The organism is Thermosynechococcus sp. (genome assembly GCF_046299635.1).
GTDB lineage: Bacteria > Cyanobacteriota > Cyanobacteriia > Thermosynechococcales > Thermosynechococcaceae > Thermosynechococcus.
The window spans coordinates 1-55,771 of record NZ_JBKBHV010000015.1 but is presented as its reverse complement, the minus strand read 5'-3'; the positions used below and the strand labels follow the sequence as shown (position 1 = coordinate 55,771).

At 54.1% G+C, this 55,771-nt stretch carries 59 protein-coding genes and 1 pseudogene (1 of these 60 cut by a window edge); 37 read left to right on the top strand and 23 right to left on the bottom strand.

Features of this window, described 5'->3' with window-relative positions:
* Positions 1-365 carry the 5' end (the start) of a trypsin-like peptidase domain-containing protein gene (locus ACK4IR_RS07795; protein ID WP_409873816.1) on the bottom strand. The gene continues 787 nt to the left of window position 1, outside the view, so the window shows 365 of its 1,152 coding nt (coding positions 1-365); the start codon lies at positions 363-365; its stop codon lies off the left edge, out of view.
* 74 nt (positions 366-439) lie between these two features.
* Here ACK4IR_RS07795 and ACK4IR_RS07790 point away from each other — a divergent pair, with 74 nt between their 5' ends.
* The 3 genes from ACK4IR_RS07790 to ACK4IR_RS07780 all read left to right on the top strand — a co-directional run bounded on the left by ACK4IR_RS07790 (position 440) and on the right by ACK4IR_RS07780 (position 1,447).
* The gene (locus tag ACK4IR_RS07790) at positions 440-625 is read left to right on the top strand and encodes a hypothetical protein (RefSeq protein WP_409873815.1); all 186 of its coding nucleotides are present in this window, start codon (positions 440-442) and stop codon (positions 623-625) included.
* A 52-nt stretch (positions 626-677) separates the two neighbouring features.
* A complete protein-coding gene (locus ACK4IR_RS07785) occupies positions 678-803 on the top strand; it encodes a hypothetical protein (RefSeq protein WP_409873819.1) in 126 nt (41 codons plus the stop codon).
* A 125-nt stretch (positions 804-928) separates the two neighbouring features.
* The gene (locus ACK4IR_RS07780; RefSeq protein ID WP_409873814.1) at positions 929-1,447 is read left to right on the top strand and encodes a hypothetical protein; all 519 of its coding nucleotides are present in this window, start codon (positions 929-931) and stop codon (positions 1,445-1,447) included.
* A 96-nt stretch (positions 1,448-1,543) separates the two neighbouring features.
* On the opposite strand, the gene ACK4IR_RS07775 is transcribed toward ACK4IR_RS07780, so the two are convergent.
* Positions 1,544-1,711: a hypothetical protein gene (locus ACK4IR_RS07775; protein WP_409873813.1), complete on the bottom strand. Its 168-nt coding sequence runs from the start codon at positions 1,709-1,711 to the stop codon at positions 1,544-1,546.
* Between the two features lie 63 nt (positions 1,712-1,774).
* On the opposite strand from ACK4IR_RS07775, the gene ACK4IR_RS07770 reads away from it, so the two are divergent.
* Positions 1,775-2,179 carry a hypothetical protein gene (locus tag ACK4IR_RS07770; protein WP_409873812.1) on the top strand — a complete coding sequence of 135 codons (405 nt, stop codon included), beginning with the start codon at positions 1,775-1,777 and terminating at the stop codon, positions 2,177-2,179.
* Here ACK4IR_RS07770 and ACK4IR_RS07765 read toward each other — a convergent pair.
* Entirely contained in the window at positions 2,153-3,610 is a 1,458-nt protein-coding gene (locus ACK4IR_RS07765) for a site-2 protease family protein (RefSeq protein ID WP_409873811.1), read from the bottom strand. The genes ACK4IR_RS07770 and ACK4IR_RS07765 overlap by 27 nt on opposite strands.
* Between ACK4IR_RS07765 and ACK4IR_RS07760 the strand changes: the two genes are divergently transcribed.
* Together ACK4IR_RS07760 and ACK4IR_RS07755 are read left to right on the top strand one after the other, a co-directional pair.
* The gene (locus ACK4IR_RS07760; protein ID WP_409873810.1) at positions 3,609-4,283 is read left to right on the top strand and encodes an MBL fold metallo-hydrolase; all 675 of its coding nucleotides are present in this window, start codon (positions 3,609-3,611) and stop codon (positions 4,281-4,283) included. The two genes, ACK4IR_RS07765 and ACK4IR_RS07760, sit on opposite strands and share 2 nt — an antisense overlap.
* A gap of 232 nt (positions 4,284-4,515) precedes the next feature.
* Positions 4,516-4,953: an Hsp20/alpha crystallin family protein gene (locus ACK4IR_RS07755; protein WP_409873809.1), complete on the top strand. Its 438-nt coding sequence runs from the start codon at positions 4,516-4,518 to the stop codon at positions 4,951-4,953.
* A gap of 104 nt (positions 4,954-5,057) precedes the next feature.
* On the opposite strand, the gene grxD is transcribed toward ACK4IR_RS07755, so the two are convergent.
* From grxD to ACK4IR_RS07740, 3 genes are all read right to left on the bottom strand, one after another.
* Positions 5,058-5,381, bottom strand: coding sequence for a Grx4 family monothiol glutaredoxin (grxD, locus tag ACK4IR_RS07750; protein ID WP_024125804.1), 324 nt, complete (start codon positions 5,379-5,381; stop codon positions 5,058-5,060).
* Positions 5,382-5,442: 61 nt separating this feature from the next.
* The gene (locus ACK4IR_RS07745; protein ID WP_409873808.1) at positions 5,443-5,694 is read right to left on the bottom strand and encodes a BolA family protein; all 252 of its coding nucleotides are present in this window, start codon (positions 5,692-5,694) and stop codon (positions 5,443-5,445) included.
* Positions 5,695-5,785: 91 nt separating this feature from the next.
* The gene (locus ACK4IR_RS07740; RefSeq protein ID WP_409873807.1) at positions 5,786-8,884 is read right to left on the bottom strand and encodes a response regulator; all 3,099 of its coding nucleotides are present in this window, start codon (positions 8,882-8,884) and stop codon (positions 5,786-5,788) included.
* A 118-nt stretch (positions 8,885-9,002) separates the two neighbouring features.
* Here ACK4IR_RS07740 and petG point away from each other — a divergent pair, with 118 nt between their 5' ends.
* Together petG and der are read left to right on the top strand one after the other, a co-directional pair.
* Positions 9,003-9,116 (top strand): cytochrome b6-f complex subunit V, encoded by a 114-nt coding sequence (petG, locus tag ACK4IR_RS07735; RefSeq protein ID WP_409873806.1) that lies wholly within the window; start codon positions 9,003-9,005, stop codon positions 9,114-9,116.
* 41 nt (positions 9,117-9,157) lie between these two features.
* Positions 9,158-10,507: a ribosome biogenesis GTPase Der gene (der, locus tag ACK4IR_RS07730; RefSeq protein ID WP_409873805.1), complete on the top strand. Its 1,350-nt coding sequence runs from the start codon at positions 9,158-9,160 to the stop codon at positions 10,505-10,507.
* Between the two features lie 15 nt (positions 10,508-10,522).
* On the opposite strand, the gene ACK4IR_RS07725 is transcribed toward der, so the two are convergent.
* The 3 genes from ACK4IR_RS07725 to ACK4IR_RS07715 are packed head-to-tail and all read right to left on the bottom strand — an operon-like array spanning position 10,523 to position 12,944.
* Positions 10,523-11,731: an ABC transporter substrate-binding protein gene (locus tag ACK4IR_RS07725; RefSeq protein ID WP_409873804.1), complete on the bottom strand. Its 1,209-nt coding sequence runs from the start codon at positions 11,729-11,731 to the stop codon at positions 10,523-10,525.
* On the bottom strand, positions 11,732-12,250 hold the full coding sequence (gene ilvN / locus ACK4IR_RS07720) for an acetolactate synthase small subunit (RefSeq protein ID WP_149817577.1): 519 nt from the start codon (positions 12,248-12,250) through the stop codon (positions 11,732-11,734).
* A gap of 49 nt (positions 12,251-12,299) precedes the next feature.
* Positions 12,300-12,944 carry a J domain-containing protein gene (locus tag ACK4IR_RS07715; RefSeq protein ID WP_409873803.1) on the bottom strand — a complete coding sequence of 215 codons (645 nt, stop codon included), beginning with the start codon at positions 12,942-12,944 and terminating at the stop codon, positions 12,300-12,302.
* Positions 12,945-13,013: 69 nt separating this feature from the next.
* On the opposite strand from ACK4IR_RS07715, the gene ACK4IR_RS07710 reads away from it, so the two are divergent.
* The 3 genes from ACK4IR_RS07710 to ACK4IR_RS07700 are packed head-to-tail and all read left to right on the top strand — an operon-like array spanning position 13,014 to position 14,710.
* Positions 13,014-13,568, top strand: a complete 555-nt coding sequence (locus tag ACK4IR_RS07710) for a shikimate kinase (RefSeq protein ID WP_409873802.1) — start codon at positions 13,014-13,016, stop codon at positions 13,566-13,568.
* A complete protein-coding gene (locus tag ACK4IR_RS07705; protein ID WP_409873801.1) occupies positions 13,562-14,119 on the top strand; it encodes a DUF4126 domain-containing protein in 558 nt (185 codons plus the stop codon). Before ACK4IR_RS07710 ends, ACK4IR_RS07705 begins: the two co-directional genes overlap by 7 nt.
* A gap of 42 nt (positions 14,120-14,161) precedes the next feature.
* Positions 14,162-14,710 (top strand): pentapeptide repeat-containing protein, encoded by a 549-nt coding sequence (locus tag ACK4IR_RS07700; RefSeq protein ID WP_409873800.1) that lies wholly within the window; start codon positions 14,162-14,164, stop codon positions 14,708-14,710.
* Here ACK4IR_RS07700 and msrA read toward each other — a convergent pair.
* The 5 genes from msrA to ACK4IR_RS07675 form a co-directional block, all read right to left on the bottom strand.
* Positions 14,707-15,366: a peptide-methionine (S)-S-oxide reductase MsrA gene (gene msrA, locus ACK4IR_RS07695; RefSeq protein WP_409873799.1), complete on the bottom strand. Its 660-nt coding sequence runs from the start codon at positions 15,364-15,366 to the stop codon at positions 14,707-14,709. The two genes, ACK4IR_RS07700 and msrA, sit on opposite strands and share 4 nt — an antisense overlap.
* Before the next feature lie 80 nt (positions 15,367-15,446).
* Positions 15,447-16,022 (bottom strand): DUF4340 domain-containing protein, encoded by a 576-nt coding sequence (locus ACK4IR_RS07690; protein ID WP_409873798.1) that lies wholly within the window; start codon positions 16,020-16,022, stop codon positions 15,447-15,449.
* Positions 16,023-16,059: 37 nt separating this feature from the next.
* Positions 16,060-18,030: an acetate--CoA ligase gene (acs, locus tag ACK4IR_RS07685; protein WP_409873797.1), complete on the bottom strand. Its 1,971-nt coding sequence runs from the start codon at positions 18,028-18,030 to the stop codon at positions 16,060-16,062.
* Positions 18,031-18,090: 60 nt separating this feature from the next.
* Positions 18,091-18,567 (bottom strand): DUF2214 family protein, encoded by a 477-nt coding sequence (locus ACK4IR_RS07680; protein WP_409873796.1) that lies wholly within the window; start codon positions 18,565-18,567, stop codon positions 18,091-18,093.
* Positions 18,568-18,672: 105 nt separating this feature from the next.
* Positions 18,673-19,026: a hypothetical protein gene (locus tag ACK4IR_RS07675; protein ID WP_409873795.1), complete on the bottom strand. Its 354-nt coding sequence runs from the start codon at positions 19,024-19,026 to the stop codon at positions 18,673-18,675.
* 289 nt (positions 19,027-19,315) lie between these two features.
* Here ACK4IR_RS07675 and ACK4IR_RS07670 point away from each other — a divergent pair, with 289 nt between their 5' ends.
* Positions 19,316-20,668, top strand: a complete 1,353-nt coding sequence (locus ACK4IR_RS07670) for an AAA-associated domain-containing protein (RefSeq protein ID WP_409873794.1) — start codon at positions 19,316-19,318, stop codon at positions 20,666-20,668.
* 10 nt (positions 20,669-20,678) lie between these two features.
* On the opposite strand, the gene ACK4IR_RS07665 is transcribed toward ACK4IR_RS07670, so the two are convergent.
* Complete coding sequence (locus ACK4IR_RS07665; RefSeq protein WP_409873793.1) at positions 20,679-21,023, bottom strand: carboxymuconolactone decarboxylase family protein; 345 nt, start codon at positions 21,021-21,023, stop codon at positions 20,679-20,681.
* 127 nt (positions 21,024-21,150) lie between these two features.
* Between ACK4IR_RS07665 and ACK4IR_RS07660 the strand changes: the two genes are divergently transcribed.
* Positions 21,151-22,350 carry a hypothetical protein gene (locus ACK4IR_RS07660; protein ID WP_409873792.1) on the top strand — a complete coding sequence of 400 codons (1,200 nt, stop codon included), beginning with the start codon at positions 21,151-21,153 and terminating at the stop codon, positions 22,348-22,350.
* A 2-nt stretch (positions 22,351-22,352) separates the two neighbouring features.
* On the opposite strand, the gene ACK4IR_RS07655 is transcribed toward ACK4IR_RS07660, so the two are convergent.
* A complete protein-coding gene (locus tag ACK4IR_RS07655) occupies positions 22,353-23,159 on the bottom strand; it encodes a 7-carboxy-7-deazaguanine synthase QueE (RefSeq protein WP_409873818.1) in 807 nt (268 codons plus the stop codon).
* An 87-nt stretch (positions 23,160-23,246) separates the two neighbouring features.
* Between ACK4IR_RS07655 and ACK4IR_RS07650 the strand changes: the two genes are divergently transcribed.
* The 3 genes from ACK4IR_RS07650 to coaE all read left to right on the top strand — a co-directional run bounded on the left by ACK4IR_RS07650 (position 23,247) and on the right by coaE (position 25,437).
* Positions 23,247-24,170, top strand: coding sequence for a DUF928 domain-containing protein (locus ACK4IR_RS07650; RefSeq protein ID WP_409873791.1), 924 nt, complete (start codon positions 23,247-23,249; stop codon positions 24,168-24,170).
* 99 nt (positions 24,171-24,269) lie between these two features.
* Positions 24,270-24,833, top strand: coding sequence for an FxLYD domain-containing protein (locus ACK4IR_RS07645; protein WP_409873790.1), 564 nt, complete (start codon positions 24,270-24,272; stop codon positions 24,831-24,833).
* A complete protein-coding gene (gene coaE, locus ACK4IR_RS07640; RefSeq protein ID WP_409873789.1) occupies positions 24,826-25,437 on the top strand; it encodes a dephospho-CoA kinase in 612 nt (203 codons plus the stop codon). The genes ACK4IR_RS07645 and coaE overlap by 8 nt, the downstream gene beginning before the upstream one ends.
* Here the strand turns inward: coaE and ACK4IR_RS07635 are convergent.
* Complete coding sequence (locus ACK4IR_RS07635; protein WP_409873788.1) at positions 25,408-27,600, bottom strand: ATP-binding protein; 2,193 nt, start codon at positions 27,598-27,600, stop codon at positions 25,408-25,410. The two genes, coaE and ACK4IR_RS07635, sit on opposite strands and share 30 nt — an antisense overlap.
* Before the next feature lie 127 nt (positions 27,601-27,727).
* Between ACK4IR_RS07635 and cobN the strand changes: the two genes are divergently transcribed.
* Positions 27,728-31,411 carry a cobaltochelatase subunit CobN gene (cobN, locus tag ACK4IR_RS07630; protein WP_409873787.1) on the top strand — a complete coding sequence of 1,228 codons (3,684 nt, stop codon included), beginning with the start codon at positions 27,728-27,730 and terminating at the stop codon, positions 31,409-31,411.
* Here cobN and ACK4IR_RS07625 read toward each other — a convergent pair.
* Positions 31,408-32,028, bottom strand: coding sequence for a biotin transporter BioY (locus ACK4IR_RS07625; RefSeq protein ID WP_409873786.1), 621 nt, complete (start codon positions 32,026-32,028; stop codon positions 31,408-31,410). The two genes, cobN and ACK4IR_RS07625, sit on opposite strands and share 4 nt — an antisense overlap.
* Positions 32,025-32,399, bottom strand: a complete 375-nt coding sequence (locus ACK4IR_RS07620) for an FHA domain-containing protein (RefSeq protein WP_409873785.1) — start codon at positions 32,397-32,399, stop codon at positions 32,025-32,027. Before ACK4IR_RS07620 ends, ACK4IR_RS07625 begins: the two co-directional genes overlap by 4 nt.
* Before the next feature lie 419 nt (positions 32,400-32,818).
* Here ACK4IR_RS07620 and ACK4IR_RS07615 point away from each other — a divergent pair, with 419 nt between their 5' ends.
* From ACK4IR_RS07615 to ACK4IR_RS07580, 8 genes are all read left to right on the top strand, one after another.
* The gene (locus ACK4IR_RS07615) at positions 32,819-34,150 is read left to right on the top strand and encodes an HlyD family secretion protein (protein WP_409873784.1); all 1,332 of its coding nucleotides are present in this window, start codon (positions 32,819-32,821) and stop codon (positions 34,148-34,150) included.
* 161 nt (positions 34,151-34,311) lie between these two features.
* Positions 34,312-36,147: an NAD(P)H-quinone oxidoreductase subunit F gene (locus ACK4IR_RS07610; protein ID WP_409873783.1), complete on the top strand. Its 1,836-nt coding sequence runs from the start codon at positions 34,312-34,314 to the stop codon at positions 36,145-36,147.
* A gap of 27 nt (positions 36,148-36,174) precedes the next feature.
* Positions 36,175-37,650 (top strand): NADH-quinone oxidoreductase subunit M, encoded by a 1,476-nt coding sequence (locus ACK4IR_RS07605; RefSeq protein WP_409873782.1) that lies wholly within the window; start codon positions 36,175-36,177, stop codon positions 37,648-37,650.
* A gap of 15 nt (positions 37,651-37,665) precedes the next feature.
* Complete coding sequence (locus ACK4IR_RS07600; protein WP_409873781.1) at positions 37,666-38,979, top strand: CO2 hydration protein; 1,314 nt, start codon at positions 37,666-37,668, stop codon at positions 38,977-38,979.
* Between the two features lie 105 nt (positions 38,980-39,084).
* Positions 39,085-39,348: a glutaredoxin 3 gene (gene grxC, locus ACK4IR_RS07595; RefSeq protein ID WP_409873780.1), complete on the top strand. Its 264-nt coding sequence runs from the start codon at positions 39,085-39,087 to the stop codon at positions 39,346-39,348.
* Positions 39,349-39,358: 10 nt separating this feature from the next.
* On the top strand, positions 39,359-40,315 hold the full coding sequence (gene gshB / locus ACK4IR_RS07590; RefSeq protein ID WP_409873817.1) for a glutathione synthase: 957 nt from the start codon (positions 39,359-39,361) through the stop codon (positions 40,313-40,315).
* A gap of 64 nt (positions 40,316-40,379) precedes the next feature.
* Positions 40,380-41,393, top strand: a complete 1,014-nt coding sequence (locus tag ACK4IR_RS07585) for a DNA-methyltransferase (RefSeq protein ID WP_409873779.1) — start codon at positions 40,380-40,382, stop codon at positions 41,391-41,393.
* A gap of 6 nt (positions 41,394-41,399) precedes the next feature.
* Entirely contained in the window at positions 41,400-42,065 is a 666-nt protein-coding gene (locus ACK4IR_RS07580; protein WP_409873778.1) for a hypothetical protein, read from the top strand.
* A 59-nt stretch (positions 42,066-42,124) separates the two neighbouring features.
* Here the strand turns inward: ACK4IR_RS07580 and tyrS are convergent, their stop codons facing one another.
* A complete protein-coding gene (tyrS, locus tag ACK4IR_RS07575; RefSeq protein WP_409873777.1) occupies positions 42,125-43,351 on the bottom strand; it encodes a tyrosine--tRNA ligase in 1,227 nt (408 codons plus the stop codon).
* Positions 43,352-43,525: 174 nt separating this feature from the next.
* Here tyrS and ACK4IR_RS07570 point away from each other — a divergent pair, with 174 nt between their 5' ends.
* The 7 genes from ACK4IR_RS07570 to gap all read left to right on the top strand — a co-directional run bounded on the left by ACK4IR_RS07570 (position 43,526) and on the right by gap (position 51,083).
* On the top strand, positions 43,526-45,457 hold the full coding sequence (locus ACK4IR_RS07570) for a transglycosylase domain-containing protein (protein ID WP_409873776.1): 1,932 nt from the start codon (positions 43,526-43,528) through the stop codon (positions 45,455-45,457).
* A gap of 234 nt (positions 45,458-45,691) precedes the next feature.
* A complete protein-coding gene (locus ACK4IR_RS07565) occupies positions 45,692-46,213 on the top strand; it encodes a transcriptional repressor (RefSeq protein WP_409873775.1) in 522 nt (173 codons plus the stop codon).
* 3 nt (positions 46,214-46,216) lie between these two features.
* Positions 46,217-46,753: a DUF2808 domain-containing protein gene (locus ACK4IR_RS07560; protein ID WP_409873774.1), complete on the top strand. Its 537-nt coding sequence runs from the start codon at positions 46,217-46,219 to the stop codon at positions 46,751-46,753.
* 1 nt (position 46,754) lies between these two features.
* Positions 46,755-47,648 carry an LD-carboxypeptidase gene (locus ACK4IR_RS07555; protein ID WP_409873773.1) on the top strand — a complete coding sequence of 298 codons (894 nt, stop codon included), beginning with the start codon at positions 46,755-46,757 and terminating at the stop codon, positions 47,646-47,648.
* Positions 47,649-47,785: 137 nt separating this feature from the next.
* On the top strand, positions 47,786-49,333 hold the full coding sequence (locus tag ACK4IR_RS07550) for an NAD(P)H-quinone oxidoreductase subunit N (RefSeq protein WP_409873772.1): 1,548 nt from the start codon (positions 47,786-47,788) through the stop codon (positions 49,331-49,333).
* A gap of 367 nt (positions 49,334-49,700) precedes the next feature.
* The gene (locus ACK4IR_RS07545; RefSeq protein ID WP_409873771.1) at positions 49,701-50,036 is read left to right on the top strand and encodes a rhodanese-like domain-containing protein; all 336 of its coding nucleotides are present in this window, start codon (positions 49,701-49,703) and stop codon (positions 50,034-50,036) included.
* Positions 50,037-50,060: 24 nt separating this feature from the next.
* Positions 50,061-51,083 (top strand): type I glyceraldehyde-3-phosphate dehydrogenase, encoded by a 1,023-nt coding sequence (gene gap / locus ACK4IR_RS07540; RefSeq protein ID WP_409873770.1) that lies wholly within the window; start codon positions 50,061-50,063, stop codon positions 51,081-51,083.
* On the opposite strand, the gene ACK4IR_RS07535 is transcribed toward gap, so the two are convergent.
* Positions 51,080-51,715 (bottom strand): lysophospholipid acyltransferase family protein, encoded by a 636-nt coding sequence (locus ACK4IR_RS07535; protein ID WP_409873769.1) that lies wholly within the window; start codon positions 51,713-51,715, stop codon positions 51,080-51,082. The two genes, gap and ACK4IR_RS07535, sit on opposite strands and share 4 nt — an antisense overlap.
* Positions 51,712-52,602, bottom strand: coding sequence for an ACP S-malonyltransferase (gene fabD, locus ACK4IR_RS07530; RefSeq protein ID WP_409873768.1), 891 nt, complete (start codon positions 52,600-52,602; stop codon positions 51,712-51,714). The genes ACK4IR_RS07535 and fabD overlap by 4 nt, the downstream gene beginning before the upstream one ends.
* Positions 52,603-52,708: 106 nt before the next feature.
* Between fabD and rpsP the strand changes: the two genes are divergently transcribed.
* Genes rpsP through ACK4IR_RS07510 form a run of 4 tightly spaced genes read left to right on the top strand, consistent with a single transcriptional unit; the run spans position 52,709 to position 54,544 of the window.
* Entirely contained in the window at positions 52,709-52,960 is a 252-nt protein-coding gene (gene rpsP / locus ACK4IR_RS07525) for a 30S ribosomal protein S16 (RefSeq protein WP_409873767.1), read from the top strand.
* 3 nt (positions 52,961-52,963) lie between these two features.
* Entirely contained in the window at positions 52,964-53,335 is a 372-nt protein-coding gene (locus ACK4IR_RS07520) for a KH domain-containing protein (protein ID WP_409873766.1), read from the top strand.
* A gap of 3 nt (positions 53,336-53,338) precedes the next feature.
* Positions 53,339-53,512 (top strand): 30S ribosomal protein S21, encoded by a 174-nt coding sequence (rpsU, locus tag ACK4IR_RS07515; RefSeq protein ID WP_015126245.1) that lies wholly within the window; start codon positions 53,339-53,341, stop codon positions 53,510-53,512.
* Between the two features lie 9 nt (positions 53,513-53,521).
* On the top strand, positions 53,522-54,544 hold the full coding sequence (locus tag ACK4IR_RS07510) for a PhoH family protein (protein ID WP_409873765.1): 1,023 nt from the start codon (positions 53,522-53,524) through the stop codon (positions 54,542-54,544).
* Here the strand turns inward: ACK4IR_RS07510 and ACK4IR_RS07505 are convergent.
* The gene (locus ACK4IR_RS07505) at positions 54,489-55,211 is read right to left on the bottom strand and encodes a superoxide dismutase (RefSeq protein ID WP_409873764.1); all 723 of its coding nucleotides are present in this window, start codon (positions 55,209-55,211) and stop codon (positions 54,489-54,491) included. The genes ACK4IR_RS07510 and ACK4IR_RS07505 overlap by 56 nt on opposite strands.
* Before the next feature lie 330 nt (positions 55,212-55,541).
* Here ACK4IR_RS07505 and ACK4IR_RS07500 point away from each other — a divergent pair.
* Positions 55,542-55,771, top strand: a pseudogene (locus tag ACK4IR_RS07500) (IS607 family transposase); the annotation flags it as partial.

The window sequence follows — 55,771 nt, the reverse complement described above, 5'->3', positions numbered from 1 at the left end:
ACGGCACCAGCACCTTCCACGACATGAGCATTGGTCATAATCTTGCCATCGGGGGTAAATATAAACCCAGAGCCTTGACCTTGACGCACCGGCACATCTGGTATCGGAAAAGGATTGAGAAAACTATCCTCTTTACTGTGACGCATCCGCAGGGTATCAATGCTTACCACCGCTGGCCCTGCCTCAGCAACCACCTTGGCAATGAAATTTTCGCCCGCGTTGGGTCGATCCGGGGGGGCAGGGGGAGGCAGAGATGCTGCAGTATTGGGGGTGGGGGGGGTGAGATTTGGCAGACGTAGCGAACAGCTCGTCAGTACTCCTAGGGCGATCGCCATCCCAACGAAACTCAACTGTGTACGAACCATACTGAACCCAACTCGGCATCAGATCCACTCTAGCCTTATCCTGAAAGTAGTGAGTCTGTCGAACGTCTGCTGCCATGCTGACTGTGATTAGCTACCTCGAACAGCCCATCACCTTTGATAGTTTCTTTGGGCCTGTGACCCTTCAGCCCGGTCGCAATGAAAATGTTGATGAACGGCGCTGGCGCAACTGCCAAACTCACAATCCTGACCTACAAGCACTGATGAAAAAGGGACTCGTTGTTGTCGAAGAATTGGGATAAATTTAGACTGAGAATGCCAAACTGCTCTTCCACCTGACCTGTTTAGACCCCCATGAGCTACCGCATTGATCCCCAGACCTATGCAGAAACCGATGGCCCGACGGTGGGCGGTCTGCGGCTGACGGATACCGACCCAATTATTTTGTCCACAGTAGATTGCCACTGCCATTGCCTCTAGCATCACAACGGTATGACAACACGGTATGACAACAATGATGGCGGGCGGAACCGGGGCTGCCACGGGTGCCCTTTGAGTGTTGCTCCTTGCCCAAGGGTACGTCCTCTTTATAAGTTCTTAAGTTTATGACAGATAAAGTAGCTGCCCTCTTTCAACAGGGGCAACAGGCCTTCGAGCGCGGAAACTACCAACAATCCATTGCCCTTTTAGGACAGGCGGTGGCGCTGGCGGAGGGAAATGCGCTGCGATCCGGGGAGATTAGCCTTTGGTTAGTCACGGCCTATAGTGCTGCCGGCGATCAAGGGGCAGCCCTGAGCCTCTGCCGTCAACTCCAACGGCACCCCGATCATCACACACGGCAGGAAAGTCGTCGCTTACTGGCAATTTTGGAGGCTCCCCAACTGAAACGCCGCCCAGAATGGTACACTGAAATACCTGATCTCTCCCATGTGGGCGATCGCCTTCAGTGTGCCGCCGGTAATCGCGCCTACACATCCCCCTATCGCTCTGCCCCGAAAAAGCAAGCCGCTCCCACCCAAAACCCCCAAGAACCACCGTCCCTCGCCACCCCTTTGCCGAACGCTTTCATTTGGATTGCCCTCACGGTCTTGGGCGTGGTTACCCTCTTGGCAGCTTGGTTATAGTGACCGCTGCTCTAGATGAGCAAACTGACGATTAATCTGATCTATTTACGCTGCACAGTGCTGAGCATTTGGGGCATCGAAATACCTTGTGTCTATCTAAGCCGTTGTGAATATGACCGCAGCAAGTACAGATAAATCCTGATCTTTTTGGATTGCAGTTTTGTACTTGGGCAGCCCGTAGCGTTGTTCTGCACCAGAGAGCATGCGGATGGCTTTGATGAGTCCGCCCTTTTCCCACTGTCGGAAGGTGTACAGACTGACCAATGACTCTCTCAAGCTAACATTGGATGATGAAAAAGCTGCAAAAAGATACGATAGAGAATAGAAATGTCTGCTAACAAGCGATCGCGAATGCCCCAAGACCTTGAATCAGAATTTCGACAGCAGGTGGATCGTCTGCATCACTTTACCGTGGTTATGCGCTGGAGTGTGGTGCTCTTTCTTTGGCTCACCGTGGGCACTTTGAGTCTCTGGGGCTTCCGTTATGAAATCGGCCTGATGCGGGAGCACTTTACGTGGGCGGCGCTGCGCTATGGGATTTTCTTCAATCGGCTGCCGGCGATCGGCTTGGCACTGTGTATTGGCATGACCCTGAGTGTTCTCTACTGGCAGACCCGCAACATTTTCTGGGGCAGATCGCCCAAGTGGCAGCAACGCCTAGAAAAACAAGTCCTGCGCATTCGGCAGCAGGGAGAGCGCCACCCCCTATGGCATTGGGTGTGTCGGCAGTAGGAACGCCGCAAGGGGTGCCGGCACGGGGAAAATAATCAGCAGCAACAACACTAGAGCCATCAAGCCAAGGGCATCGCGCCCGTTATCCAGCTCGCTGACATCATTCAAGGCAGGTTCATCAAAGGCCGGCAGGAAAAACAGGATCAAGACCCAGACAAAAAGCCACGGTTGAATAAACGCGAGAATCAAGACCAGTAAACGGCTGACTTGGCCAATGATTGCCCCCGCCCGATGGCCGTACATGGCATGGACAATGTGACCCCCATCCAATTGACCCACGGGCATCAAGTTCAAGGCCGTCACCACCAAACCCAGCACCCCGGCCACTGCCATGGGATGGAGGTGGAGCGCACTGTCACTCTTGAGGGCAGCACCAAAAATGGCTTTGGCAATGAGGGCAAAGAGAATGGAAATGCGCGGACTAAACACCTGCGGATTGAGAGTTTGCTCCGAAGCATTGGCGGGCAATTGCACCACCTCAGACTGCTGTAACCCCCAAACTAGAATCGGCAGGGTGACAAGCAAGCCGGCCATCGGACCTGCTATACCAATGTCAAAAAGGGCACGGCGATGGGGAACGGGCGATCGCATCTGGATAAAGGCTCCCAGTGTACCCATGGCAAAGGGCAAGGGAATAAAGTAGGGGAGTGTTGCTTTAACGCGGTAATACCATGCAGTGGCAAAGTGTCCCAGTTCATGGATGCCCAAAATCAACAGCAGACTGACGCTGTAGGGCAACCCCTGCCAGAGCAAGCCGGGATTGAGTCGGAGTTCTGCTGCCGTCAGATCAGGCGCCGCCAAGGCCAATCCGGTGACCGTTGTGGTGAAAAACGTCAAGGCGAAGAGGCCAAGGCTAAGTCCGGGACGAAAAAGCTGTTGGGGCTGGGGCAGGCGATCGCGGGGAATCAAAGCGAAAAAGGGCTTATTACTCAAACCCATTTGAAACATGACCAGAAAGCGATCGCCAAAGCGTTGGGCGATATTGCGCTCCACCGTTTCATAGACTTGGTTGGCCTCACCGCGCATTTGCCCGCGGCAGATCACCGCCTGCGGACGATACTCAATTTGTTGCAGGTAATACATCCCCCAGGGGAAGCAGCTTTGCAGTTGCGTCTCTTCCTCCTGATTGAGAAGCTTGCCATTTTCCGTCGTTGGGGAAGGAGGGGGTGTCAGCGGTGCAGCGGGTAAGGGGGGCTGACCTCGGCGCAAAAGCACAAGGTAGAGCACGGAACTAGTGACAAACACGAGGATCAACCATCCCGAGGGCACAGGGGTATTCCCTAGAAGCAGCATCCAACCCCCAATAAAAAACGCTGGCAACATCAGCACCAGCCACAGGAGCCACCAAGGGGTTTGACTGACACGGGCAGCACTCTGGCGGACAATAAAGACCAAGATCAAACCCAATACAATAAGGGAAATCCATATCATGATTTCGATACCTGTGGCTCAACAACCGAAACCGCCCCGCCTTGTATTGCCCATGGTTTATGGGTTTCCACCAAACCGCGAGACGCTGGGAGGCACGGCTTATCTCATTGTAGAAAATGATGGCAATACACTTATTGATTCTCCCCCTTGGACGGAGAGCAACCAAGCGTGGCTTATGGAAAAGGGCGGCGTCAAGCGCCTCATCCTCACCCATCGGGGGGCGATCGCCCGCGTACGCGAGATGCAGCGCACCTTTAACTGTGAAGTAATCATTCAGGCGCAGGAGGCCTATCTTCTGCCCCAAGTGACCGTCACCCCCTTTGATCGTCATCTTTACGTCGGTGACACCCTAGAAGTCCTCTGGACCCCCGGTCACTCCCCCGGCAGCGCCTGCGTGTATTGGCAGGGTCAAGGGGGCGTTCTCTTTACCGGCCGCCATCTGCTGCCTACGCCGACAGGACAACTGGCACCGATTAAAACGGCTACCACCTTCCACTGGCCTCGACAACTGCGCAGCGTTGAGGCAGTAAAAGCCTTCTGTCGGCAGAAGTCCTTGAGCTATCTTTGTCCGGGGGCAAATATCGGTTTTCTGCGGGGGACACCGGCGATCGCCAATGCCCAAGCTGTCCTGCAAGAACTCCCTGTTAATAACCTTTTGTTTAACAAGTTTTAATGTTTGCTTAATTTCCCTATTAGGATAATACAAGTTCGGGAAAAGGAACTTGGAGAGATCGTTAAACCCCACTTTTATCAAGACTTGCATCCTCTATAGTGAAGGTAGGCAGAGGGAATAAGCCCAAGCAATACCAAGCAAAATAAAAACAAAGTTAGTTGTTGGCGCTATTCTCTCTGTAAACCACCCCGTGGGCAATCTGAAACCTTAAAGAACACAGGAGGATAAGCGTATGGCACTCGTTCGTTGGGAACCGTTCCGCGAAATCGACGCGCTACAACGCCAAATGAACCGTCTATTTGATGAATTGATTCCCTTGACCGAACGCCGCAACGATCTCAGCTTCCTGCCGGCGGCTGAACTGGAAGAAACCCCAGATGCCTTGCTGCTCAAAATTGAACTGCCGGGCATGGATCCGAAGGACTTGGATATTCAGGTGACGGCAGAAGCGGTGTCTGTCAGTGGCGAGCGCAAGTCTGAAAGCCACAGCGAACGCGATGGGATGAAACGTACCGAATTCCGCTACGGGAAATTCCAACGGGTCATTCCGCTGCCGGTGCGGATTCAAAATACCGATGTTAAAGCCGAATACAAAAATGGCATCCTGCACCTGACCCTACCGAAAGCGGAAGAGGAGAAAAACCGCGTCGTCAGAGTAAACGTTAGCTAACTTGCCACCGGCAAGGCCAGAGGGCTAACGTTGCCAACAATAAAGATCAAGATCCCCCGCCGAGGGGGATTTATTTTTGAGGGTGGGTGAACGGCAAAAGCCGCCTAGGAGGCTAAGGCTACCTCAACCAGTTGTTGCAATTCGCCACTTTGATATAGCTCAATGAGAATATCCGAACCCCCGATGAACTCGCCATTGATAAACACCTGGGGAATCGTTGGCCAGTTGGAATACTCCTTAATCCCTTGGCGAATCTCAAAATCCTCAAGGACATCCACCGTTTCATAGGGGACGCCGAGGGCATTCAAAATTTGCACCGCATTGTTAGAAAAGCCACATTGGGGCATGAGCTTGCTGCCCTTCATGAAGACAATAATTTTGTTGCTTTTAACGAGGTTGTCAATTTTAGCGTGGAGTTCTGGTGTCATGGTTCGTGCTACCTCTTGAGTTCACAAGTTACAAAAGAACAGCAATAGATTGCATTCTAAATCACTGGCGTTGTGCCCATTGCTGAGGGGTATAGGTCTTGAGAGCAAGGGCGTGCAGTTCGTTGGTAGCCATCAACTCCTTCAGGCTGCTATAGACCAATTGGTGCTGCTGCACTAGTCGCTTCCCCTCAAAGGCGGCAGACACCACCACTGCCTCATAGTGATCGCCGCCACCGGTTAAATCTTGCACCTGCACAAAGGCGTCGGGCAGGCTGGATTGAATAAGATGAGTTAGTTGCTCAGGGGTAACCATAGATAATTATTTAGTCCTGACTCGAATCAAGAACCAGAAAGTCTATTTTCCTAGTGTATCTCTAAATGCCTGCCAGCAAGGTTTTGCTAGCCTATACACCGTGAGTGAGGGGGAAGCACCGTTGCAAGGCGCGCACCAACTCCTCGATGCGAACCGGCTTACTGACGTAATCATCCATGCCGGCCTCAAGGCAACGCTGGCGATCGCTCTCCATGGCATTGGCGGTCATGGCAATAATGCGCGGACGGGGTTGGTTCAGCCGTTGAAACAGGTCAATCACCTCTCGCGTGGCCGTCACCCCATCCATCTCCGGCATTTGCATATCCATCAGAATCACATCGTAGGGCTGTCGCCGCACTGCCTCCAACACCTCTAGCCCATTGGCAGCCACGTCCCCGCGGTACCCCAACTTTTCCAGCAGTCGCAGGGCCACCATTTGATTCACCTTATTGTCCTCGGCAACGAGAATCCGTAGGGGCGGCAACCCTTCCTTGAGACGTTCCAGCGAAGGAGCAGAAGGTTGGGGCTTGACGATTTGTCGCCGACGGTCAAAGACATCGCTGAGGACATCAAAGAGGGTGGACGGTTTGACCGGCTTACTCACCAGACTATGGAAAAGTTGCCGCTGTTGGGGCGTGAGGTCGTTGCCCACGGAGGTAAGAAGGATAAGGGGCAGCCGGGGATACTGCCGATGCAGGTGCTCTGCGAGTGTCACCCCGTCCATCTGCGGCATTTGTAGGTCAAGGATGGCCGCATCCGGTAAAGGTTCACGGCTTAACAGCGCCAGCGCCTCTGGCCCACTGGCTGCCAACAGGGGTCGCATCTGCCAGTTTTGGGTTTGCAGTTGGAGGATTTGGCGATTGATAGGATTGTCGTCCACAATTAGCAGAGAACGCCCCTGCAAGGAGGGAACAGAAGACTCGCTAATGCGATTGGGATTGAGAAGAAGGCGAATCCGAAAGTAAAAAACTGAGCCACTGTCGCGAATAGGCAGCGCTTCATAGTCCTCGGGAGGATTGCCCCCACGGGCAAGGGAACCTTCCTTGGTTTTTGTTTCCAGCCAGATTTGCCCCTGCATACGCTCCACAAGTCGCTGACAAATCGCCAGCCCTAAACCCGTACCCCCATAGCGGCGGGTAACTGAGGCATCTGCCTGACTAAAGGGCTGAAACAGACGAGAAACGCGATCGCTCGGAATACCAATACCGGTATCTTGGACGGCAAAAAACACGTCGTAGTAGGTAGGCAAAAAGTCAGAGTAATCGATTTTGGTTGTCCGTTTTGCTTTAACGTGCAAGATTACTTCACCCTTAGGTGTAAACTTAATCGCGTTGCTGACCAAATTTATCAGTACCTGCCGCAGCCGCCCCATATCACCAATGACCTGTCGGGGCACGCTAGGGTCAATATAACTGATTAGCTCAACTTCGCGTTCTCGCGCCCGTTCTCCTAGCAGATCCAAGACTTCTTCGACGCAACTGTGGAGATTAAAGGGATAAGCCTCCAACTCCAGCTTGCCGGCTTCAATTTTAGAGAAATCAAGAATGTCGTTGATAATCGTCAGCAGCGCATCGCCACTGATGCGAATGGTACTCACAAATTCCCGCTGTTGCTCGCTTAAAGGCGTATCCAAGAGCAATCCCGTCAGACCGATGATGGCATTCATAGGGGTGCGAATCTCATGGCTCATCGTTGCCAGAAACTCACTCTTGGCACGACTGGCCTCTTCGGCAGCTTTGCGGGCTTCCTCTAAGAGTTGCCGCTGTTTAACTAACGCCGAAATATCCTCCCATGTCCCCAAAAAGCAAGTCTTTCCCTCCTGATCGGTCAAGGGAACAACGCGAGCACTAATCCAGCGATGGCTGCCATCCTTTTGTAAGAGGCGAAACTGTTCCTGAAAGGGTTGTTTCTTCTGTTGACACGCCTGCCACCGCAGCGCAATCTGCTCTCGATCCTCCGGATGCAGACGCTCAAGCCAATGTTGTTGTGCTTCAAAAGCACTTTCCACCTCTAAAAACCGCAGCATCGCTTGGTTCAAAAAGGTGGGCTTTCCCGTGGCCTCCAGCCTAAAAATACCAACCGGCGCCATTTCGCTCACTTGCCTAAACCGAATTTCACTGGCTGACAGTTGGTCTTGCCAGCCTTGCTGCCGCTGTCGGTAACGCACGCTTAAATAAACACTCACCGCCGTTACCACCCATACCCCTAAAAATCCGCTCAAGAGAGGAAAATAAACTGTTGAGCTAAGCTTGGCTTCAAGGGCAGCCGTCGGCAAATGTGCCACTATCCAGAGCGAGGCATTGCCGTCCTCAATCAGTGCGCCACTTTCAGGATCAAAAGAGCGCTGTTCATTCCCTAGAGGAAAAATTTGGCTATAGACAAAAAGACCTTGGTCATCCATCCAGCTTCCTTCAGGGGCAGCTTGCATATACGCCCAGAGACGCGGATACCGCTGCTGCATGGTAAATGACTGCCGCTGGGGATCGTTTGCTACCCACTCTTCCCCCCAATAGTGGCCAACTAGCCAGTGACCCTGCCGATCCACCAATAGACAGCTAAGGTAGGGATTCCGACAGATCAGCTGAAATTCTTCAAATAGAGGCTTGGCAATGTAGCGCACCATCAAAAAGCCACCGTCGGCCACCCGTACAATTAGGTACAGGAAAGGCTGAGCCTCAACCCTAGTGGACTGCGGATCACTGAACAACTCAAAGGGTGAGACAAACAGCTCTCCCGGTTGTAGTTGCCGCAGAGCCGGCCAGTAGCGTTGCAGCTGCTTTCGATCAACAGGAACCCCTTCTTTAACGGCTGTTGCCTCCTGCTCCTGATCAAGGGCAAGGCTCAGCTGGGGTTGACCGTTGGCGTCCAGAAGAAATAAGCAATCATAGTTTTGCTTCTCTTTGAGCCACCTCGTGAGATCCTGCTTATAGGCCTGTAGCCGACTGGGCGTCATCCCCGAGGTGAATTTTGAACCAAAGACAGCATAAAAAGTTTTGATATCGTTAGTAATGGTTTCTAGATCATTTTTCAAAACCAGCTCAGAGCGCTCAATTTTTGCGACTTTATCGAATTCTACTTGACTAAGGAAATGGCTGCGCTGGATGCCGTAGAGGACAAGAAAAAAGGCGGTAATGACTCCTGTGGCAGGCAGAAAGTACTTCAGGAACTGCGGGAGTAGAGGGCGAGACATAGATTTTGCCATGCTGTATGGGGGGCAAGCCGCCCCGTGGAAGCTCAACAAGGAATCACAAAATGGTGTATCCTAGATCAGGATGACATCACTGTTGCTAGTATACCCAGTTTGCCCAATGATTGAGCCGTTGTTGTGTGGTATTGTGCTAGGCCTGATTCCGGTTACGTTGGCAGGGCTGTTCTTTGCTGCTTATCGCCAGTATCGCCGCAGTAGCTCCCTAGAGCTGTAAAGAATCTCCCGCAAAGGTTCCCTCGCTTCCCAACATTGCCTATGACTTTACCCGTGGTTGCGGTAGTGGGTCGCCCCAATGTGGGGAAGTCAACCTTCGTAAATCGCCTTGCCGGTGAACGGGATGCCATTGTCCACGATGAACCCGGTGTTACCCGCGATCGCACCTACCGCCAAGTGTTTTGGCAAGATCGGGAGTTCTTGGTGGTGGATACCGGGGGCTTAGTGTTTGATGATGACAGTGACTTTTTGCCCCTGATTCGCCAGCAGGCAGAAATTGCCCTTCAGGAAGCCACGGCTGCCATACTGGTGGTGGATGGTCAAGCGGGTCCGACGGCATTGGACTACGACATTGCTGCGTGGCTACGACAGCTTTCTTTGCCTGTGTTAGTGGCGGTGAATAAATGCGAGTCGCGCCAGATGGGTCAAGTTCAAGCGGCGGAGTTTTGGTCACTGGGGCTGGGGGAACCTTACCCGATTTCCAGTATCCACGGCAGCGGTACGGGCGAGTTGCTGGATCAATTAATCACCTACTTGCCGGCGGTGGAAACGCTCCCTGAGGCGCCGCAGATTCAGGTGGCCATTGCCGGGCGTCCCAATGTGGGTAAATCCAGTTTGCTCAATGCCTTGATCGGGAGCGATCGCGCCATTGTCAGTCCGATTTCCGGAACTACCCGCGATACCATTGATACCGTCATTGAACACCAAGGCACCCAGTACCGCTTTATTGATACCGCCGGCATTCGGAAACGGGGTCATGTGGCCTATGGGCCAGAAATGTTTAGTGTCCATCGTGCCTTTAAGGCCATTCATCGCTCCGATGTGGTGCTGTTGGTCTTAGATGCCCTAGAAGAGATTACCGAACAGGATCAACGCTTGGCGGGGCACATTGCCGATCAGGGGCGAGCCTGTGTGTTGATCATGAATAAGTGGGATGCCGTTCCCGAGAAAGATGCCTATACGATGAATGCGTATCGCGATCGCCTGTATCAGCGGCTACATTTTCTTGACTGGGCAGATGCCCTCTTTGTCAGTGCCCATACGGGTCAACGCCTCGACAAAATTTTTGCAGCAGTGGATGCGGCAGTTGAACAACATCGTCGCCGCGTCAGTACAGCCGTAGTGAATGAAGTGATTCAAGAAGCCCTGCGTTGGCATACACCCCCCGCGACTCGCCAAGGCCGCCAAGGCAAAATCTACTACGCTACCCAAGTAGCCACTCAACCGCCAACCTTTGCCTTTTTTGTCAATGATGCCAAGCTCTTCAAAGAGAACTACCGCCGCTACATCGAAGGTCAAATTCGCCAACAACTGGGATTTCGCGGTACTCCCATTCGCCTCCTTTGGCGGAGTAAAAAACCCCGGGAAGCTGCTCAATTGGTGAGTCCCTAGTTTGCGTCTTTGGTTTTAGTCCTGTGGGCGTTCAACTTTTTTCACTAAGCTAAACTTTCCACTTTGGCCATCCTTACTCATCTCAATCTGGCCGACGTAAAAGAAGCGTTGCAGCACTTCACCCTCAGGTGTAAAGCGAATTTCCCCAAGGGGGGTTTCATAGACGCCCTTGAGAATCTCTTGATTTAAGGCCTGACGCAAGTCTCCAAGGGACAATTCCGACAAGTTCTTTTCTTGAGACAGTCGCGCTAGGGAGTCTGCAAAGACTTGAACTGCCGTAAAAGCTTGGGCACTGAACTGAGAGGGGGCTTGGCGATATTTAGCTTCAAAGGCGTCGCGGAACTTAACATTCATGGGATCGGGATTTTCGGGATTATAGGCCTGAGCCACTAAAACACCGTTACAGAGGCGACGGCAAACAGGGAAGAGGTTGACGGTATTGATACCATTGCCCCCCAAAATTAGCCCTTGATAGCCCAATTCCCGCAGTTGACGAATGAGATTACCACCGTCTGCTGCTAAACCGGAGATGACGATTAAATCAGGTTTGAGATTGAGGGTGGCATTAATCTGCGCTTGAAAATTGGTATCGGTGGTTTGGGTTTGCTGAACAATCACCAGTTCAAGTTTGGGGTTGTCTTGAATCGCTTTTTGGAAAATCTCAGTTTCTGAGCGACTAAAGGCATCATCTTGGGCAAAGAAGACAGCGACGCGGCGAATGTTGGGATTAATCTCAAGGGCGGCTTGAATCGCCGTGGGAGCCACCACATCCACCCCTGCGGAGACACGGCTAATGAAGGCACCGATTTCGGGAATACCACGGGCTGTGTTGGAAGGAGCCACTACTGGGACACCGGCTTGCTCAGCAATGGGATCTGCACTAAAAGCTTGCTGCGAGAGGGTGGGTCCAACAATGCCAATCACGCGATCGCGATTGATCAAGGTTTGAAAGACATTGACTGCTCCAGCCTCATCACTACCCGTATCTTGAATCACCAGCCGTAGGGTCTGCCCCTTGATCTGGCCTGCTTGGTTGAAAAACTCCCCGGCGACTTGCACCCCCTGTAGTGACTCTTGACCGTAGAGAGCTGCATTACCCGTTTGAGCGAGGGCAACCCCAAGGGGCAACGAATTGTTGTTTGCTGAGGGGGATTCGGTTACAGTACAGCTACTGAGGGCAATCGCCCCCAATGCGAGCAAGAACCAGCGACACTTCCCCGCCAACTAGACCCGCGCCTCCAAGGACTTCAGATACTCCGTATTCACTCCGGACTCGCGCACAAGGGCAATTTTCCCCGTGCGGGCAATTTCACGGATGCCGAATTTATTAAGCATTTGAACAATGGCCACCATTTTGCCGGGATCACCTGACACCTCAATAGTCAGGGAATCATCGGAGACATCCACCACCTTGGCGCGGAAGATTTGCACCAGTTCCAAGATTTCAGAGCGGGTGCTAGCCGTGGCATTCACCTTCAGGAGCATGAGTTCCCGTTCCACGCAGGGAATTGTGGTAATATCCTGCACCTTGAGGACATTGATCAGCTTGTAGAGTTGCTTGGTTAGTTGCTCAATGATGGCATCATCGCCGGGCACCACCATTGTAATGCGGGAGATGCCAATTTGCTCCGCCGGGCCTACCGCCAAGCTTTCGATATTAAAGCCACGCCGCGCAAATAAACCGGCAATGCGAGTGAGTACACCCGCCTCATCTTCCACCAAAACCGATAGGGTATGTTTCATAACGGAGATTAAATTTTGCTGCCATGCTGGAATGCCGATGCTCTCCAGTTTAGCGGACAAGTCGACACTCTGCGAAGAGACGATGGGCGATGCGAAAAAGTTCTTGCCCGGTGTGCAAATAGCGATCGTCGTAGCTGTGGCTAAATTGCTCTAGCTCATCGAGACCATCCACCAGTTGATTCAAACAGTAATAGAGGTGGGCTGCTACCTTGGCCACAGCAGCGGGGTTAGGTTGGGCTTGGAATGTATAACGGGCGCGGGTGAGGGCACGGCGACAGTCCTGCAAGTAGGTAAGAAAGTGATCCATCAGGTCATCATCAAAGGGATCGGCAGCAAGGGCATCAATTTGGTGGGGGAGCGATCGCAAGACTGCTGCAATAATGCGACTGACAGGGTTATAGGTCAGCGCCAGCCATTGCTCTAGCTCGCGATCGGCAGCTTGAGAACGTTGAATATTGGGCTTAGCATTGGTTTGGTGAATGCGGTGCTGGGCATCATAGGCCTGCCGACACTGCTCATCTCCTAAGATTTCATAGGCGGCGTTAATCGCGGCCATTCGCTCATGACTGGAGCGATCGCTGGGGTGGTAGTCGGGGTGATACTGCTTTACCAAGCGTCGATAGGCAGCTTTAATCTCGGCTTGAGTCGCCGTTACTGCCACCTGTAGCGTCACATAGGGATTGGGCTGAGACATGGAAATTGTGATAAGGCTTCCATATTTAGGTTAAAGTGCTGATTTGGCGGTGTCGAGAAATGGTTATCTATGGAACTGCAAGAACGCCTTGGGGGAGTCAATATCTATCTTGTGGGCATGATGGGTGCGGGTAAAACCACCACAGGCCGCATACTGGCACAACGCTTGGGCTACGGTTTTGTGGATACAGATGCAGTGATTACCGAGTTTCGTCAACGACCCATTCGCGAGATCTTTGCCCAAGAGGGGGAGGCTGCCTTTCGGGAGTTGGAACAACAGGTCTTGGCACAAGTCTCTTGTTATCATCATTTAGTAGTGGCCACCGGTGGCGGCATTGTCCTCAACCCGATGAACTGGAGTTATCTGCGGCATGGAATTGTGGTTTGGCTCCACGTCCCCCTTGCGGTACTCTGTCAACGGCTGCACCAAGATCAGGAACGTCCCCTGTTGCAGGAGCAACCCCTTGAGGAACGCTTGAGCGAACTGCTGCAAGCCCGTCAATACCTCTATGCTCAGGCAGATTTAGAGCTAAGGATTACGGCGGAAGATACCCCGGAAACGGTGTGCGATCGCCTGTGGGAAACCCTCCCTAATATCTTGAAACCTATCGAACCGTCATGCTAGAAGTTTTAGCGATTCTTTCAGCAGCAGCGGCTGGCGGCCTACGACTGGCACTCCCCCTCCTGTTGATTGGCTTATTGCAGGGAGAACAACTCTGGTCACAGGTGCCTTTAGTGCGTCATTTCTCTCCCTATTGGGTAGTGGGGGTTTTAACCGCTTGGTCATTTCTTGAGATTTTCTTGGCAGGTAATGTCTGGGGCTACCGCCTGATTATCCTTGTGCAACTGTGCTTTAGCCCCTTGGTGGGTGCACTTTTGGGCATGACCGTGGCAACAGCAACAGATACACCCCAGTGGCTCATCGGTACCCTCAGTGGTCTGTTTGCCTTTGTGTTGCAATTGGTGCAGGTGGGTTGGTTTTATCGCCTAGGGAAGCTGCCCCGTTGGGTCATTGTCGGGCAGGATATTCTCTGTATGCTGTTAATTTTATTTGCCCTTAAGGCACCCAAGCAGGGTGGGTTGATTGCCTTACTTCTGTTGTGGTTGGCGGTGCGCAGTGCCAAGGATTGGCAGCAACGGTATCGGCGCTCCCGTCATCGGCGGCGCAGCTCCTAGCAGTTATGTTAAAGTCGCTCTAGCGCAGTAGGAGGATTGGATGTGAACCAGCAGGCATTCATCGCAACAGCAGTGATTAGTGCAGCCCTCGGCGGTAGCACTGTCTTTGCTATGCCCTCCCCCATGCAGCAACTCGTGCAAACCAATGCCTGTCCCGGTTGTGATCTGCGGAATGTGGATCTGCGGGGCTATCACTTGGCGGGGGCAAATTTGCGCGGTGCCAATCTTGAGGGCGCTAACCTACAAGACACCAACCTGATGGTAGCCAATTTGGTAGGGGCAAATCTGAGGAATGCCAACCTCACCGCCGCCTATCTAGAGCGGGCCAACCTCGAGCAGGCAAATCTGGGGGGAGCGAACCTTAGTCTGGCAGTTTTGCGCCATAGCCGTGCCCGCCATGCCGATTTCAGCAACAGCAATTTAACAGGAGCGGATGTGCGCTATGCCGATTTTCGCCGTGCCAATCTCAGCGGTGCCACTTTTGAGCAGGCCAATATGCAGTGGGCACGGTTAAACCATGCCAGGGTGAGTCAAACCAATTTTAGGGATGCTTACCGTCCCCGCATGCCCTATCGTCTCAATCTTTACTAAGCGCTGGGAGAAGTGCTCATCAGCTGGTAGGGAACCTTTGTGCCCCCAAGGCCGCAGTAGCCATTGACATTGCGGTGGAGGTATTGCTGGTGGTAGGGTTCGGCAAAGTAAAATTCAGGTGCCGGCAGAATTTCGGTGGTGATCCGGCCATAGCCTGCGGCACTTAGGGCTGCTTGGTAGCGATCGCAACTGGCCTCGGCAAGAGCCTTTTGCTCAGGGGAGTAGTAATAAATTCCGGAGCGATACTGCGTCCCCACATCATTGCCTTGGCGCATGCCTTGGGTGGGGTCATGGTTTTCCCAAAAGACCTTGAGCAATTCCTCATAGGTTACCTGCTGGGGGTCAAAGACCACCCGCACCACCTCGTTGTGACCCGTCATGCCGGTACACACCTCTTCATAGGTGGGATTGGGGGTATAGCCGCCGGCATAGCCCACAGCGGTCACATAAACCCCCGGCACCTGCCAAAACTTGCGCTCAGCCCCCCAGAAGCAGCCCATCCCAAACATGGCGAGTTCCATGCCTTCCGGATAGGGAGGGGTGAGGGGGCGGCCGTTTACCAGATGCGCCTTCGGCACCGGCATGGGTTCTGGCCGACCGGGTAAAGCAGCACTGGGGCTAGGCATTGTCAGCTTTTTGAATCCGAAGAATCCCATGACTGATGTCCACTTGATAGTTCACTACGCTTTTATATTTTGACGAGCTTTCGCTGAGTCGTGCTAGCACTGACAGCATTCTAGTTTGCTGCTGGAGGTTGCTGACGCTCCCATTCCTGTAAGGGTCGCTGGAGGGCATTTTTAAGGTCAAGGGGAACCAAGGTTACCGTCATTTTTTCGCGCGGTTCCGGTGGAGGGTCAATTTCCGCATAGAGCTTGAGACCGTCAAACGTGGTGTCGCCCAAGAGCAAGCGGTGCTGCCGGCCGTCTTTGAGGGAGATATCTACAGTGGCCATGGGGGGAGCAAGGCCATACTCCCCAGCGTTTTCTGTAGGTACTTCAAAAGAGCGATCGCGCTGACCTGTGGCCAATAAGTTTAATAAGAAGACAACAGTGCCCTCTTCGGCAGGGGTTTGTTTTTCCCGATCAAGCACCCAGTTGCCTGTAGCCAACTTTTTCAGGTTCAGGCTGTAATCAGGGGCAATAATTTTCAATGCGGCAACATCCGCCTCTTGAAAGTTAAAGAGGGGTTTCTTCATTTGTGTGTCACTACTACTGGGACTCGGCAGTTGTTGCTCAAATAAAAGGAGACCGCCGCCTAAAATGGCTGCCGTTGTTAAAAGAACTAGCGTTTTTGTGCGGATGCCACTTGCCATTACCTATCAATTATAAGCTCATTGATAGGGGAGACCCTCAAGCTCCTTGGCGCAACTTATCCAAGACTGACCGATCCTCCAACGTCGAAGTATCTCCAGACACCTCTTGGCCTGCCGCCAAGGAACGCAGGAGCCGCCGCATGATTTTGCCCGATCGCGTCTTGGGTAGGGCATCGGTAAAGCGAATCTCCCCTGGGCGCGCCAAGGCACCGATTTCATTTACCACGTGCTGCTTCAATTCCTGTTGGAGGGCGTCACTGGGGGTAGCCGACCCATCAAGAATCACAAAGGCCACGATTTCTTCTCCCTTCACTTCATGGGGTTTGCCAACCACCGCCGCTTCCGCCACGGCAGGGTGGGAGACCAATGCCGATTCGATTTCCATTGTCCCTAGGCGGTGACCGGAGACATTGATCACATCGTCCACCCGCCCCATGACCCAAAAGTAGCCATCCTCGTCCTTGCGGGCACCATCGCCGGCAAAGTAAACGTATTGGCCGTTGCGCGGCGGGATGTGTTCCCAATAGGTGCGGCGGAAGCGATCGGGATCGCCATAGACCGTGCGCATCATCCCCGGCCAAGGGTGACGAATCACCAGATAACCCCCCTCGTTGACGCCAACGGGGTTCCCTTCTATATCCACGACATCGGCCAGAATCCCCGGCAAGGGCTTGGTGGCAGAGCCGGGTTTCATGGGAATGGCGCCGGGCAGGGAGGTAATCATGTGCCCCCCCGTTTCCGTTTGCCACCAGGTATCCACAATGGGGCAGCGTTCACCGCCAATGACGCGGTAATACCACATCCAGGCTTCGGGGTTAATGGGTTCCCCTACGGTGCCCAGCAGGCGGAGTGAGGAGAGATCTCGCGATCGGGGCAAATGTTCCCCCATTTTGATGAAGGCGCGAATTGCCGTGGGAGCCGTGTAGAAAATCGTGACGCCATACTTCTCGATGACCTCCCAGAAGCAGCCGGGGTTGGAGGGGCGGGGTGCCCCTTCGTACATGAGGGTAGTTGCCCCGTTGGAGAGTGGCCCATAGACAATGTAGCTGTGGCCGGTAATCCAGCCTACATCGGCGGTACACCAATAGACATCGCCCTCTTGTAAGTCAAAGACCCATTGAGTGGTGATGTGGGTATAGAGGTTGTAGCCGCCGGTGGTGTGGACAACGCCCTTGGGTTTACCGGTGGAGCCGGAGGTATAGAGAATAAAGAGTAAATCTTCACTGTCCATCGGCTCAGCAGGACAGTCGGCACTCACGCCCTTTTGTAAGTCGTGCCACCAGTGATCGCGACCGGGCACCATGGTCACCGGCTGCTGGGTGCGCTGCACCACCAAGACATGCTCAACACTGGGAACCGCCCCATGGGCCAAGGCTTTATCCACCTGATCTTTGAGGGGCACAATGGCATCTTTGCGCCAGCCACCGTCGGCAGTCACCACGAGTTTGGCTTGGGCATCAATGAGGCGATCGCGCAAGGCTTCGGCACTAAAGCCGCCAAAGACCACAGAGTGGGGAGCACCAATGCGGGCGCAGGCCAACATGGCAATGGCGGCTTCGGGAATCATGGGCATATAAATCCCGACGCGATCGCCCTTTTTCACCCCCAGTTGCTTGAGGACATTGGCAAACTGGCAGACTTCGCGGTGCAGTTGGGCATAGGTCAGCGTGCGACTATCGCCGGGTTCTCCCTCCCAGATCAAGGCGGCTTTGTTCTTGCGCCAAGTTTTCAGGTGGCGATCCAAGCAGTTGTGGGTGATGTTGATCTTGCCGTTGACAAACCACTTGGCATGGGGGGGCTGCCAATCCAGCACCTGATCCCACGGTTGAAACCATTCCAATTCCTGTTGTGCCAATTCACCCCAAAAGGCAGCAGGATCGGCTTTGGCCTTTTCATAAAGGGCATTGTAGGCCTCCATGAAATTGATCCGCGCCTTGGCAACAAAATCGACGGGGGGATAAAAAAGGCGGTTTTCCTGAAGAATGGATTCAATCGTGGGCTGAGTCATCCGTTGTATCCGTGGCAGCAAGATCTATGATAGGGGCGATCGCTCCCCGGCTGAAGGCTCTTACCGTTGAATCCAATCGAGACCGATGCCCCGCGCCATCATCGCTGCCAAAAAGGGAATGGCACTGAGAAAAGCCAGCTCCGCCCGAATTACCCAAGTCAAACGCTGCACAGTCGGCAGGTCTAGGGTGGGTGCTCTTTCTTCTCGCAACGGTTTAATCCACAGGAGGAAGGAGATTGTCGGATACAGGGACAACAACCCCACCAAGATAAATAGACCCACCTTAAGGTGAAAGACGGGGTTGGCCAAGTAGTACGCCGTGCCTTTGCCGAAATAGAGCACCCGCAAAATCCCCGTGACCAGAACGGTCACCGCCGCAATACCATAGAGGGCATCGGTAATCACCAATCGCCACGCCTGTTTGAGGTCTAAATCCTTGCGCAGGGTAAGGTGCTCCACCACAAGGGCAGCAAAAGCCACCATGAAGCTGAGATAGTGTAGATAGGCGATCGCAGCACTGCTCCAAAGGGCGTTCATCCGAAATTTTCCTTGGCGAGTGAGAGACTTTGCAAAAAGAGCTGTATTCATCCTAAGGGGCAGCGCTGGGATGTGCAAGCACCAACCCACAGAGGTTTTTAGGCTTTAGCCACGGCGTAGGTCTTTGGCCATGGAGCGAAAGAGGTCTAAGCTGGGATCACTGCGGCGGCGTTCCTGTTCTTCGGCTGGGGGTGTCACCACATCACTGACGCTGGGTTCCGGTTTCCCTTTGTTTTGCTCTTCGGGATTCACCTTTTCAATGGAAGAGACCAACTCCACCACTTCTACTTCTTCTTTTGCACCGCCGGTTGCAGGGAACGTTTTTTTCACGACTTTGGCGGTACGCATATACTCAATATTGCCGTAGGTCTTGGCTTCATCGGGATCGAGAAAAAAGTCTTTGCTGGGTTGGGCGTCAGCTTGCTTGCCCCGACGAAAAAGGCGATCAAAGAATCCCATAGCGGAATTGTTACCTTTTATGAAGAAACCGCTAATTAGTTTACAGTAAAGTCCGTGGGGAAAGCTATCAGAAATTCTACAAATTGGGTGGCGATCGCCAAGCTTGGTGGCACAAGTCGCTCCAATTATCCAGATATCTTAGGAAAAGGGCTGTAAATCAACTCATGACGTGTTGAGATGATAGGCAAAGTGCAGCACATTCCCTAGGGGCAATTTTTGTCCCCTAAGCTCCCCAAGACCTGAATCCTCATGATACGTTAACGGTGGAAATGCCACAGGATGCAGGACTATGCACGCCAAAACCAAAGGGGAATCGCTCGTCCGCTTACTGGATGTGGGTAAGGCCTACCGTCAGCCTAACGGTCAGGTCATTAGCATTATGGAAAATATTAACCTTGAGTTGCGCACAGGAGAAATTGTTGCCCTCCTAGGGCCATCGGGATCCGGTAAGTCAACACTGATGCGCATTATTACGGGTTTGGTTGCGCCTACCTCTGGGCAGGTCTTGTACCGCGAGCAGCCGATGCAGGGCTTGAACCCGGGAGCGGCCATTGTCTTTCAAAGTTCGGCGCTCTATCCGTGGCTAACGGTGTTGGAAAATGTGGAATTGGGTCTAAAGGCTTTAGGAGAAGGCCCGCGATCGCGCCGCCGCAAGGCACTGCGAATGATTGACATTATTGGCTTGGATGGTTTTGAAAACGCCTACCCCAAGGAACTATCGGGCGGAATGCGGCAGCGGGTAGGGTTTGCCCGTGCTCTAGCGGTGGAGCCAGAACTATTGTGTATGGATGAGCCATTTTCGGCTTTGGATGTGCTGACAGCAGAAAACCTGCGTTTTGAACTCCTTGACCTGTGGCTAGAGCACAAAATCCCCACGCAGAGTATCTTGATCGTCACCCACCACATTGAGGAGGCGGTCATTCTCGCCGATCGCATTATTGTTTTGGGGAGCAACCCCGGTCGGGTACGGGCTGATTTTCCAGTAACACTCCCCCACTATCGCGATCGCAAGAATCCGGAGTTTCAAGCCACCGTGGATCGCATCTATAAAATCCTCACCAATCTCCATGTGGATGAATTGGAGCAACTGGAACCCAAGCCAGCAACAATCCCTACGAGTCAAGAACCGCGCTATCCGCTGCTGCCCCATGTGCGCATTGGCTCGATCGCCGGTCTATTGGAACTCCTCGAACATCGCAAAGAAGATCTCTATCGCATTGCCCAAGAATTGCAACTGGAGCTAGATGACATTCTGCCCATTGTCGAAGCCGCCCAGATGATGGAACTGGTGGAACTCAAGGAGGGCGATATTAGTGTCACCCCCATTGGCAATGCCTTTATTCAGGGGGATATTGACCAGCGCAAGCTGATTATTCGCCAGCAACTCCTCAAGCATATCCGTCTTGTGCAGCAGATCCACAATTTCCTGATGGCCAAGCAAAACCACCGCATTCCCGAAAGTCTGGTGCTGGATATTTTAGAGCGGCACTTTACGCCGCAGGAGGCCGATCGCCAGCTCAATACCGCCATTGACTGGGGACGCTATGCCGAACTCTTTAGCTACGACGAACCCGCCAAGGAAATTTTCCTTGAAGTCAATGAACCCGAAGAGCCACTGCCCCTTGAAACAACTGCCGTTTGAGGCCGGCTGCCTACTGCGCTTCTTCTTGGGCAAATTCCTCTAGCGCCTCCATCACATGGGTGGCATACATCAAGGCAGGACCGCCATCCATGGCCACCGTCACCATCAGAGTCTCCATGATTTCCGCAGGGGTTGCCCCGGCGTGCAAAGCGGCACGGGTATGGAAGGCAATGCAGCCGTCACAGTGCTTGGCCACCCCGATGGCCAGGGCAATTAACTCTTTGGTTTTGGTATCGAGGGCACCGGGCGCCGAAGAGGCACGACTTAAACTGTAAAAGGCCTTCATGGCCTCGGGCATCGCCGCCGTCAGCTTTGCCGTATAGGATTTAATGTGATTGATCTGTTCGGTGTACATCCCTGTTTTGCAACAAGAACTGATACCTCTATCATCGCCGTTAACCGGGGGCGGCGGGCTGAACTTTCAACGTTTTTTCCGTTTTTTGGGGGTTGGTGTCCCTTTGACGAGAAAAACGGCTTAGGCAATGATTGAGGAATTGCACCCCGTTGAGGATGTCTGTATGCAATTTAGGTGGGGCAATAGGGTTAGTCTTCTCGGTGGCTTACTTCTTTTGGTGGGGGGGTCGGTGGCAACGGTTGCGCCGGCAGCTTTAGCACCCCCGCCTCCGGCAAGCCCGTTGTACACCGCTGTGGATGAGTTTGGCCGACCCCAGTTTCAAGTGGATGGACGGAAACTGTTTCGCGATCGCCCCCTGCCCTCACACCGCATTAGCACCGTCCCCATGAAGCTACTCCAAGTGTTGCGTAACACTCGCCAGTATTTTCAAGACTTTAGTGAGACAGATCCCATTACCCAACGGGAGGGCATTCTGGCGATTAAGGGAGTCACGCTGCCCCAAGTCCTCACGACCCTAGATTTTATGATTGCAACGCTGACCGAGGACATTAGCAGCAAGCGCCCCATCCGTTTACAAGATCCGGCATTTATTCATCGGCACTTTCGCGTCATTCAATGGCTGCCCTACAACCCCCGCAACCCGACCCAAACCGAGGAATTGCGCCTCACCAACTATGCGGTGTTTACCCATCGCGGCTCACGCACCCGCACAGACACCTACAATACGGCACTTTATGCCTTGCCGCCCCGTCTTCCCGACCAACCAGAGGACTTGTTTTATAAGCAATTCACCAAGCAGCAAGTACTCGCAGGAATTTTTGAACCCGGTGGTTCTTTCTATGGACGGGTGCAGCCCTTGGCCTACCTGACGCGAGCCGCCTTTGAAGATGCCCTAATGCAGGGAACAATTCTCGTTCACTTTGAGGAGGGTGGCCAAGCCTTTTTTAATGTGGATCGCAATAACGGCATTCCCTTTGCAAAGGGGGTTTCGCCCTCCGAGCAGCGCCGCTATTGGTATTTTCGCGAAGTGGCGGCCATCAAGGGCTATGGCAACACAATCGAGAACAAAATCAACATTGAACCTGAAGTGACCTTTGCAGGGGATGTCTGGAATATCGGTCTCGGGCGGGTGGTGGTGATTGAAGACACACGGGGCAAACAACCTAAACTGCGTCTTGGTGTTATTGCCGATACGGGCGGCGCCTTTGTCCCCAATCTCTATCAGTTGGACTTTCTGGCGGGAATTTTTCCTAACCGTGCGACCTATCAAGCGGCTACCCGTCGCTTACCGGATCGTGTGCGAGCCTACATTTTGATTAAGAAATAACACTAGCGCTGCCCCAGAAATTTGTGGGTTTGGGGCACAACGCGGACGGTGCTCAACCGTGCCTTGAGCTGTGCTTGCCAGGCAAGAACCTGTGCCGGGGTCGGTGGAGGGGTATAGCGCCCGGTACCGATGGGCGTTACCGGTTGCAGAAAGACCGGAATGTGGGGATTTACCCCGGCCACTAGGGTACTGAGGCGATCCAGATCGGCAGGGTCGGTGGCTTGGGAAAGAATTACTTTGCAAAAGACCTCGACAGGGGCGCGATCGCAGAGGCGCAAAAAGGCCTCATGGGCTGACCAATGGCACTCACCACTGACGCTAGGCAGCTTGATGTCCATGCCGACACTATCGAGATAGGAAAGAACCAGTTCCAGTGCTTCTGGATGATGTCCGCCGGTTTCAAGGTAGAGGGGCAGTGAGCTATGCGCCTTCAGGAGGGGCAAAAATTGAGCCAATGTTGTCGCATGGAGGAGCGGTTCACCGCCAGTGAGGCTAATGCTGTCATGGATTGGCGGCCTATTGAGCTGCGCGACAGCATGGAGCACCTGAGAGGTAGTGACGGGGTTGGGAACAGTTTGAAAATGGCGATCGCCCGCGCGTTCCTCAATTAGAGCATGGGAGGGAACAAACCAAGTGTGGGCACTGTCACAATAGGTGCAGCGGAGATCACAGCCCGCCAAACGAATAAATATCTGACGACACCCGACATTGGCGCCTTCCCCTTGAATGGCTGAGAAAATTTCCACCAAGGGAAGGGCACGTTGATCAAGAGAGACCTGATCCTGAGTCTGCTGTTCTTTTACAGAAATCACAGGGGAGATGCAAGCCTGATCACAATCGGGCGCTCTTTCCGATAGTACCTTAAAGATAGTTAGCGTGTTCAGTAGGTTAGTGCTATGTCTGCCCACCGTTTTGGCCTTGCATGGCTCGTGCTCGGTACCTTGGCAATGGGGAGAGGCGCCCTGCCAGTCATTTTGCCATCGTTACCTGCTGTTGCCCAAAATTCTCCTAGCGAAGCCAGTGAGTTCGATCGCTACATGCAGCGGGGATATCAACTCACCGCTAAGCGCGACTATCAATCCGCCTTGGTGAATTTCCGCCGTGCCCTCAGTTTGCGTCCCGGCAATCGCTATGCCCTCACGGCCATTAGTAATGTGGAGGCCTATATTGCCCGCGATCGCTACGCTGCCCAATCGAGTAACCGTCTCACCTTTGTACCTACAAATCGTGGGATGCCGGGGCAACGAGTCGCAGGCGCCACCCGCTTTGGTGAATGTACCCAAGGCGCCCTGACAAAAATCGTCGCCCTTGTTCCCGATAACAACTTGGGGATGACGGCTGCGGCTAATCCCAGTCTCTTTTTCTTTGTGCCCCAAAGCATGGCAAAATCTGCGGAACTGCTGCTGCTCTCAGAAGCCGGCGATCTCCTGCTCACTCAAAAAGTGCCCCTCAATGGTAAAGCCGGTATTTTACCCGTGACGGTGGATGCCAGTAAAGCGAAGTTACAACCGGGCCAAAAATACCAGTGGATCTTCTCCCTCACCTGTAAGCCCAATGAACCGGATGCCAATCCCTTTGTCACAGGCTGGATTGAGCGGGCCGATGTGGACAAAAACCTTGCCCAGGTGATCGCTGCCATGCCAGCAGCTGATCGCCTGCCGCTTTTGGCAACGAGTCAACTCTGGAATGATACCTTGGCAACCCTTGTGGAGTTGCAGCAGAGCAATCCCAATGACGCTGCAATCAAACAGCAGTGGCAGGATGTCCTCAAGAGTGCGGGTATTGATCCACAAATTGTCAATATGCCGCTGTTGCGCTAGAGGCTCCTGTGCCGATATTGAGGGCGGTTGGCTGAGAACAAACCTCACATCAAGTTGCACTAGGATAGAAGGTAGGCTGCATTGACAGGAGCGTGCGCCATGCTCAAGATAACTCGATCACCATTCTCCCTTTGGCTAACCAGTATTGTGCTCCTTGGAGCGATCGCCCCCCTGCCTGCCTTGGCACAACGGGTTGCGGGTGACATTGTGATTATTGGCAACTCTCCTAATGAGTGGGGGCGCAATCAACGCTACTGGAACCATCTGCTGAATCTTTCTGGTGCAACGGCAGCCGCTTCTGCGCCCGCGACCCCAAACAATAGCCAAGAAGTTGATCCCAAAGTTCTGGAACAGCAACTGTTGCGCAATATCCGCGTCGGTCAGCCCCAGCTTCAGCCGGTACTTAAGTTACCGGGGTCTTCGGTAGTGACCGGCACAGTGACGAATAATAACCGCCAAGCGGTAACCATCCAATCCATTAACTATGAAGTTGTAGGTACCAACGGCGAAATTCTGCAAACGGGAGCAGCGACGCCAGAACCGGCAACCGTAGGTCCTGGTCAAACCGTGACATTTCAGCAAATGCTCCCTACTGTGCCAGCAGATATTGGGGCACGGGTGCGCTTGAGTCAGCCAGCGGTAGTGCTACAAGGGGGTGTCTAAACCGCTTCGCCTTGGTATCACCGGTGGGATTGCCTGTGGTAAATCCGTGGTGGCTACCTACTTGCAGCAGCGCTATGGTCTGCCCGTTGTGGATGCTGATAAATTAGCACGACAAGCAGTTGCCGTGGGGACGCCCATTTATCAAGCCATTGTCGATCGCTATGGGGGTAAGATTTGTCGTAGTGATGGCACCCTTGATCGCCCCCGCTTAGGGGAAATTGTCTTTGCCCAACCCCAAGAGCGCCAATGGTTAGAGGCACAAATTCATCCTTGGGTCATTGCTGAGATGGAGCGAGCCATTGAGATGTGCGATCAACCCCTGATGGCCTTGGTCATTCCCCTCCTCTTTGAAGTTCACCTTGAAAGCCTCGTAGATCGCATTTGGGTGGTAGCCACTACATCTGAGCAACAGTTGGCTCGCCTTCAGCAGCGCGATCGCCTCTCTGGACATGCCGCCGCCCAACGCCTAGCTAGTCAACTGCCCCTAGAGGAAAAAATTCGGCGGGCAGACACAGTGCTCTGGAATACCGGTTCTCTTGCGGAACTTTACCATCAGGTGGATGAGGCATTCTCCTCATTGGGCAGAAATGGCAAGGGAGGTTAGCCCCATTGTCACCTGTTGCAGGAAACTTTCTGGATTAATGGGTAGGGGAATGTAGCGATCGACTCCCTGATAGTTCCCGTCTGATCCCAAAATGAAAATCTTAAGTTGCTCAGGGGTGCAGCGTTGCCGCAACTGATCCACCAGCTCCTGCACATCTCCATAGCTAAAGGGTTCGGCCAAAAGAACTGCAATGGGGGTGAGTGCTAGCAGTCGTTCTACTTCACCATCCACGAGCCAAATGACTTGATAACCCGCCGTGGTCAAAATAGAGCAGATCAGTGTGGCGGTGGCCTCATCTTCACTCACGAGCACAATCCGCCCTTCAGGCTCCACCAGCACATCCGTTGTTGCTAAGGGTGGGACATCCAGCTTGACTTTAGGGGGTTCTGACAGGGGTTCTGAAGGAATTGCCGGCAGCCCAACGGTGAAGATACTGCCTTTACCCTCAGTGGACTCTACCTCAATCCAGCCATGGTGCAGATCTACCCATTGCTTGGTGAGGGCTAGCCCTAAACCGGCTCCTGTGTAGGCACGGCCAAAGGAGCTATCTAATTGTTGAAACTTCTGAAAGAGCAAGGGTTGTAGATGAGCAGGGATACCAATGCCGTTATCCTGCACTTGGAAAATCAGTTCATCCTCTTTCCACCATGCCCGCAGAATCACTTCCCCCATTGCGGGAGTAAACTTGATGGCATTGCTCAGCAGGTTAATGAGAATTTGCTGAATGCGGCGATAGTCGCCCGAAAAGCGATCGCGACTGGGCGGAATCATCAGTTGGTGGTGCAGGTTCACCTGATGGCGATGAGCTTGGGGTTTGACGACTTCAATGCAGTCCGTACACAGTTGCCGAATTGAAAAGGCACTGCGATGCAGGTGTGATCGCCCCAGTTCTGCTTGGGAAAGATCGAGAATGCTGTTGATCAACTCCAGTAGGTGCGTGCCACTCTCATGGATAATTTCCAGATATTCCCGCTGTTTTGCCGGATCAAGGGGCCAGCGCAAGAGGGTAGCGGAAACCCCAATGATACAGGTGAGGGGGGTGCGCAGTTCATGGCTCATGGTGGCCAAGAAGTCGTTTTTAATGCGATGGGCAGCCTCCATGGCACTGAGAGCTTCCCGCAGCGCTTGGGTGCGTTCGTTAACCCGCTGTTCGAGGGTGGCCTTTTGCTGTTGCAGTTCACTATAGAGTTGCGCTTGGTAAATGGCAATGCTGAGGTGTTGACTAAGGTGGGTGAGAAATTCAATTTCTTGGGGTTGCCAGCGGCGGGGGCGATCGCACTGGTGAGCAATGAGCACGCCCCAGAGTTTGTCTTGAACAAGAATTGGCACAATCAACCAAGCTTTGATCTGCCAGCGGGCGGCAAAGGATTGAAGGCAGGGCACCTCTGCGTAAAATTGCTCGATGTCGCTCACAACAATGGTCTCGCCACGATGCAGACGCTGATAGCTACTGCTGGGTAGGGCTGACCACTGCCAACATTCATCCCATAGCCCCAAGACGGAGGGAATGCTCCCATCGCGGCAGGATTCATAGGTAATTTGCCCGTGCAGCGCCCCTTGGGTTTGACCAAACTGCCCCACCAGCAACCGATCCACATCCAGAAACTCGCGAATGCGATCCACGGCTGTTTTTAGGAGTTCAGGCAGTTCTAGACTCTGACGAATTTGGGTGGTGACTTGGTGCAGCAACCGTTCTTGGGCTTGACGCTCGTTGAGGGCAGCCGTCACGAGGGGTTGGCAACTTTGGCACTGAGCGGTGGTTTCTTCACTGAGGATAGCCATCAGGGCGATCGCCAACTCCGCAGGCAACATCTGTTCCTTGCCGTTGAGGGCCGGCAGTTGCTGCAACACTGTGCGGATCAGGGGGCGGCACTTCACAGGGGCTTGGCTACGGAGTTTGCGCAAAAAGCGGGCGATCGCCGAGGGGTCGGTAACGAGTTGCACCCGATAGGCATGGAGCTGGGGGACGGGTTCCGCCCGCACCAGCAGGGCAAAGGTGGCTGCGACAACCGCCAGAAAAGGAGCCTCACTATTGCTGCCCTCGCTGACCTCTTCCCAGCTGAGCACCGTGGCACCTCGCTGGGTGGCGTCTGTGAGCAAGAGGGTAGTGATTCGCTCGTAGAAAAAGACGGGTAAAATTCGATCAAAGGTCGGCAGAGGCATAGGGTGTGGATGTCGGCGGGGATGGGTATTGCCGCAGCGCGGGCGATCGCTCCTTAGATTCCGTTGTAGAGGCTTAAGGCTAGAAGACGGGAAAGTGCTCTAGTTTCTTTAATGTTGTTGTCAAGGAATGCATCGAATTCTTACATTAAATGATCTTTCTGTTGCCCCTGATAACGGGGAAGTTGCATTTCTACAGCAAAGCAGTGCACCCATTGTTATTTTAACGGCGGCGGATACGGAGATTGCCCTGCTCGCGCAGGCTTACCGCCAACTGCCTGCGGACTTTCCGCCACTGCGCGTTGCCAACCTCCTGCATTTACAGGCAGCGGCAGCCATTGATGACTATGGCGATCGCGTCTTGGCCAAGGCTGAGGTTGTGGTGATTCGCCTGTTGGGGGGACGGGGCTATTGGAGCTATGGCCTAGAGGTGGCGCAGCAGGTGGTCGGCGATCGCGGCGGGCAGTTGGTTCTCTTGCCGGGGGACGATCGCCCCGATCTAGAACTCATGAGCCGCTCCAGTTGGCCGCCGGCACAGGTGGATCGCCTCTGGCAATACTTCTGCGAGGGGGGGCAAGAAAATATTCGGCGGGCTTTGGAATTCATCGGCCACTACGGCTGCGGTTGGGGTCAGCCTCCCCTGCCTCCTCAAAGGATTCCCCGTTGGGGCACCTATCCCATGTCGGGAGAAACGTCAAGCGACTGGCCGCAGGTGGGGATTCTCTTTTATCGTGCCCACTATTTGGCAGGCAATACCGCCGTGATTGATGCCCTTGCTCAAGCCTTGATGCAGCGGCAACTGGCACCTGTGCCGGTGTTTGTCTCCTCGCTGCAGGACTCGGAAATTCAACGGGAGCTGCTGGCGGCATGGCAGGGCAAGGTGGAACTGGTGCTCAATACCACGGGGTTCGCGATCGCCAGAGCCAACGAGGTTCATCTTTGGCAGCAGTTGGATGTCCCCGTATTACAGGTGATTCTCAGCAGCAGTACCTACGAGACTTGGCAACAGCATCCCCAAGGGCTGACGCCGCGCGACCTGGCAATGCAGGTGGTCTTGCCGGAGGTGGATGGGCGCATTATTACCCGTGCGGTGTCCTTTAAGGCGGTCTCGCAAATTCAACCGCAGCTGGAAACAACGGTGACCACCTATGCAGCAGCGGGCGATCGCCTGCAATGGGTCAGTGATCTGGCGGCCAACTGGCTGAAGCTGCGCCGCAAAGCCCCCTCCCAACGCCGCATTGCCCTGATTTTGGCCAACTACCCCTGCCGGGATGGTCGTCTTGCCAATGGCGTGGGTCTGGATACCCCCAACAGTATCGTGGAACTGCTCAAGGCACTGCGGCAGGCAGGTTATGATCTCGGGGCGGATCCTCTGCCCAAGGATGGCGATGCCCTGATCCGTCACCTCAGCCGCTCCTCCACCAACGACCCCGAAGGCAATCCTTGGCGGCTGCCCCGCTACACGCTGCCCCTTAACACCTACCGGCGCTATTTTCAGGCACTGCCCCAAGCCGCCCAAGAGGCCATCCACCGACGCTGGCCCTCTCCCACCGCCGACTTGCCGATTGCGGGTGAGTGTTGGGGCAACATTTTCGTCGGCATTCAGCCCAGTCGCGGCTACGATCGCGACCCCAGTTTGAATTACCATGCCCCCGATTTGGAACCCACCCCCGAATATCTTGCCTTTTACTTTTGGCTGCGTCATGTCTTTGGAGCAGATGCGATTGTCCATGTGGGCAAGCACGGCAACTTGGAATGGCTGCCCGGCAAAGGGATTGCCCTCAGTGAGGCCTGTTTTCCGGAAATTGCCCTAGGGCCTGTGCCCCACTTTTACCCCTTTATTGTCAACGACCCCGGCGAAGGTGCCCAGGCCAAACGCCGTGCCCAAGCGGTCATTTTGGATCACCTGACACCGCCCCTTACCCGCGCCGAGCTGTACGGTGGCCTAGAGACCCTCAGCCACTACATCGAGGAATACTATGCCGCCGAGCAGTTCGATCGCCCGCGCCTGCAGGTGCTGCGGCAGCAGATTGAAGCCCTTGTCAAAGCCCTAGACTTAGATCAAGAAATTGCTGCCCCCCGCCCAGAGGAAACTTGGACGGCTTGGCTGGCGCGTACCGATGGCTACCTCTGCGAGCTGCGGGATGCCCAAATCCGCGATGGCCTGCATATCCTTGGCCGATGTCCCCAAGGGCGACAGTTGCGGGATCTCATCGTTGCCATTGCCCGCAGTCCCAGTTCACAGCATATCGGTCTCACCCGCGCCTTAGCTCAAGATCAAGGGGTAGAGCTAGACCCGCTCACTGCGGATGCAACGGCGCCGAGTCCTGTGGCCGGCTATCGCTCTGTGGGCGAATGGCAAAATGCCCTCGAGGAAACGGCAGCAACCCTGGTGGATGGTTTGATTCAAGGCAAACCCTCTCTCCCCTGTGGTAGGGCGACCGGACAGGTACTGGATTGGATTCGCACCGTCCTCTATCCTGCCCTGCAACAGACCCGCCAAGAAATTGACCACTTGCTCCATGGCCTCAATGGTGGCTATGTTCCCAGTGGGGCTGCCGGTGCCCCGACGCGCGGTCGTCCCGATGTTCTACCCACCGGCCGCAATTTCTATGCCGTGGATCTGCGGGCCGTGCCTACCGAAGCTGCTTGGGCGTTGGCGGAGCGATCGGCTGCGGCTCTCATCGAACGCTATTGTCAGGAGCACGGCGAATTCCCCCGCACCCTTGGCCTATCGGTATGGGGCACGGCCACGATGCGCACCGGCGGCGACGATATTGCCCAGGCTCTCGCCTTGTTGGGGGTACGTCCGGTGTGGGAAGGCACCTCGCGGCGGGTGGTGGATTTAGAGATAATTCCCCTGTCCCTGTTGGGACGACCGCGGGTGGATGTGATGTTGCGGATTTCCGGCTTTTTCCGCGATGCTTTTCCCAATTTAATTGCCCTGTTTGACGAGGCGGTGCAGCGGGTCAGCCGGTTGGATGAACCCCCCGACCAAAATCCCTTGGCCGCTCAGGTGGCAAGGGAGACCGAGTATTGGCACCGGCAGGGTCTTTCTTGGGATGAAGCACGGCAACGGGCATGCTTTCGCATCTTCGGCTCTAAACCGGGTGCCTACGGGGCAGGCCTCCAAGGACTGATCGAAGCCCAAAACTGGCAGGGGGATGAGGACTTGGCTCGTGCCTACATTTACTGGAGTAGCTACGCCTACACAGGAGAAGCCCACGGCCACAATGTCCCTGAAGCCCTTGAGCAGCGGCTAAGTCAATTGCAGGTGGTGCTGCAAAACCAAGACAACCGCGAGCATGATCTGTTGGACTCCGATGATTATTACCAGTTTCAGGGGGGCTTGACCGTTGCCGTGCGATCGCGATCGGGGCAGCAGCCCACGGTTTACTTTGGCGATCACTCCCGACCAGAGCAGCCGAAGATTCGCACCCTGCAAGAGGAACTGCTGCGGGTCTATCGCTCCCGTGTCATCAATCCGAAATGGCTGGCCGGCGTCAAACGCCATGGCTACAAAGGCGCCTTTGAAATGGCCGCCACGGTGGATTACCTCTTTGGCTATGCCGCCACCACTCGCTGTGTGCCCGACTATGTGTTTACAGGCGTTGCTCAGGCCTACCTGCTCGATGGCGAAATGCAAGCCTTTGTGGCGCAGCACAATCCTTGGGCCCTGCGGGATATGGCCGAGCGGCTCCTCGAAGCTGCCCAACGTCAACTGTGGCAGACCCCCGATCCGCAGATATTAGACTGCCTGCGATCGCTCGCTTTAGAGGCAGAAGGGTGGATTGAGGGCAACGCCGTTCCTTAGTACAGCAACATCCAGCGCAACACCCGCGCCACGGTGGCCACCAAGCAGACAATCACCAACTGCCCCGGCAAGGCAAAAAGGGAATACTGCTCTAGTAGCTCCAGCAAGGGTTGACCCAACTGTCCTGCCAGAGCCAGACCACCGAGGTAGAGGGCACCGCAGACATGAATGAGCACCAGTCCCGCCAGGGCACTCAAGGCAAGCCATTCCAAGCTCGCCCGCTTTTGAGGACGAAAGGCCAGCCACCCACAGACCCAAGCCGCCGGCACAAACCCCAAGAGGTAGCCAAATGTCGGTTCACGCCAATAGTCCAAGCCGCCCCCTTGGGAAAACACCTGAAAGCCGCTCAGCCCCAGAATCAAATAGGCTATCTGGGAGAGGGCTGCCGCCTGAGGTCCCCCCATACAGCCGACCAGGAGAACCGCCGCCACTTGGTAGGATACGGGTAAGGCATACACGGGAACGGCAGCCCATGAACTCGGCAAAACCCATTGCCCTTCCGCATTGAGAAAGTTGGGGATGGCGATCGCTGCTTCCATAAATGTGCCAGTCACGGTGAGCAGCAGGCCTAAAATTGCCCATAGAAATTCATCGAGGGGAGACAAGGGGGTTCTCAAGAGGGCTGCAACACCTCCGGCAGGACTGGGGGGGTAGGAGCGGTATAGCGAAACGTGAGATCCGTATCCCCCATCATGATAATGTCGCCATGGTGCAATACTCGCTCATCGGCTAGGGGAGTACCGTTAATCAATGTGCCATTGCGACTGTGGTGATCCCGAATTAAGTACACCAAGGCATGGCCGCGAGGCCGCACTTCAATGGTGGCCTGATGTCGGGAAACATAAGGATCGTGGAGGATAATGTCACAGTCACTGGCTCGCCCAATTTTCCAAAAGGCCTTGCCTGCGAGGTGATACTTACCGACCACCGTGCCTTGGGAGCGCACAATCAGCCATGCTTGCTTGTCAACACTTGGAAAATTCACCATGGAGATTGACCGTTGATACTTCTATCATACGAATTTTTTGCGACTTTTCAGACAGATTGCTTTTTGGGCTTCAGGGTGCCTCGATACCCCCGCCTTTCCGATAGATCAATACACGTAGAACAGTCCTCTGGCAAGGGTAGACACAAGCACAAGGTGGCATTCTTAACCCTTGAAGGGGATAGTTCTGTAGTTTAGAAAACATCCGTCAATTCGGTACTTTCGCCGAGATGAAATTCAGTAGTTTCACGGATAGCACCAGCTTAAAAAGTATGCTTAGATTAAAGCATATCAAAAACAAAAGAAATCTAAAGGTAAATCAATTTTTAGCAGTCTAGTACTTAAAAAAGAAGGTGACAGACTAACACAATACTTAATTCAAAAAGAGTCACCCATCCCTGTTCTAAATTATTGGATTGGCTATGAAAGAAGTCCCCTTAGCTTCTAGGTTAAAGCTCCTGAAGAGAACTAAACCCCCTCGGACTCAAAAGCCCGTTTTTTCCACCCAACAGCTGAAGCTACGGCGATCGCTCCTTGCCAATCTACTTGTGCTGGCAGCCGGCTGTGGCATCCTTGCCTTTACCAGTGTGTTTCTCTACCGCCATTTAACAACGGTGCGCAGTCGTGATGCGGTCATTAATGGCGTGATTGTGAATGTGCGTGCCCCAGAGGAAGGAACCCTAGAGGAACTCAAAGCACGGGTAGGTGAGTTGATTGAACCCACAGATGCTCCCCTAGCCCTCATAGAAAATGACTATGTTAGTCAAGGCAACGCTCGAGAAGTCGAAAAATGGCTAGAACGGCGGCGCGGAGAATTAGAAGCTGCCCAAGCAAAGCTAGCTCAGTTGCAGGGACTGCTCGCTTCTGCCCAACGGGATGAACGCAATCAACAAGTCCTCGAAGTTGAACAAACCGAGCGCCAAGTGGCGGCCGCCCAAGCCGAATTCGCGGCTGCTCAGGCGAATCTTGCCGATGCCAAGGCACGCTATCGTCTTGCCCAAACCAACTACCGGCGCTTTAGGCAGTTGGCGCAGCAGGGAGCCGTGCCCCAAATCCAGGCAGATGCCGCACTCACGGAATTGCAGCAAAGCCAAGCCCAAGTGGCTGCACGTCAACGGGAGGTGGAAGCTGCGGCTCGCACCGTGGAAGCACTGAAGGCCGAAGCCCGTGCTGCCGAATTGGGACTCACCCTGCGTCGCACCCGCAGTAGCGATGACCCCCGCCTACGGCTACAAGAGTTAGAAATTCAAATTGGGGAACAGCAGGCAATTGTCAAAGGCATTCAACGGGAAATTGCTGCCCAAGAACGGCAGGTTGCCCAAGCCCGGCGGGAGGTGGCACAGCGCAGGGTGGTGAAGGTGCCTGCCCCCATTGCCGGTTATGTGTGGCGGGTGGATGCTCGTCTGGGAATGTTTCTCGGCAAAGGGGATCGCATTTTGCAGTTGTTGGACTGCCAGCGCCGTTGGGTTGATGTCTTTGTAGATGAACAATCGCTGCGGCTGATCCACCCGGGCACGAGGGCAAAAATTGAACCCTATGGCAAGAAAGGGAAGATCCTATGGGGCACCGTCAGCAACATTCGCTCGGGTTTAGGTCGCCTGAACCCCGGCGACGATCAGGTGCTCCCCATTCCCGAAAACTATCCACGCCAGAGTCAGGTGCGCGTCGAGCTGGATTCTGACCCCGATTGGGGCGAGGGTAACTTCTGCTATGTGGGCTACACCGCCCGGGTGACCTTTCAAATTTTCCCTTAGGTGTTGACAGGGTCATTCTTGGGGCAACGGCTGGGGTTGCCGCTTATCTAGGCAATAAGAAAGTGTGATGTAACTTTACCCTTGAACGCTGTCAAGTACGGTGCCGTTGATAGATAGGATTAAATTCTATGAGTCTTCTCCATTAAGTATAAGCAAGGTTTATGTTGCAATCATTGGCGGACACCCTATGGCTCGTTCCCTTCTACTCGCTGGTGGGAATGGGGCTGTCCTTGATTTGGTCGCCGGGGATTACTCGGAAAACAGGGCCTCGGCCGGCGGGCTATGTGAATCTCTTGCTCACGTTTTTTTCCTTTGGGCATGCCCTCCTCGCCACGGTGGCGATCGCCCACCAACCACCGCAGTCTGTGCATTGGACGTGGCTCGATGTCGCGGGTCTGCACTTTGACATTCCCGTTGAAATCTCGATTTTGACGACCACAGCTCTCATGCTGATCACAGGCTTGAACCTCATGGCTCAGGTCTTTGCCATCGGCTACATGGAGACGGATTGGGGCTGGGCGCGGTTTTTTGCCCTCTTAGCCCTCTTTGAAGGGGGGATGGCGGCTCTTGTGCTCCTTGACTCCCTCTTCTTTAACTATGTAGTGCTGGAAATTCTGACCCTTGCCACCTACTTACTCATCGGCTTTTGGTTTAACCAGCCTCTGGTGGTTACCGGTGCCCGCGATGCCTTTCTCACCAAACGGATAGGAGACTTGGTGCTGCTGATGGGGGTGTTGGCAATTTATCCCCTTGCCGGCTCGTGGAACTACGACGATTTGGCGGCTTGGGCAGCGACGGCTGAGGTCAATCCCACGCTGATTACACTGATTTGTTTGGCCTTGATTGCCGGACCGATGGGCAAATGTGCTCAGTTTCCGCTGCACCTGTGGTTGGATGAAGCCATGGAAGGACCAGTTCCTGCTTCGATTTTGCGGAATGCCGTTGTTGTGGCCACGGGGGCATGGGTGCTGGTGAAGCTAACCCCCGTTCTCAGTCTTTCCCCTGTGGCCTTGACGGCTTTGCTGGTGATCGGGAGTGTTACCGCCTTGGGGGGCACCCTCATTGCCATTGCCCAAGTGGATATTAAGCGCGCCCTCTCCTATTTGGTCAGCGCCTACATGGGCTGGGTATTCATTGCGGTGGGTCTCAAGGAACCGGGCTTGGCCTTTGTCTTTATCCTCACCTATGGGGTGGCAATGGCTCTGCTGATGATGAGTATCGGAGCCATTATCTGGAATAGCATCACGCAAGATCTGCGCCTGTTGGGTGGGCTGTGGTCACGGCGCCCCATCTCGGGTATCTCGTTCCTTTTGGGTTCGGCAGGACTGTTGGCGTTGCCACCGTTGGCAAGTTTTTTCCCTCAGGCGGAGTTGCTGGATACGGCCTTTGCCCAACTGCCTTGGGTGGGGGTGGTGCTGTTGCTGGTGAATACCTTTGCCGCCTTTAGTCTGGGGCGCACGTTCTGCCTTGTGTGGGGCGGTGAGGTGAAACCCATGACGGCGCGATCGCCGGAGGTCTTTTGGCCAATGATTTTGCCGATGACCGTTGACCTCGGAATCGTCCTGCACCTGCCAATTCTCATGTGGCGGTTTGATTGGGTGATTTGGACGCATCCTTCCTTGACCACCGCCGTTGCCCTGACCCTGAGCGCCCTCTTGGGCTGGGGAGCAGCCGCATGGGTCTATCTCGGCAAAGCAGTTCCCAAGCCGGTGCAGTTTCCCCTCCCGTCGGTTCAAGATCTGCTGGCCTACGATTTCTATACGCCAAAGCTCTATAAAGCCACCGTGGTGGGTGCGGTGGATATAATTTCCCGCCTGACCGCTTGGTTTGATCGCACCTTTGTGGATGGGGCGGGCAACGCCTTTGGCGTGGTGACGCTCTTGGGGGGCGATCGCCTGAAGTACAGCACGACCGGTCAATCCCAAGCCTATCTCCTCACCATCTTGATGGGGGTTGCCATTCTGGTCATTGCCATTTGCTGGCCCCTGCTGGCCTAGTGTGCCATTCCTTGAGGTTGTTGCCCTATGCTGACGCTGTTAATTGTTTTGCCCGTCATCGGTGCACTGCTGATGCCGCTGTTGCCGGAGCGATCGCTGCGTTCGGTAGCGTTGAGTACTGCCGGTGTCACCTTTGCCCTTTCCTTGGGAATGCTGACGCAGTTCGATGTCCACCAGACAACCCTGCAATTTACGGAATTTGTACCGTGGCTGTCGCCCTTGGGATTGAACTATTCCCTGGGGGTGGATGGGTTGTCTTTACCCCTGATTGTCCTAGGGACGTTCTTGACCCTTGGGGTGGTGTTTACAGGTGAAAAAAGTGCCCCTCGCCTGTTCTATGCCCTTGTCCTTCTGGCCAATGCAGGGGTTAGCGGCGCTTTGGCCGCCCAAAATCTGCTCCTGTTCGTCCTCTTCTACGAAATCGAGTTGGTGCCCTTTTATCTGCTGATCCTGATCTGGGGGGGACAACGCCGTGAACAGGCTGCCATCAAGTTCCTTATCTATACCGCAGTTTCCGGCATTTTGGTTCTTGCCGCCTTTTTGGCCATGGGCTGGCTGACCCAGGCGCCGAGCTTTGACGTTGGTGATATCCAGCTGGCCGGCTTGGCACCCACGACCCAAGCCATTCTCCTGTTGCTGTTAATCTTGGGCTTTGGGATCAAAATGCCGTTGGTGCCCCTCCACAGTTGGTTGCCCGATGCCTATGTGGAAGCCTCCACCCCGACGGCGATTCTCCTAGGAGGCGTACTGGCAAAGCTGGGCACCTATGGCTTGGTGCGTTTTGCCTTGGGCTATTTTCCAGCGGCTTGGGGGCAGTTTTCCGGCCTGCTGGCGATCGTGGCGGCGGTGGGGATTATCTATGGTGCCCTTGCGGCTATTGCCCAAAAGGATATGAAACGGATGGTGGCCTACAGTTCCATTGGCCACATGAGCTATGTCCTGCTGGCGGCAGCGGCCCATACCCCACTGAGCATGGTGGGGGCGATCGCCCAAATGATTAGCCACGGCTTGATTTTGGCGCTGCTGTTCTATCTGGTAGGGGTGATTGAAACCAAAGTGGGCACCCGGGAATTAAATGTGCTCAACGGCCTGCTAAACCCCCTGCGCGGCCTCCCCACGACCGCTGCCCTTTTAATTTTGGGCGGGATGGCCAGTGCGGGGATTCCGGGACTGATGGGGTTTGTTGCTGAATTTTTAATCTTCCAAGGTAGCTATCGCCGGTTCCCAATTCCCACCCTGATTGCCGTTGTCGGCACCGGTTTGACGGCGGTTTACTTTGTGATTTTGATTAATCGCACCTGTTTTGGTCGCCTTGACAATGCCACCGCCTACTACCCACGGGTGGTTTGGTCAGAAAAAATACCCGCCCTTGTCCTGACCCTGTTGATCCTAGTCTTGGGCATTCAGCCCACGTGGCTGGTGCGGTGGAGTGAAACCACCAGTGCCCAGATGGTTGCTGCCATACCGAGTGCCACGGAAATTGTGGCTCGTTTACCCCAATAGTTAGGAGAATCTCCTATGGTTGAAGCGATCGCCCACCCCAGTTCGGCAAAACTGCCACCGCTGGATCACCCCTTGGCCGAGATTATTTACCGCCTTGAGGCGGGGGGTGCCCTCATTCCCGACACGCCGGTAAACCTGATGAAGATCATCGGCATGTACAAAGCCTATTCGATTCCGATGGACTTCTACTGGCGGGATTTGCTCTATCTCGGCGAGCGGGTCTTCATTGATCCTTTTCCCTTCTTTAAGTACTTCCCGACCAAGGAATACTTTGATTTGCCCAACCACTATGCCGGCGATACGGCAGATCTGCGGATTTGGCGGGGTTCGGCCCATGCTCGCCCCGAACTGATGGCCTTCATCGAGAAGGGGGAAACCGGCAAGATGCCCCGCCTGCTGCACCACCTTTGGCACGATCGCATCAACATGGAGTTTTCGGAGGATCTTGCCCGCAAAATGATGTGGCACCGCATGGGAGGCGAGCTGGATCGTTACCTGGATTCTGAGGAGTACAAAGCCGCTGCCGACAAGGCCATTCGTGCCTACTTCAGACGCAACCCCCTGATGCTGGGGCTGTACAAGCTCTTTCCCGACCTCTTTTTGGAACAGACCCGCCAAGCCACCTACATGACCGTGCTGGGGCTATTTTGGGAAGTGATGGCACCGGTCTTCTTTGAGATTAGCGATCGCTACGACGAGGGCAGCATCACCAGTGTCAAGGAGGCCATGAACTTCTTGGTCAATGCAATTTTTGCTGCTGCCGGTCGCCCCATTTACCACCATGTCTATATTGATGACGAGGTGCATGTCCTTGTGCCCAAGGAAAAGGGCTTTATGTGGCTCTATGAAGCGGCCTTCCCCTATGTGGAAGCAGTCTTTTACCGCACAGCCCCCTTCCGCGGCACCAAGTCCTACAATGCCCAAGCCCATCAAATCCCCACTGATCAAGTGGACTTCCACTATGGCATTCTCTTTGCCGATAAATTCCCCGTGGGGACAGCAGGGATTCCCCCAACACTGCTGCACCAAGACATGTATCACTTCCTGCCCCAGTACCTAAGGGATTACTTCCACCAGCACTGTCGGGGTGAGGAGGATATTTTGGTGCAGTTGGGGATTGCCTTCCAACACTCGATGTACACCGTGACCTCTGCGGTTTTGCAAGCCACCCGTGCGGCCTTCTACTATCCCTTGGATGACCCCAATCCCGAGCACCTGATGGCAAACCGCCGCTTCTTTGTGGCGCAGATGGATCGCTTTATTCGCCCGCAGTACGGGATTGCCGAGGCTTGCAAGATCCGCAATGTCCAAGTTCCCAATTACCTGTAGAGCTTGAACAGGAGCTGAAGGACAGGGGGAGAGAGAAGGTGTGTCTCTTCTCCCTTTTTGCTAGGCTGGAACCAAGGTGAATTTTTGTAACGAGGTGTCATTGCTGTGGCCAAGGTTGAAATCTATACGTGGTCTCGTTGTCCCTTCTGCATTCGGGCAAAGCAACTGTTGAGGCACAAGGGGGTGCAGTTTACCGAGTACGTGATTGATGGGGATGAAGCGGCGCGGGAAGCAATGGCTCGGCGTGCCCATGGCCGGCGATCGCTCCCGCAAATTTTCATCAACAACGAGCACATTGGTGGCTGCGATGACCTCTATGCCCTAGAGGCGCAAGGAAAACTGGACGCTCTCCTGCAAGCGGCAGCCTAGCGGAATGGCCGTGGAGATTGCCTTTATCATTGACCCCATTGCCGGTCTTGACCCCGGCCACGATACCAGTGCGGCTCTCATGGAGGCAGCACAGGCAGCAGGGGCACAGGTGTGGGTGACCGAAATTTCCCAACTGCTGATCCGCGAAGGTCAGGCATGGGCTGCCCTCACCCCCATTCGGTTATCGCCGGCACAACTGGTGGCCGGGCAGTGGCACATTCCCCAACCGTGGTTTCAGGCGGGCGCAGTGGAATGGCGGCCCCTCAATACCTTTCGGGCGGTGTGGATGCGCAAGGATCCCCCCGTCAATGCCGCCTACCTCTATGCCACCTACTGTCTGGATTTAGTTGATCCCCAAACCACCCTTGTGCTCAACTCGCCGGCAGGGTTGCGCCATGCTAACGAGAAGATGTATGCCCTGCAATTCCCCAGCGTCATTCCCAAAACAATTGTGACCGGCGACAAGGAGCGGATCCGCGAATTTGTGCAGCAGCAGGGGATGGCCGTTCTCAAACCTTTGGGGGGCAAAGCGGGGGAAGGCATTCTCTTTTTGCAGGCGGGCGATCGCAACCTCAATTCAATGATTGAAATCAGTACCCAACGCGGACAACTGCCGGTGATGGTGCAAGAGTATCTCCCTGCGGCCAAGGAGGGCGACAAGCGAATTATTCTTCTCAACGGTGAACCCATTGGGGCAGTGAATCGGATTCCCACAGGGGATGAATTCCGCGGCAATATGGCAACGGGGGGACGGGTGGCCGCCGTCGAAATTACAGAGCGCGATCGCCAGATCTGTCAAACCTTAGCCCCTGCCCTGCGCCGCGATGGTCTCTATTTTGTGGGAATTGATGTCATTGGGGGCTATTTAACAGAAGTAAACGTGACCAGCCCCACCGGTGTGCGCGAGATCGATCGCCTCAACGGCACCTGCCTTGGTCAACAGGTCATGGCTTGGCTGTTGGGTTAACATTGAGTTACGCTTAGCCCTCAAAGAGTTTGACTCAAGCCGGCAGTCAAATTTTTAGCGCAACATGGTTTACAGCAAAGAACGCGCTCCCAGAAATCGCACAATCACCCTGACAGACGAAGAAAAAGCAAAATATCGCAAACGGCTCCTGCGATTAAGTCGTCCTGTGAGTTTATCAGAAATCATTAACCGCACCATCAATCAAGATATCTTTGAAGTCAGCCGGTTTCTCCCAAGTCAATTTGTTGATTTGCTCTTTATTGACCCGCCCTACAACCTAAACAAAGTATTTAACTCAATTAGCTTTAAGAAAAAGACTTTAGAGGGTTACACCAACTGGCTAGAACTCTGTTTATCTAGTCTCGAAAAGACTCTCAAGCCAACTGCATCTATTTACATTTGCTCTGATTGGGAATCCTCATATGCCGTATTTGAGGTGATTAAAGACCGTTTTCAAATCCGCAACCGAATTACATGGGAGCGCGAAAAAGGACGAGGATCTAGCAAGAATTGGAAAAATGCCTCTGAAGATATATGGTTCTGCACTGTTTCTGACGAGTACACCTTCAATGTTGAGGCCGTTAAGCTCAAGCGTAAAGTCCTCGCCCCCTACAGAGTCAACGGCAATCCCAAAGATTGGCAGGCCACAGAGGAAGGAAATTACCGCCTAACCCATCCTTCTAACCTATGGACAGACTTGACAGTGCCCTTTTGGTCAATGCCGGAAAATACAGATCATCCCACGCAAAAGCCCGAAAAGCTACTGGCTAAAGTCATTTTAGCTAGCTCCAATCCAGATGACATTGTTTTTGATCCGTTTCTCGGCTCTGGTACGACCTCTGTTGTTGCCAAGAAGCTCGGTCGGCGTTTTTTGGGAGTTGAACTGGATAAAACCTATGCCTGCCTAGCGGAGAAGCGTCTTGAAATGGCCGAAGTTGATGCCTCAATTCAGGGCTATGCAGATGGTGTGTTTTGGGAAAGAAACACATTACATCAGCACGCATGTTCTACGCAAAAGAAGTATCGGCGCCAACAACTATCTCACCAACCAGAGCTTTTTTCCCTAGGAGAAACATGAGGATCAATGCAAAAAAGACATATTTTCTATAGTGACAAGATTGGTCAGATTGAAGAGAATATTAAAGAACTCTTGAACTCACAAGAAGATTTCTTATCTACTGTAACGGTGAATAGTCCAAGAGCCGTTGGTGATGCCGTTCAGGAAATTCTTACCAATCATCTACAGATTGTTCTTGGTAAAGAAATTTGCAAAAACTATTCGGCACAGTTTGCCCGTAGAGCCATGGCCGATCTTGCTTTTGAGGATGATCAAGGATTTTACTATGTGATTGATGTGAAAACTCACAGATTGAGCACACAGTTTAATATGCCCAACCTAATCTCTGTAGAGCGCCTCGCCCGCTTTTACGAGTCAGATAAAAATGTTTTTGTAATTTTACTGATTGCCTATGATCCTAAAGGAAATAGAATTAGCGTTGAAAATGTTAAATTTTTACCGATAGAGTTTTTGGGCTGGGACTGCTTGACGATTGGGGCTTTAGGTTGGGGGCAAATCCAGATTGCGAACTCTAATGCCTTGACGATTAATTATGGCTACTCCCGTAAGCGGTGGATGCTCCAGTTGTGTGAGGCATTGGCCGAATTCTACCCCCGGGAAATGAGTAAGCTTGAGGAGCGCCTCAGGTATTTTGCAAAGGTTCGCGAGTTTTGGCTTAAGCATGGCGATTAATGGAACGATGACTACCCCGCTTTCCTCCTTGCTACTGCTTGAGTATGCCTTTGCCCTACCTAGGGCACAAAGCGCAGGAATTTTTTCTTGCCCACTTGTAGCACTTGGTTGATATACGGTTCGGGTGCGGTGAGGGTAAAGTCCACATCGGTAATTTTTTCACTGTTGAGGCGGACGCCCCCCCCTTGGATTTGCCGCCGTGCTTCGCTGCTACTGGGGCAGAGCTTGGTGTGACTGAGTACGTAGGTCAGCTTCACGGGAAACTGAAACTCCCCAAGGGAATACTCTGGAATCGACCCTGCCTGCGCCGTTTGCCCTTGGGTGACGATGGCGGCCAGTTCCGCTTGGGTTTGCAGGGCTAGCTCACGCCCGTGGTATTGAGTGACAACTTCTAGAGCCAAGGCCTTCTGGCGATCGCGGGGATTGGCGGGTAAACTATCCAATGGCAAATCCGTGAGCAACTCAATGTATTGGTTCACCAAGGCATCGGGAATTTTTTCGAGCTTAGAGTACATACTGGCCGCTGACTCCGTGAGCGCCACATAGTTGCCAAGGGACTTCGACATTTTCTGCACCCCGTCTGTCCCCACAAGGATCGGCATCAGTAGGCCAAACTGCACCGTTGGCAAGCGAAAATGACGCTGTAAATCGCGCCCCACAGCGATATTGAACTTTTGATCTGTTCCCCCCAACTCCACATCGGCAGCCACCGCCACTGAATCATAGCCCTGCATCAGTGGATAGAGAAACTCATGGAGAAAAATCGGCGTTTCCTTGGCGTAGCGTTCGGCAAACTCCTCTTTGGCCAGCATTTGGCCGACGGTCATGGTTCCCAGTAGCTCGAGGATTTTCCGCAAATCCAGTTTGGCGAGCCACTCCGAGTTATAGCGAACTTCCAGGCGACCGGGAGTCTCGAAATCCAAAATGGGCTTCACCTGTTCAAGGTAAGTTTGCACATTGGCGGCCACCTCCGCCGGCGTAAGTTGTTTGCGAACCTCCGACTTCCCGGTAGGATCGCCGATTTGAGCCGTAAAGTCACCGATAATCAGCACGGCACAGTGCCCCGCATCCTGAAACTGCCGCAGCTTGCGCAGGACAATACTGTGACCGAGGTGAATTTCGCTGCCCGTAGGATCAATGCCAAACTTAATTCGCAGTGGGCGCTCCGTTTGCCGCAAATAGACCCAGAGATTTTCTTGCGGTTTGTTGGAATCAGGGACATAGGGAAATGTTTCGACAACGCCGCGCTGGAGCCGGGCAATTGTGGCCTCAAGATCTGAAGACATCACTTGATTGGGCATTGGGTTGGGCATTTGATTTGGGCAAGGACATTTTCTGGTCTAGGATGGCTATGATAGCAATCAATTGCGATCGCGCAGCAATTTTGCCATCTCTTATTCTTATCTAGGTAAAAAATCATATACGAAACAAAAAATAATCGGCGTGAGGAAGCGACTGTCGTGTCCACCACTACCCTTGGCAAACACCCCTCCCAAACTCGCCCCCAAGATGAAAACTTCTGGCGTGGGGTACTGCGGATTGCCAACCGCACCTTCCTTGTAGGGATGACCCTTGGCTGTGCGGCTATCGGGGGTGGCTTGCTGGGCTTGGCAATTAGCTTTCGCAACCTTCCCGATGTGCGATCGCTGCGGGGCTACATTCCCAGTGAAACGACGCACATTTACGATGCCAAGGGCACACTCCTCGTGAGCCTTCACGATGAAGAAAACCGTGAAGTCGTTCCCCTCAACGAAATTTCGCCCAATTTGAAGCTGGCCGTGATGGCGATCGAAGACAGTAGCTTCTACCAGCATCGCGGCATCAACCCCATCGGCATTTCCCGTGCCTTGATGGTCAACCTGACCTCCGGCCGTACCGTACAGGGTGGCTCGACCCTGACGATGCAACTGGTGAAAAATCTCTTTCTCTCCCAAGATCGCTCCCTCAGCCGTAAGGTGGCCGAGGCCGTTCTGGCCATGCGCCTTGAGCAGATTTTCAGCAAAGATGAAATTTTAGAGATGTACCTCAATCAGGTCTATTGGGGTCACAACACCTACGGCGTGCAAACGGCAGCCCAGAGCTACTTCAAAAAAAATGCCGCAGATCTCAGCCTTGCCGAAGCCGCGATGATGGCTGGGATTATTCAAGCCCCGGAAGCCTATAGCCCCTTTGTGGATTTTCAACTGGCCAAGGAACGGCAGCAATTGGTACTGGATCGCATGGTGGAGTTGGGTTGGATTACTCCCCAAGAGGCTGCTGCCGCTGCTCAAGAACCCATCCAGCTAGGGGAGATTACCTCGTTCCAACGCAGTCGCAGCCCGTGGATTACCGATGCCGTCTTGCAGGAGCTGACCCGCCAATTTGGTCGTGAAGCCGTCATCCGTGGGGGAATGCGGGTACAAAGCAGCCTTGATGTCAAGGTGCAAAAAATGGCCGAAGAGGTGATCCAACGCGGCTATCAAACCCTACGAGCCAGTGGTGTCCGCGCCGATCAATTGGCCTTGGCAGCGGTGGATCCACGCACTCACTACGTCAAAGCCCTTGTGGGCGGTGTGGACTACAACCGCAGTCAGTTTAATCGCGCCACCCAAGCGATGCGTCAGCCGGGGTCTGCTTTTAAGCCCTTTGTCTTTTATGCCGCCTATGCCAGTGGTAAATATACTCCCGATTCGGGGATTAGCGACTCTCCTGTGCGTTACCGCGACGGCGATGGCTGGTATGTGCCCCGCAATTACGATGGCTCCTTTATGGGTGGGATGTCCATGCGCATGGCCTTAGCGCTGTCCCGCAACATCCCTGCCATTGTTCTGGGTCAGGAAGTGGGCATCGAACGGGTGATTGAAATTTGCCGTACCTTGGGCATCACCAGTCCAATACTGCCTGTTGTTTCCCTGCCGCTGGGGGCGGTAGACCTCACGCCCTTGGAAATGGCCGCGGCCTATGCCACATTTGCCAACAACGGCTGGCAATCCCCCACCACGACGATTATTCAAGTCACCGATAACAACGGCAATTTGCTCTTGGATCACACGCCGCGCCCCAAACTTGTGCTGGATCCGTGGGCAGCGGCAGCGTTGAACGATACGCTGCGGAGTGTCATCACCAGTGGGACAGGCACCGCCGCCAACATTGGCCGACCCGCCGCCGGCAAAACAGGCACCACCTCTTCGGAACGGGATATTTGGTTTGTCGGATACGTGCCACAACTGTCAACGGCCGTTTGGGCCGGCAATGACAACTATGCGCCCTTAGGGCAGGGGGCAACGGGGGGTGGCTTTATGGCACCCATTTGGCGGGATTTCATGAGTCAGGCTCTCAAGGATGTGCCCGTCGAAAACTTTACCCCGATGTCGAAGTTCCAACGACCCAAGCCTCAACGGCAAACAAATTAACTCTTCTTGGGGAGTTGCCAACCCGTTGATGCGGTGTTTATGCAGTGAGGTAGTTTACGGGTTAATTGATTGGTACGCCCTTAGATGTATTGGGTTGGGGTTGATCGTTGCAACTAATTCGCAGAAATTTCAGTAAAACTATTGTAATTATTCTCAATAAGCCGGGGTTGTTGCAAATGACACTTGTTGTCGGCTATCATGCAAACCAATACCGGCAGATCAAGCGAACCTCCTATGCCACTTTATACAGCAGCAGCCTTAAAGGCAGAACTGAATGAGAAAGGTTGGCGGTTGACGCCACAGCGAGAAACGATTCTCAATATTTTCCAAAATTTACCCAAGGGCAACCACCTAAGCGCTGAAGACCTGCACCATGAGTTGCGCAAGCAGGGTCACTCCATTAGTTTATCCACTGTTTACCGTACCGTGAAATTGATGTCACGGATGGGCATCCTGCGGGAGTTGGAACTTGCCGAGGGACACAAGCACTATGAATTAAACACAATGTCTCCGCACCATCATCATCATATGGTGTGTGTCCAATGTAACCGCACAATGGAATTCGATAACGATTCCATTCTCAAGCAGGCCTTGAAACAAACGGAGAAATACGGTCTGCAACTCATTGATTGCCAATTGACGATCTATACCATTTGCCCGGAGGCGTTGCGGCGCGGTTACCCCGGCCTGCCGGAAAACTGGGTCTGTAGTAGCGCGATCGCCCAAGGAGCAGCCTTCCCGTCTCGGGGCAAATAAGTGATGTTACGGCCGCTAGCGATCGCCCTTGTTGGGATAGCAACCTTGACCCCTAAAATCCTAGGAGTTGAGTTTCCCGATAGTCGGGTGGCCTTTGATCAGCTGCCTGTTTTTGTTGAAGCCAATACCCGCTATCCTCAAGTGTGGCTGACAAATACCACCTACAACTTTATTGTGCAGATACCGACCACCGCAGGCGAACCTCTTGCCCGTCTTGACATTCGGCAACTGCCCAGCATTGAGACCATTTACTTTTTGCCCCAACGCACCCGTGCTTTTATTGGCGATCGCCCCCATCAGCCAATTCCCTTGGGCGAGGTAACCTTTGATGGCAATTCAGCGCTGCTCAAAGTGACATTTGATCCCCCTGTGCCACCGGGGTCGTACCTGCGGGTTGAGGTTGCGCCTGTGCGCAATCCTCAGTGGGATGGGACGTATCTTTTTGCGGTGACCGCCTTTCCTCGGGGGGGCGATCGCGCCTTGGGTCAAAATATCGGCACGGGTCGCTTGCAGTTTTACCGGAATTCTAATTTTTTCTAATGTGACCATCTTTGCAACGTTACCGCCTCCCCTTCAGCCGGGCGATCGCCTTGCCGTCGCCTTTCCCAGTGGTGTTCTCCGCCAAAGGGAACCTTTTTGGCAGGGAGTGGCCTGTTGGCAAGCCCAAGGCTATGAGGTCATTGTTGATGAAGCTGCCTTTGCAGGCTGGGGCTACCTTGCCGGGTCCGATCAGCAGCGGCGCGATCGCCTGTGGCACTTATTGCAAGATGATGCTATTAAGGGTATCCTCTGTGGGCGGGGCGGATTTGGTGCAACTCGTCTCTTGGAGCAGTGGCAGTGGCCTGCGACACTACCGAAATGGCTCATTGGCTTTTCGGATATTACAGCGCTGCTGTGGAGCTATGCTGCCCAAGGCGTGGCCGGCGTCCATGGGCCGGTACTCACCACCTTAGCCGCAGAACCCCCTTGGAGTCAGCAGCGTCTTTTCGATCTGGTGCAGGGCAAACCCCTAGCGCCGCTGTGGGGAACCGGCTGGGGGGGCGGTGTGGTGCAGGGTCGCCTCTTGGTGGGGAATTTGACGGTTGCCACGCATCTACTGGCCACTCCCGATTGCCCCCCGTTGGAGAATGTGATCTTGGCCTTAGAGGATGTGGGGGAAGCCCCCTATCGCATTGACCGCATGCTGACGCAGTGGCGCCGCAGTGGAGTGTTGCATCAAATCAAGGGAATTGCCTTGGGGCGTTTTAGTTCCTGTGAAGACACAACACAACCCAATTTGCAGGTCATGGAGGTTTTGCGCGATCGCCTAGGGGATTTGGGAATTCCGATTGTCGGTGACCTGCCCTTTGGCCATGAGGGGGTGAATGCTGCTTTACCGGTGGGGGTGGCGGCTGAGCTAGATGGCGATCGCGGCTTTTTGCGGATCCTGCTGTGAGGCAAACTCAAAACCCATCTCGCCAAAGTTGGCAAAAACTAATCCCATCCATAAGCAGAAGGCGATCGCCGGCTCACGGTGAAGTGAAAATCTGAGTGATAAGATATGGGGGATTCTCTCAAGGCGCGGAAAAAGTTATGGATTTGGTGACACTAGCCGGACAGTTAAATGCCGGCACCATCTTGCCGGAAACCATCGTGATTGTGACGCTGATCGTCGTCCTCTTAGCCGATTTGATTCAGGGACGCCAAGCCGATCGCTGGACACCCTACTTGGCCATTTCCGGTTTAGGGGGGGCGATCGCCACGATGATTCCTCTGTGGGGTCAGCCCGACACCGTCAGCTTCTTTGGCAGCTTTATCTCCGATCACCTTAGCCTATTCTTCCGGGGGCTGATTGCCCTGTCAGCCTTGGGCACAATTCTCATGTCCATCCGCTATGTGGAACAAACCGGCAGTTCCCTCGGCGAATTTATGACCATCCTCTTGACGGCCACGGTGGGGGGCATGTTGGTTGCCGCTGCCCAAGAACTCATCTTCATCTTTGTGGCGCTAGAGACCTTGAGTATTGCCTCCTATTTGCTCACCGGCTACACCAAACGGGATAGTCGCTCCAATGAAGCTGCCTTGAAATATCTCCTGATTGGTGCCGCCAGTTCGGCCATTTTCCTCTACGGCTCCTCCCTGTTGTATGGCCTTTCGGGGGGGCACACCCAACTGCCGGCAATTGCCCAAGCGCTGTCCTCAGAATCCTTGGGGCTTGTCATTGCCCTTGTCTTTGTCATTGCGGGAATTAGTTTCAAAATTTCGGCGGTGCCCTTTCACCAATGGACGCCCGATGTCTATGAGGGTGCCCCTACGCCGGTGGTGGCCTTTCTCTCCGTCGGTTCCAAAGCCGCCGGGTTTGCTCTTGCCATTCGCTTTTTGACCTTGGCCTTCCCCGGTGTGACCGAGCAGTGGCAACTCATCTTTACGGTGCTGGCCATCTTGAGCATGATTCTCGGCAATGTGGTGGCCCTTGCCCAAACCAGCATGAAGCGGATGCTGGCCTACTCCTCCATCGGTCAGGCAGGGTTTGTCATGATTGGCCTAGTGGTGGGCACGGAGGCCGGTTATGCCAGTATGCTCTTTTATTTGCTGGTGTATCTCTTTATGAACCTCGGTGCCTTCACCTGTGTGATTCTCTTTTCGCTGCGCACTGGCACCGATCAGATTAGTGAGTATGCGGGGCTGTACCAGAAAGATCCCCTCCTCACCCTTGGGCTGAGCCTCTGTCTGCTTTCCTTGGGAGGGATTCCGCCCTTGGCCGGCTTCTTTGGCAAGATTTATCTTTTTTGGGCCGGCTGGCAAGCGGGAGCCTATGGGCTGGTGCTGTTGGGTCTCTTGACAAGTGTCATCTCCATTTACTACTACATCCGCGTTGTCAAGATGATGGTGGTCAAGGAACCCCATGAAATGTCCCTTGCCGTGCAAAACTACCCGCAGGTGTCGTGGTCAAGCTTTGGCATGCGGCCTTTGCAGGTGGGGCTGGTGACAATGGTGGTTGCCACCGCCTTGGCGGGTATCCTAGCCAATCCCCTCTTTAACGTCGTGAATACGGCCGTCTTGGATGTGCCCCAAGTGGCCAATCAACCGCCGATTACAGAGGTGGCCTCCCAACCCCTTCCCACAGCAGGCGAATCTTAAGGATGATTTCACGACGATCCCCGATCGCTTCCCCTAGAATCGAGGGGTAACAACAGTAACCGATAAATTAACCAAAATTACACAAACTTATACTTTTATGGTGTATGATCTGAGCAAATTATCAATTTCTCAAGCGGCGAAATGAAAGGGCGTGTCCACCCCAACCCTGCGGCAGGGGGAGGCTCCATCGGTTGAATTTTGTAGGTACCCCAAGCTCTGGGGAAATTGAAGCCTAGGGAGAAGTAAAACCCCTTGAGCGCATTGCTCTTGAGACTTCGGTGCAGCAGGAAGTGAGCAGCAAATCTAAACAATTGAGTCTATTTGACTTGACGGGAGAGATTTGTATAAGTCTTACAGAGCGGAAACCATGCTCGGACAAATCACAGTGGTGGAATTGGCACAACGCTTGGCCACAGACGCAAAGACCTTGCAGCTGATTGACGTGCGGGAGCCGGCAGAGTGGGAAATCGTCCACCTGCCTCATTTTACCCTTTTGCCCCTGAGCGCCTTTCCCCAATGGTCTCCCCAGATTCACCGGCGCTTTGATCCCGACCGGGAGACCTTGGTGCTCTGCCACCACGGTGTGCGCTCGGCACAAGTGGGTCACTGGTTGATTCGGCAGGGCTTCCGCGATGTAAAAAACATTGTCGGTGGCATTGATGCCTATGCTGTGGCGGTGGATCCAACCTTACCTCGCTATTAGTTTGAGTGCCTTAGGAGAGTTTCTATGACACTGAAAGTTGGTATTAATGGCTTTGGTCGCATTGGCCGCTTGGTGCTGCGGGCGGGTCTTGCCCACGATAATCTTGAGTTTGTCGGCATTAACGATCTGGTGCCGGCGGATAACCTAGCCTACCTCTTTAAGTACGATTCCACCCATGGCATTTATCCGGGAACCGTCAAGGCAACGGCGGAGGGGATTGAGGTGGACGGCAAGTTTATTCCCTGTACGTCCATTCGCAATCCGGCAGAACTGCCCTGGGGAGCGGTTGGGGCAGATTACGTTGTTGAGTCCACGGGATTATTTACCGGCTACGAGGGCGCCGCTCAGCATTTACAGGCCGGTGCCAAGCGGGTGGTGATCTCGGCGCCCACCAAAGATGCCGATAAGGTGAAAACCATTGTCGTCGGTGTTAATGAGGCAACCTTTGATCCGGCCGTGGATGTGATTGTCTCCAATGCCAGCTGCACCACCAATTGCTTGGCGCCGGTGGCCAAGGTTCTCCATCAAACCTTTGGGCTGGCCGAGGGCTTAATGACCACGGTGCACTCTGTTACCGCCACCCAACCCACGGTGGATGGCCCCAGTAAAAAGGATTGGCGCGGCGGCCGCGGTGCCGGCCAGAATATCATTCCGGCTTCGACAGGGGCTGCCAAGGCGGTGACCTTGGTGTTACCTGAACTTAAGGGTAAACTCACGGGGATGGCCTTTCGCGTGCCGACGCCGGATGTCTCGGTGGTGGATTTGACCTTCAAAACCGAGAAGGCTACCAGCTATGCCGAGATTTGCGCGGCTATGAAGGCGGCAGCCGAGGGGGAACTCAAGGGGATTCTCGGCTATACTGAAGAGGCGGTGGTCTCCAGTGATTTTATCGGCGATGGCCGCTCCAGTATCTTTGATGCCACGGCGGGAATTGAACTCAACCCCCACTTCTTCAAGGTGGTTGCTTGGTATGACAACGAGTGGGGCTATTCCTGTCGGGTGGTGGATTTATTAAAAATAATGGCGGCTAAGGAGGGCTTGCTCTAGCGCCCCAAGTCATGAAGGCGGTGGATCACGTCGCAGCAGTGTTGGGTCACGGCCTCTAGGGCAGCGCGATCGCCCGAAGGCGGCGGCGGAATCGGGGCACCGATGCGCACGGTAATCGGCACCGGCCGGGGGAAGGCTCCGTTTTTGAGAATCTCCTGGGTTCCCCAAAGGCACACAGGTAAAAGGGGGGCTTGAGCCTTGGCTGCAATCACCGCTGCCCCTAGTTTCGGGTCATAAATACGGCCATCCCTGGTGCGGCTGCCCTCCAAAAAGACCCCCACTGCCCAACCCTCTTCTAGGGCTTTGAGGGCGGCCTGTAGGGCACGGCGATCGCCTGTGCCCCGCTTTACGGGATAGGCGCCGTACCACCTAATCAACGTCCGAAGGATGGGAATCTGGAACAATTCCGCCTTGGCCATCCAAGCGACGGGGCGGCGCACACAGTTGGAGATGAGGGGGGGATCAAAGTAGCTGGCATGATTGGCCACCACCACCAGCGGCCCCCGCAGCGGTACCTGCTGAGCGCCGTAGATGCGCCCCCGAAAATAGGTGTGCAGCAGTGGACTCACCACCGACCACTTGAAGAGATGGTAAAGGAGCAGGCTGATCGGCGGCTCGCGATCGCGACTCACCCAAGACTCTCCAGACTAGCTATTGTGGCCACGTTGGTAACGGTCACCTCGGGGGTGGTACGTTTCACCAAGCCTGCCAAGACATTGCCGGGCCCGATTTCTAGGGCTTGGGTCACCCCTGCTGCTGCAAGGGTCTGACAGGTTTCCACCCAGCGCACCGAACCCGTCATCTGCGATCGCAACCGTGCCTTGATCAGCGCGGCATCGGTGATCGGCTCGGGTTCCACATTGTTCAACACGGGGAAAATCGCCTCTTGGAACGGGCAGGCTTCCAGCAGGGTGGCAAAGGTAGCAGCCGCCTCCGCCATCAGCGGCGAATGAAAGGCACCGCTTACCTTCAGGGGTACCGCTCGCTTCACGGTAATTTTGCTCAGGACAGCATCCACCGCTGCCGGCAGCCCCGAAATCACCACCTGCCCTGGATGGTTATCGTTGGCCAAGACCACATTGGGGGTGCTGGCGATCGCCGCTTGCAACGCCTTGCGGTCAAACCCCATCAAGGCCACCATCTTGCCCCCGCCGGCGGCATTCATCAGTTCGGCTCGTCGTTGCACTAACTTCAGTCCCGTGGTAAAGTCAAAAACCTCCGCTGCATAGAGGGCAACGTATTCACCAAGACTATGCCCTGCCACAAAGTCCGCTTTGGCACCCCGTTCCTTGAGAGCATCCACCAGCAGGCTCTCCACCAAAAACAAACTCGGCTGCGTATAGAGGGTTTGATCTAGATTGCCGATGCGGCCTGCACAGCAGTCAATGACCGACCACCCCAAAATGGCTGCTGCCTCTTCGCACCGCTCCTTAGCTGGGGAATAGGCCGTCAGCAAATCCGCCATCATTTCGGGATGTTGCGACCCTTGGCCGGGAAATAACCACGCTATCTTGGTCATCGGCATTGCTCAACTCGAACCGCAATCTACTTTACCCGATTTGGGATGTCCGTTATACTAGAAAATTGTCGAGAAAAACCTGCTCCTTTTATTTCCATAGGCTGACATGATTAAACTGCGTCTCAAACGCTACGGCAAAAAACGGAACGCCACCTATCGGATTGTGGCCATGAATAATACTGATCGCCGCGATGGGCGTGCCCTTGAAGAATTGGGCTTCTACGACCCGATCCGTGATGAAGTGCGCCTCAAAGAAGAGGCCATTAAGCGGCGTTTGGCGCAGGGGGCACAACCTACAGATACCGTGCGGCGGCTCTTTGTCAAAGCGAATCTTCTCCCCGAAACTGCCAAAAGATAGGCAATGACTGAGTCGGCTGCCCCCAACTATGCTGCCTTGATTCGCTTCCTCCTTGAACCGTTTATGGAAGCCCCAGAAACCCTACGGCTCCATGCGGAATTTTCCCCTGCCAATTCTCGCATTTGGGTACGTCTTGCCTTTGCCGGTGAGGATAAGGGGCGGGTCTATGGCCGTGGGGGTCGTAATCTTCATGCCATTCGAGCAGTGTTACAGGCTGCCGCTCAAGCTGCCGGTCAGAAGGTTTACTTGGATGTTTATGACGATGCCAAGAATGCACCCAAAACTAAAAGTCTGCCTAAAATAGATCATCAAGGGAGCGATCGCCCCCGGCGATCTCGCCGTCGTTCTTATACATCATCAAGGAGGCAAAGTTAGCGCGTGTCTGAAGTGCGTTTAGGTGAAAACGAGTCCATTGAGTCCGCTCTACGGCGATTCAAGAAAAAAATCCAAAAAGCGGGCATTCTTTCGGAAGTCAAACGGCGTGAACGTTACGAAAAACCCAGCCTGCGCCGCAAACGCAAACAGGAGGCTGCCCGCAAGCGCAATCGCTAAGCCTTGGGTATGACCGCGAGGGAAAGCCTCACCATTGACCTCCACAGCACGGAAAGTGCGATCGCCCTTGTCGGTGAGCAAGAAGCCAACCTGCGCATCTTTGCCGCCCAAACAGGGGCGACTCTTGTTTTAAGGGGACGCGACCTTTACATCACCGGCACCCCTGCCCAAATCCAGCTCTGCCAACAACTGATTCAAGACCTTGGTACTCTCTGGCGTGAGGGTCGCCCAGTGTCAGGGGTGGATATTCTCACGGTTCGCCATGCTTACGATACCCAACAGCGGGAAGCCCTCCAAGAGCTGCAACAGGATATTCTGGCTCGCACCCGTCGCGGTGACATTATTCGCGCCAAAACCTTTCGCCAGCGCCAGTATATCCAAGCGATTCGCAGCCACACGCTGACCTTTGGCATTGGACCAGCCGGCACTGGGAAAACCTTCTTGGCCACTGTCCTCGCCGTACAAGCGCTACTGTCGGGCACCTATGAGCGGTTGATTTTGACGCGGCCTGCTGTCGAAGCCGGTGAGCGGCTCGGCTTTTTGCCTGGAGACTTACAGCAAAAAATTGATCCCTATCTACGTCCCCTCTACGATGCTCTCTACGAGCTGGTGGAACCGGAGAAAATTAGCAACCTGATGGAGCGGGGGGTGATTGAAGTAGCACCCTTGGCCTATATGCGGGGGCGTACCCTGAATAATGCCTTTGTCATTCTTGATGAGGCACAGAACACCACTCCTGCCCAGATGAAAATGGTGTTGACCCGCATTGGTTTTAACTCCTGCTTGGTGGTGACCGGAGACTTGACACAAACCGATTTACCGGAACATCAAGCCTCCGGCCTCAGTGTGGCCACAAAAGTTCTCAAAGATGTTGAAGGAATCGCGTTTTGTTATCTAACCAAGGGGGATGTGATTCGCCATCCCCTTGTCGAGCGGATTATTGATGCCTACGATCGCCATGAGCAGGCTCTGCTCACTAAGCCAAAAGAGCGCGCATCTGGGCGTAGCGATCGCTCAGCCAAGGCCAATTAACCACCTGCCACCAAGCTTCTAGGTACTGATCGCGACGGTTGCGGTATGTCAAGTAGTAGGCATGCTCCCACAGATCATTGCCCAAGATCGGCAATTGCCCTTGTATCAGCGGAGAATCTTGGTTCAACGTGGTGGTAATTTCTAGATGCCCTTGGGGCGTGAGCACGAGCCAAACCCAGCCACTGCCAAAGTGCTTCAGACCCGCCTGCTGAAACTGGGTTTGAAACTCTGAGAAAGAGCCAAATGTGGCTACAATTGCTGTGGCCAAATCCCCGGTGGGTTCACCGCCGCCCTTGGGTGTCATACTTTGCCAAAAGAGGGAATGGTTGGCATGGCCGCCGCCGTGGTTGCGCACGGTCTGCTGGATGGCGGTGGGCAGTTGGCGAAGGTGGCGTAGCAGGTCTTCAATGGCTAGACTGTGCCATTGGCGGTAGGGTGTCAGTGCCTTGTTCAGTGTCTTCACATAGGCCGCATGGTGTTTGTCGTGGTGTAGATGCATCGTCTCCGCATCAATCACTGGCTCTAGGGCATCGTAGTCATAAGGCAAAGGCGGCAGGGTATAAATTTCTGATGGTTCACCTACGGCAATTGCGGGGCGCGATCCCAACCAGAGGGTAGTAGTACTGCCGACGAGGAGGCCGAGGGCTTGACGACGGGTTAGGAGCATAACGAGTACGTGAAATGTTCCTGCTTATAATCTAAGCCCCTGAGGATTATTCTTGGTACAGCAGGAGTTGTTGGGCTTGGCTGGGGGTTAGGAGTTGGCCATCCACTTCAATTTGCAGCACCTTGTCAGAGGAGGGTTGCAGTGTTGTACTGACCTCGCGGCGGTCTTTAGAACGCCACTGATTTTGCTAAAGGCGGTTCATTTCTGAGGATTGAAAGCCGGTGGTCGACGAGATGGGATTAAAGATCGGAGGCAGAGGAGTCGCCAACATGGCGAGAGGTTGACTAACAGGAGTCAATTTGTTAACAATCGCTAACTTAGGCTACTATTATGGCATACGCTCCACTTAGAAAAGCCGGCAAATTTCTAAGCTTGCCTCCAAATACATTAAGAAAGTACGCAGACAAAGGGAAGATCAACTCCATTAAAAACGAAGCGGGGCAGCGACTCTATGATGTCATCAAAGACAGTGGCAGCGGACTTACCTTCAAACGGAAAGGATTGCAAGGCTTATTGGTGCGACTTATGCATGGCGATAAGCTCACGACTGTTGTTGCCTG

Coding starts and splice junctions, on each gene's coding strand:
- ACK4IR_RS07565 (WP_409873775.1), top strand. CDS start 45,692: ATGCCACTTTATACAGCAGCAGCCTTAAAGGCAGAACTGAATGAGAAA.
- ACK4IR_RS07710 (WP_409873802.1), top strand. CDS start 13,014: ATGGAACTGCAAGAACGCCTTGGGGGAGTCAATATCTATCTTGTGGGC.
- ACK4IR_RS07785 (WP_409873819.1), top strand. CDS start 678: ATGAGCTACCGCATTGATCCCCAGACCTATGCAGAAACCGATGGCCCG.
- rpsP (WP_409873767.1), top strand. CDS start 52,709: ATGATTAAACTGCGTCTCAAACGCTACGGCAAAAAACGGAACGCCACC.
- ACK4IR_RS07520 (WP_409873766.1), top strand. CDS start 52,964: ATGACTGAGTCGGCTGCCCCCAACTATGCTGCCTTGATTCGCTTCCTC.
- grxD (WP_024125804.1), bottom strand. CDS start 5,381: ATGACACCAGAACTCCACGCTAAAATTGACAACCTCGTTAAAAGCAAC.
- ACK4IR_RS07705 (WP_409873801.1), top strand. CDS start 13,562: ATGCTAGAAGTTTTAGCGATTCTTTCAGCAGCAGCGGCTGGCGGCCTA.
- ilvN (WP_149817577.1), bottom strand. CDS start 12,250: ATGAAACATACCCTATCGGTTTTGGTGGAAGATGAGGCGGGTGTACTC.
- ACK4IR_RS07680 (WP_409873796.1), bottom strand. CDS start 18,567: ATGAACGCCCTTTGGAGCAGTGCTGCGATCGCCTATCTACACTATCTC.
- ACK4IR_RS07665 (WP_409873793.1), bottom strand. CDS start 21,023: ATGTACACCGAACAGATCAATCACATTAAATCCTATACGGCAAAGCTG.
- ACK4IR_RS07605 (WP_409873782.1), top strand. CDS start 36,175: ATGCTGACGCTGTTAATTGTTTTGCCCGTCATCGGTGCACTGCTGATG.
- ACK4IR_RS07670 (WP_409873794.1), top strand. CDS start 19,316: ATGCACGCCAAAACCAAAGGGGAATCGCTCGTCCGCTTACTGGATGTG.
- ACK4IR_RS07715 (WP_409873803.1), bottom strand. CDS start 12,944: ATGTCTCAGCCCAATCCCTATGTGACGCTACAGGTGGCAGTAACGGCG.
- gap (WP_409873770.1), top strand. CDS start 50,061: ATGACACTGAAAGTTGGTATTAATGGCTTTGGTCGCATTGGCCGCTTG.
- ACK4IR_RS07755 (WP_409873809.1), top strand. CDS start 4,516: ATGGCACTCGTTCGTTGGGAACCGTTCCGCGAAATCGACGCGCTACAA.
- ACK4IR_RS07645 (WP_409873790.1), top strand. CDS start 24,270: ATGCTCAAGATAACTCGATCACCATTCTCCCTTTGGCTAACCAGTATT.
- ACK4IR_RS07770 (WP_409873812.1), top strand. CDS start 1,775: ATGTCTGCTAACAAGCGATCGCGAATGCCCCAAGACCTTGAATCAGAA.
- acs (WP_409873797.1), bottom strand. CDS start 18,030: ATGACTCAGCCCACGATTGAATCCATTCTTCAGGAAAACCGCCTTTTT.
- cobN (WP_409873787.1), top strand. CDS start 27,728: ATGCATCGAATTCTTACATTAAATGATCTTTCTGTTGCCCCTGATAAC.
- ACK4IR_RS07765 (WP_409873811.1), bottom strand. CDS start 3,610: ATGATATGGATTTCCCTTATTGTATTGGGTTTGATCTTGGTCTTTATT.
- ACK4IR_RS07510 (WP_409873765.1), top strand. CDS start 53,522: ATGACCGCGAGGGAAAGCCTCACCATTGACCTCCACAGCACGGAAAGT.
- ACK4IR_RS07615 (WP_409873784.1), top strand. CDS start 32,819: ATGAAAGAAGTCCCCTTAGCTTCTAGGTTAAAGCTCCTGAAGAGAACT.
- ACK4IR_RS07790 (WP_409873815.1), top strand. CDS start 440: ATGCTGACTGTGATTAGCTACCTCGAACAGCCCATCACCTTTGATAGT.
- ACK4IR_RS07635 (WP_409873788.1), bottom strand. CDS start 27,600: ATGCCTCTGCCGACCTTTGATCGAATTTTACCCGTCTTTTTCTACGAG.
- petG (WP_409873806.1), top strand. CDS start 9,003: ATGATTGAGCCGTTGTTGTGTGGTATTGTGCTAGGCCTGATTCCGGTT.
- ACK4IR_RS07560 (WP_409873774.1), top strand. CDS start 46,217: ATGTTACGGCCGCTAGCGATCGCCCTTGTTGGGATAGCAACCTTGACC.
- ACK4IR_RS07580 (WP_409873778.1), top strand. CDS start 41,400: ATGCAAAAAAGACATATTTTCTATAGTGACAAGATTGGTCAGATTGAA.
- ACK4IR_RS07690 (WP_409873798.1), bottom strand. CDS start 16,022: ATGGCAAGTGGCATCCGCACAAAAACGCTAGTTCTTTTAACAACGGCA.
- ACK4IR_RS07585 (WP_409873779.1), top strand. CDS start 40,380: ATGGTTTACAGCAAAGAACGCGCTCCCAGAAATCGCACAATCACCCTG.
- ACK4IR_RS07545 (WP_409873771.1), top strand. CDS start 49,701: ATGCTCGGACAAATCACAGTGGTGGAATTGGCACAACGCTTGGCCACA.
- ACK4IR_RS07760 (WP_409873810.1), top strand. CDS start 3,609: ATGATTTCGATACCTGTGGCTCAACAACCGAAACCGCCCCGCCTTGTA.
- fabD (WP_409873768.1), bottom strand. CDS start 52,602: ATGACCAAGATAGCGTGGTTATTTCCCGGCCAAGGGTCGCAACATCCC.
- tyrS (WP_409873777.1), bottom strand. CDS start 43,351: ATGTCTTCAGATCTTGAGGCCACAATTGCCCGGCTCCAGCGCGGCGTT.
- ACK4IR_RS07780 (WP_409873814.1), top strand. CDS start 929: ATGACAGATAAAGTAGCTGCCCTCTTTCAACAGGGGCAACAGGCCTTC.
- ACK4IR_RS07600 (WP_409873781.1), top strand. CDS start 37,666: ATGGTTGAAGCGATCGCCCACCCCAGTTCGGCAAAACTGCCACCGCTG.
- ACK4IR_RS07610 (WP_409873783.1), top strand. CDS start 34,312: ATGTTGCAATCATTGGCGGACACCCTATGGCTCGTTCCCTTCTACTCG.
- msrA (WP_409873799.1), bottom strand. CDS start 15,366: ATGGGATTCTTCGGATTCAAAAAGCTGACAATGCCTAGCCCCAGTGCT.
- ACK4IR_RS07675 (WP_409873795.1), bottom strand. CDS start 19,026: ATGGGATTCTTTGATCGCCTTTTTCGTCGGGGCAAGCAAGCTGACGCC.
- ACK4IR_RS07745 (WP_409873808.1), bottom strand. CDS start 5,694: ATGGTTACCCCTGAGCAACTAACTCATCTTATTCAATCCAGCCTGCCC.
- ACK4IR_RS07660 (WP_409873792.1), top strand. CDS start 21,151: ATGATTGAGGAATTGCACCCCGTTGAGGATGTCTGTATGCAATTTAGG.
- ACK4IR_RS07505 (WP_409873764.1), bottom strand. CDS start 55,211: ATGCTCCTAACCCGTCGTCAAGCCCTCGGCCTCCTCGTCGGCAGTACT.
- ACK4IR_RS07550 (WP_409873772.1), top strand. CDS start 47,786: ATGGATTTGGTGACACTAGCCGGACAGTTAAATGCCGGCACCATCTTG.
- ACK4IR_RS07650 (WP_409873791.1), top strand. CDS start 23,247: ATGTCTGCCCACCGTTTTGGCCTTGCATGGCTCGTGCTCGGTACCTTG.
- ACK4IR_RS07740 (WP_409873807.1), bottom strand. CDS start 8,884: ATGTCTCGCCCTCTACTCCCGCAGTTCCTGAAGTACTTTCTGCCTGCC.
- der (WP_409873805.1), top strand. CDS start 9,158: ATGACTTTACCCGTGGTTGCGGTAGTGGGTCGCCCCAATGTGGGGAAG.
- ACK4IR_RS07620 (WP_409873785.1), bottom strand. CDS start 32,399: ATGGTGAATTTTCCAAGTGTTGACAAGCAAGCATGGCTGATTGTGCGC.